56 protein-coding genes and 2 tRNA genes (1 of these 58 only partly in view) are annotated in these 56,955 nt (G+C 61.4%); 44 read left to right on the forward strand and 14 right to left on the reverse strand.

From position 1 onward, the window contains the following. Positions 1-110: 110 nt before the first annotated feature. Positions 111-761, reverse strand: a complete 651-nt coding sequence (locus QZS13_RS02020; RefSeq protein WP_295584898.1) for a gamma-glutamyl-gamma-aminobutyrate hydrolase family protein — start codon at positions 759-761, stop codon at positions 111-113. 338 nt (positions 762-1,099) lie between these two features. On the opposite strand from QZS13_RS02020, the gene QZS13_RS02025 reads away from it, so the two are divergent. After that, a tRNA-Ser gene (locus QZS13_RS02025) sits at positions 1,100-1,191 on the forward strand. Positions 1,192-1,246: 55 nt separating this feature from the next. Here the strand turns inward: QZS13_RS02025 and QZS13_RS02030 are convergent. The 6 genes from QZS13_RS02030 to QZS13_RS02055 form a co-directional block, all read right to left on the reverse strand. Continuing rightward, complete coding sequence (locus QZS13_RS02030) at positions 1,247-1,987, reverse strand: hypothetical protein (protein WP_295584900.1); 741 nt, start codon at positions 1,985-1,987, stop codon at positions 1,247-1,249. 129 nt (positions 1,988-2,116) lie between these two features. Next, positions 2,117-2,410 carry a type II toxin-antitoxin system RelE/ParE family toxin gene (locus tag QZS13_RS02035; RefSeq protein WP_204888010.1) on the reverse strand — a complete coding sequence of 98 codons (294 nt, stop codon included), beginning with the start codon at positions 2,408-2,410 and terminating at the stop codon, positions 2,117-2,119. Between the two features lie 3 nt (positions 2,411-2,413). Then, complete coding sequence (locus QZS13_RS02040; RefSeq protein WP_295584904.1) at positions 2,414-2,779, reverse strand: AbrB/MazE/SpoVT family DNA-binding domain-containing protein; 366 nt, start codon at positions 2,777-2,779, stop codon at positions 2,414-2,416. 157 nt (positions 2,780-2,936) lie between these two features. Beyond that, positions 2,937-3,494: a helix-turn-helix domain-containing protein gene (locus QZS13_RS02045; RefSeq protein ID WP_295584906.1), complete on the reverse strand. Its 558-nt coding sequence runs from the start codon at positions 3,492-3,494 to the stop codon at positions 2,937-2,939. Positions 3,495-3,503: 9 nt separating this feature from the next. After that, a complete protein-coding gene (locus QZS13_RS02050) occupies positions 3,504-4,733 on the reverse strand; it encodes a site-specific integrase (RefSeq protein ID WP_295584908.1) in 1,230 nt (409 codons plus the stop codon). Between the two features lie 78 nt (positions 4,734-4,811). Then, positions 4,812-5,042 (reverse strand): helix-turn-helix domain-containing protein, encoded by a 231-nt coding sequence (locus QZS13_RS02055; protein ID WP_295584910.1) that lies wholly within the window; start codon positions 5,040-5,042, stop codon positions 4,812-4,814. Positions 5,043-5,154: 112 nt separating this feature from the next. Here QZS13_RS02055 and QZS13_RS02060 point away from each other — a divergent pair, with 112 nt between their 5' ends. From QZS13_RS02060 to QZS13_RS02100, 9 genes are all read left to right on the forward strand, one after another. After that, positions 5,155-5,649, forward strand: a complete 495-nt coding sequence (locus QZS13_RS02060) for a sigma factor-like helix-turn-helix DNA-binding protein (protein WP_295584912.1) — start codon at positions 5,155-5,157, stop codon at positions 5,647-5,649. A 99-nt stretch (positions 5,650-5,748) separates the two neighbouring features. Next, positions 5,749-6,444 carry a hypothetical protein gene (locus QZS13_RS02065; RefSeq protein ID WP_295584914.1) on the forward strand — a complete coding sequence of 232 codons (696 nt, stop codon included), beginning with the start codon at positions 5,749-5,751 and terminating at the stop codon, positions 6,442-6,444. Positions 6,445-6,483: 39 nt separating this feature from the next. After that, the gene (locus QZS13_RS02070) at positions 6,484-8,214 is read left to right on the forward strand and encodes a class I SAM-dependent DNA methyltransferase (protein ID WP_295584916.1); all 1,731 of its coding nucleotides are present in this window, start codon (positions 6,484-6,486) and stop codon (positions 8,212-8,214) included. Beyond that, the gene (locus QZS13_RS02075; RefSeq protein ID WP_295584918.1) at positions 8,211-9,488 is read left to right on the forward strand and encodes a restriction endonuclease subunit S; all 1,278 of its coding nucleotides are present in this window, start codon (positions 8,211-8,213) and stop codon (positions 9,486-9,488) included. The genes QZS13_RS02070 and QZS13_RS02075 overlap by 4 nt, the downstream gene beginning before the upstream one ends. A 3-nt stretch (positions 9,489-9,491) precedes the next feature. Next, on the forward strand, positions 9,492-10,256 hold the full coding sequence (locus tag QZS13_RS02080) for a hypothetical protein (RefSeq protein ID WP_295584920.1): 765 nt from the start codon (positions 9,492-9,494) through the stop codon (positions 10,254-10,256). A 28-nt stretch (positions 10,257-10,284) separates the two neighbouring features. Further along, a complete protein-coding gene (locus QZS13_RS02085) occupies positions 10,285-13,290 on the forward strand; it encodes a type I restriction endonuclease subunit R (protein WP_295584922.1) in 3,006 nt (1,001 codons plus the stop codon). A 187-nt stretch (positions 13,291-13,477) separates the two neighbouring features. After that, entirely contained in the window at positions 13,478-14,971 is a 1,494-nt protein-coding gene (locus tag QZS13_RS02090; protein WP_295584924.1) for an RNA-directed DNA polymerase, read from the forward strand. A 20-nt stretch (positions 14,972-14,991) separates the two neighbouring features. Then, positions 14,992-15,597, forward strand: a complete 606-nt coding sequence (locus QZS13_RS02095) for an SLATT domain-containing protein (RefSeq protein ID WP_295584926.1) — start codon at positions 14,992-14,994, stop codon at positions 15,595-15,597. Between the two features lie 292 nt (positions 15,598-15,889). Beyond that, positions 15,890-16,183 (forward strand): DUF6809 family protein, encoded by a 294-nt coding sequence (locus tag QZS13_RS02100; RefSeq protein WP_295584928.1) that lies wholly within the window; start codon positions 15,890-15,892, stop codon positions 16,181-16,183. An 8-nt stretch (positions 16,184-16,191) separates the two neighbouring features. On the opposite strand, the gene QZS13_RS02105 is transcribed toward QZS13_RS02100, so the two are convergent. Both QZS13_RS02105 and mobV read right to left on the reverse strand, forming a co-directional pair. Then, positions 16,192-16,566 carry a hypothetical protein gene (locus tag QZS13_RS02105; protein WP_295584930.1) on the reverse strand — a complete coding sequence of 125 codons (375 nt, stop codon included), beginning with the start codon at positions 16,564-16,566 and terminating at the stop codon, positions 16,192-16,194. Positions 16,567-16,579: 13 nt separating this feature from the next. Beyond that, positions 16,580-17,557, reverse strand: coding sequence for a MobV family relaxase (gene mobV, locus QZS13_RS02110; protein WP_295584932.1), 978 nt, complete (start codon positions 17,555-17,557; stop codon positions 16,580-16,582). Positions 17,558-18,239: 682 nt separating this feature from the next. On the opposite strand from mobV, the gene QZS13_RS02115 reads away from it, so the two are divergent. Next, positions 18,240-18,341, forward strand: a tRNA-Ser gene (locus tag QZS13_RS02115). A gap of 45 nt (positions 18,342-18,386) precedes the next feature. Here QZS13_RS02115 and QZS13_RS02120 read toward each other — a convergent pair. Continuing rightward, the gene (locus tag QZS13_RS02120) at positions 18,387-18,890 is read right to left on the reverse strand and encodes an HD domain-containing protein (protein ID WP_295584934.1); all 504 of its coding nucleotides are present in this window, start codon (positions 18,888-18,890) and stop codon (positions 18,387-18,389) included. 299 nt (positions 18,891-19,189) lie between these two features. Between QZS13_RS02120 and QZS13_RS02125 the strand changes: the two genes are divergently transcribed. Further along, positions 19,190-19,378, forward strand: a complete 189-nt coding sequence (locus QZS13_RS02125) for a hypothetical protein (RefSeq protein ID WP_295584936.1) — start codon at positions 19,190-19,192, stop codon at positions 19,376-19,378. A gap of 39 nt (positions 19,379-19,417) precedes the next feature. Here the strand turns inward: QZS13_RS02125 and QZS13_RS02130 are convergent, their stop codons facing one another. Beyond that, entirely contained in the window at positions 19,418-20,239 is an 822-nt protein-coding gene (locus QZS13_RS02130) for a DUF6017 domain-containing protein (protein ID WP_295584939.1), read from the reverse strand. A gap of 174 nt (positions 20,240-20,413) precedes the next feature. Between QZS13_RS02130 and QZS13_RS02135 the strand changes: the two genes are divergently transcribed. The 10 genes from QZS13_RS02135 to QZS13_RS02180 all read left to right on the forward strand — a co-directional run bounded on the left by QZS13_RS02135 (position 20,414) and on the right by QZS13_RS02180 (position 32,342). Beyond that, a complete protein-coding gene (locus QZS13_RS02135; RefSeq protein ID WP_295584941.1) occupies positions 20,414-21,268 on the forward strand; it encodes an EamA family transporter in 855 nt (284 codons plus the stop codon). A 141-nt stretch (positions 21,269-21,409) separates the two neighbouring features. Further along, entirely contained in the window at positions 21,410-22,240 is an 831-nt protein-coding gene (locus tag QZS13_RS02140; protein WP_295584943.1) for a glycosyltransferase family 8 protein, read from the forward strand. Further along, complete coding sequence (locus tag QZS13_RS02145) at positions 22,237-23,757, forward strand: phospholipase D-like domain-containing protein (protein WP_295584945.1); 1,521 nt, start codon at positions 22,237-22,239, stop codon at positions 23,755-23,757. The genes QZS13_RS02140 and QZS13_RS02145 overlap by 4 nt, the downstream gene beginning before the upstream one ends. A gap of 18 nt (positions 23,758-23,775) precedes the next feature. Beyond that, positions 23,776-24,237, forward strand: coding sequence for a low molecular weight protein-tyrosine-phosphatase (locus QZS13_RS02150; RefSeq protein ID WP_295584947.1), 462 nt, complete (start codon positions 23,776-23,778; stop codon positions 24,235-24,237). A gap of 248 nt (positions 24,238-24,485) precedes the next feature. Further along, the gene (locus QZS13_RS02155) at positions 24,486-25,478 is read left to right on the forward strand and encodes a site-specific integrase (protein ID WP_295584949.1); all 993 of its coding nucleotides are present in this window, start codon (positions 24,486-24,488) and stop codon (positions 25,476-25,478) included. 90 nt (positions 25,479-25,568) lie between these two features. Next, on the forward strand, positions 25,569-26,399 hold the full coding sequence (locus tag QZS13_RS02160; protein ID WP_295584952.1) for an AP2 domain-containing protein: 831 nt from the start codon (positions 25,569-25,571) through the stop codon (positions 26,397-26,399). Between the two features lie 61 nt (positions 26,400-26,460). Next, the gene (locus QZS13_RS02165) at positions 26,461-29,988 is read left to right on the forward strand and encodes a VWA domain-containing protein (protein ID WP_295584954.1); all 3,528 of its coding nucleotides are present in this window, start codon (positions 26,461-26,463) and stop codon (positions 29,986-29,988) included. Between the two features lie 6 nt (positions 29,989-29,994). Continuing rightward, positions 29,995-30,261: a hypothetical protein gene (locus tag QZS13_RS02170; protein ID WP_295584956.1), complete on the forward strand. Its 267-nt coding sequence runs from the start codon at positions 29,995-29,997 to the stop codon at positions 30,259-30,261. Between the two features lie 81 nt (positions 30,262-30,342). Continuing rightward, the gene (locus QZS13_RS02175; RefSeq protein ID WP_295584958.1) at positions 30,343-31,221 is read left to right on the forward strand and encodes a hypothetical protein; all 879 of its coding nucleotides are present in this window, start codon (positions 30,343-30,345) and stop codon (positions 31,219-31,221) included. After that, positions 31,215-32,342, forward strand: a complete 1,128-nt coding sequence (locus QZS13_RS02180) for a radical SAM protein (protein ID WP_295584960.1) — start codon at positions 31,215-31,217, stop codon at positions 32,340-32,342. The genes QZS13_RS02175 and QZS13_RS02180 overlap by 7 nt, the downstream gene beginning before the upstream one ends. Positions 32,343-32,376: 34 nt before the next feature. Here the strand turns inward: QZS13_RS02180 and QZS13_RS02185 are convergent, their stop codons facing one another. After that, a complete protein-coding gene (locus QZS13_RS02185; protein WP_295584963.1) occupies positions 32,377-33,231 on the reverse strand; it encodes an AraC family transcriptional regulator in 855 nt (284 codons plus the stop codon). A 123-nt stretch (positions 33,232-33,354) separates the two neighbouring features. Here QZS13_RS02185 and QZS13_RS02190 point away from each other — a divergent pair, with 123 nt between their 5' ends. The 5 genes from QZS13_RS02190 (at position 33,355) to QZS13_RS02210 (ending at position 36,306) form a co-directional block, all read left to right on the forward strand. Next, positions 33,355-34,722 (forward strand): MATE family efflux transporter, encoded by a 1,368-nt coding sequence (locus QZS13_RS02190; RefSeq protein ID WP_295584965.1) that lies wholly within the window; start codon positions 33,355-33,357, stop codon positions 34,720-34,722. A 148-nt stretch (positions 34,723-34,870) separates the two neighbouring features. Next, positions 34,871-35,092 (forward strand): hypothetical protein, encoded by a 222-nt coding sequence (locus tag QZS13_RS02195; RefSeq protein WP_295584967.1) that lies wholly within the window; start codon positions 34,871-34,873, stop codon positions 35,090-35,092. Positions 35,093-35,128: 36 nt separating this feature from the next. Continuing rightward, positions 35,129-35,344: a hypothetical protein gene (locus QZS13_RS02200; protein WP_295584970.1), complete on the forward strand. Its 216-nt coding sequence runs from the start codon at positions 35,129-35,131 to the stop codon at positions 35,342-35,344. Between the two features lies 1 nt (position 35,345). Then, positions 35,346-35,543 (forward strand): hypothetical protein, encoded by a 198-nt coding sequence (locus tag QZS13_RS02205; RefSeq protein WP_295584972.1) that lies wholly within the window; start codon positions 35,346-35,348, stop codon positions 35,541-35,543. 25 nt (positions 35,544-35,568) lie between these two features. After that, a complete protein-coding gene (locus QZS13_RS02210) occupies positions 35,569-36,306 on the forward strand; it encodes an N-acetylmuramoyl-L-alanine amidase (RefSeq protein ID WP_295584974.1) in 738 nt (245 codons plus the stop codon). Between the two features lie 69 nt (positions 36,307-36,375). On the opposite strand, the gene QZS13_RS02215 is transcribed toward QZS13_RS02210, so the two are convergent. After that, on the reverse strand, positions 36,376-36,828 hold the full coding sequence (locus QZS13_RS02215) for a helix-turn-helix domain-containing protein (RefSeq protein WP_295584976.1): 453 nt from the start codon (positions 36,826-36,828) through the stop codon (positions 36,376-36,378). Between the two features lie 142 nt (positions 36,829-36,970). On the opposite strand from QZS13_RS02215, the gene QZS13_RS02220 reads away from it, so the two are divergent. The 3 genes from QZS13_RS02220 to galE are packed head-to-tail and all read left to right on the forward strand — an operon-like array spanning position 36,971 to position 40,107. Next, the gene (locus QZS13_RS02220; protein ID WP_295584978.1) at positions 36,971-37,855 is read left to right on the forward strand and encodes a metallophosphoesterase; all 885 of its coding nucleotides are present in this window, start codon (positions 36,971-36,973) and stop codon (positions 37,853-37,855) included. 23 nt (positions 37,856-37,878) lie between these two features. Beyond that, positions 37,879-39,078: a nucleotidyltransferase family protein gene (locus QZS13_RS02225; RefSeq protein WP_295584980.1), complete on the forward strand. Its 1,200-nt coding sequence runs from the start codon at positions 37,879-37,881 to the stop codon at positions 39,076-39,078. Positions 39,079-39,090: 12 nt separating this feature from the next. After that, entirely contained in the window at positions 39,091-40,107 is a 1,017-nt protein-coding gene (gene galE, locus QZS13_RS02230; protein ID WP_295584982.1) for a UDP-glucose 4-epimerase GalE, read from the forward strand. Between the two features lie 42 nt (positions 40,108-40,149). Here the strand turns inward: galE and QZS13_RS02235 are convergent, their stop codons facing one another. Beyond that, positions 40,150-41,079, reverse strand: coding sequence for an AEC family transporter (locus QZS13_RS02235; protein WP_295584985.1), 930 nt, complete (start codon positions 41,077-41,079; stop codon positions 40,150-40,152). Positions 41,080-41,363: 284 nt separating this feature from the next. Here QZS13_RS02235 and QZS13_RS02240 point away from each other — a divergent pair, with 284 nt between their 5' ends. The 14 genes from QZS13_RS02240 to QZS13_RS02305 all read left to right on the forward strand — a co-directional run. After that, entirely contained in the window at positions 41,364-43,268 is a 1,905-nt protein-coding gene (locus QZS13_RS02240) for a nucleoside-diphosphate sugar epimerase/dehydratase (RefSeq protein ID WP_295584988.1), read from the forward strand. Positions 43,269-43,286: 18 nt separating this feature from the next. After that, positions 43,287-43,964: a hypothetical protein gene (locus QZS13_RS02245; protein WP_295584991.1), complete on the forward strand. Its 678-nt coding sequence runs from the start codon at positions 43,287-43,289 to the stop codon at positions 43,962-43,964. A gap of 1 nt (position 43,965) precedes the next feature. Then, complete coding sequence (locus tag QZS13_RS02250) at positions 43,966-44,712, forward strand: tyrosine-protein phosphatase (protein WP_295584993.1); 747 nt, start codon at positions 43,966-43,968, stop codon at positions 44,710-44,712. Between the two features lie 9 nt (positions 44,713-44,721). After that, positions 44,722-45,519, forward strand: coding sequence for a hypothetical protein (locus tag QZS13_RS02255; protein WP_295584995.1), 798 nt, complete (start codon positions 44,722-44,724; stop codon positions 45,517-45,519). 8 nt (positions 45,520-45,527) lie between these two features. Then, positions 45,528-46,988, forward strand: a complete 1,461-nt coding sequence (locus tag QZS13_RS02260) for a polysaccharide biosynthesis tyrosine autokinase (protein WP_295584997.1) — start codon at positions 45,528-45,530, stop codon at positions 46,986-46,988. Beyond that, positions 46,975-48,438, forward strand: a complete 1,464-nt coding sequence (locus QZS13_RS02265) for a polysaccharide biosynthesis tyrosine autokinase (protein WP_295584999.1) — start codon at positions 46,975-46,977, stop codon at positions 48,436-48,438. The genes QZS13_RS02260 and QZS13_RS02265 overlap by 14 nt, the downstream gene beginning before the upstream one ends. Before the next feature lie 64 nt (positions 48,439-48,502). Further along, complete coding sequence (locus QZS13_RS02270; RefSeq protein ID WP_295585001.1) at positions 48,503-48,982, forward strand: S24/S26 family peptidase; 480 nt, start codon at positions 48,503-48,505, stop codon at positions 48,980-48,982. After that, positions 48,972-50,744 (forward strand): ABC transporter ATP-binding protein, encoded by a 1,773-nt coding sequence (locus QZS13_RS02275; protein WP_295585003.1) that lies wholly within the window; start codon positions 48,972-48,974, stop codon positions 50,742-50,744. The genes QZS13_RS02270 and QZS13_RS02275 overlap by 11 nt, the downstream gene beginning before the upstream one ends. 210 nt (positions 50,745-50,954) lie before the next feature. Beyond that, the gene (locus QZS13_RS02280) at positions 50,955-53,213 is read left to right on the forward strand and encodes an S-layer homology domain-containing protein (protein ID WP_295585005.1); all 2,259 of its coding nucleotides are present in this window, start codon (positions 50,955-50,957) and stop codon (positions 53,211-53,213) included. A gap of 228 nt (positions 53,214-53,441) precedes the next feature. After that, positions 53,442-53,705 carry a PqqD family protein gene (locus QZS13_RS02285; protein WP_295585007.1) on the forward strand — a complete coding sequence of 88 codons (264 nt, stop codon included), beginning with the start codon at positions 53,442-53,444 and terminating at the stop codon, positions 53,703-53,705. A 126-nt stretch (positions 53,706-53,831) separates the two neighbouring features. Then, entirely contained in the window at positions 53,832-54,080 is a 249-nt protein-coding gene (locus QZS13_RS02290; protein WP_295585010.1) for a hypothetical protein, read from the forward strand. Between the two features lies 1 nt (position 54,081). Further along, a complete protein-coding gene (locus QZS13_RS02295) occupies positions 54,082-54,954 on the forward strand; it encodes a hypothetical protein (protein WP_295585012.1) in 873 nt (290 codons plus the stop codon). Continuing rightward, positions 54,929-56,068: a radical SAM protein gene (locus tag QZS13_RS02300; protein WP_295585014.1), complete on the forward strand. Its 1,140-nt coding sequence runs from the start codon at positions 54,929-54,931 to the stop codon at positions 56,066-56,068. Before QZS13_RS02295 ends, QZS13_RS02300 begins: the two co-directional genes overlap by 26 nt. Before the next feature lie 67 nt (positions 56,069-56,135). Then, positions 56,136-56,955, forward strand: the 5' portion of a protein-coding gene (locus tag QZS13_RS02305; protein WP_295585016.1) for a hypothetical protein. It continues 3,311 nt past the right edge of the window; only the first 820 of its 4,131 coding nucleotides appear in the window; its start codon is at positions 56,136-56,138; its stop codon lies beyond the right edge, outside the window.

A 56,955-nucleotide genomic window follows, 5' to 3' on the forward strand; every position in this document is an offset into this window, starting at 1 on the left:
ACTCGCATCCCCAGCTTGGAAGGCTGGTGCCCTGACCATTGTGCTACACCTGCGTAAGCCCTCCGTGGAAATTGTCAGCTTGGATATACTAACACACCTGTTTTGAAATGTCAACCCGTTTCACCAATTTTTTCTCCGCATTTTTTCACAAACGCCCGGAGGAGAGCCCCGCCGTCCACGGCGCCCGCCGCCCGCAGCCGCTCCGGGTGCCACTGGACGCCCCACACGGCCCCGTCTCGGTGGGCCAGGGCCTCCACGGTGCCGTCCGGCGCCCACTGTACCGCCTGCAGCCCGTCTCCCAGTGCGTCCACCGCCTGGTGGTGGGCGCTGTTGACCACCGCCTCCGGGCCGCAGAGCGCCGAGAGGAACGAGGGGGCGGTGCGCACCCGGTGGAGCCGGTCCACTCCGTCGATCGTGCGCCGGTGGCCGGGCAGGTCCTGGCGCAGGGTGCCGCCGAAGAACACGTTGACAAGCTGCATGCCCCGGCAGATGCCCAGCACCGGGCAGCCCCGGCGCACCGCCAGGGCCAGCACTTCCAGCTCCTCCGCGTCCCGGTTCGGGTCCACGTCCGTGCAGGCGATGTCCGTCTGGCCGTAGCGCCAGGGGGCCAGGTCCCCGCCGCCGGGCAGCAGCAGCCCGTCGAACTCCGGCAGGGGGGCGCCGGAGTTCCGGGACAGGACCGCGCCTCCGGCCCGCTCCACGGCGCGGACGTAGTTTGCAAACCGGGCGGGCTCCCCGGGAATGAAAATCCGGACCTCCATACGGTGCCTCCTCCAAACGATTTTGCCCCTATTTTATGACGGTTCGGCGAATTTGGCAACCCGGTCTTGCATCCGGCGGGGAAATGTGGCATAATACCAGTGCGGCGCGGCCCTCCAGCCCGCCGCGGATACACGCAGCGGTATCGAAGTGGTCATAACGGGGCTGACTCGAAATCGTCACTCATGAAGGCACGGTAAAAAGCCGCTAATCCTTGTGCCGCAAGGGATTACTGGATTTAGGAAAAACGCAAAAAACGCAAAATGCTAACAGAATGCTAACAGTTTTCCCGAAAAGTGAATAAGCAGGTTGTAAATCGGACGACCGATTTTCAATACATGGAGGTGTACCCAAGTGGTTGAAGGGTCCGGATTCGAAATCCGGTAGGTCGGCTTTGCCGGCGCAAGAGTTCGAATCTCTTCACCTCCGCCAAAAAGGGCCATTGCAAAATCGTAGCATTTTGCAATGGCCCTTTATATTTGCCAATTTACTTCACGCGAATGCCATTCAAAGAAATACCTTCTAACGAAAAACTGCCATTTTCTGCAACAAACCAAACAGAAAAAGGAATTTCTTCTTCTACTCCAAGACCATTTTGAGCAGTTACACTTCCAACGATTTGATAATGATCATCGCTTCTACCTATGCCCCAATCGAGCGAACTGAAGTCAGCAGTATTCGGATAATTGAGGCAATTTTTCACTTCTTCTGTGGCCAGGGAACGCAATTCTTCATAAATTTCGAGATTTACTTCTTTTTCAGGTACATGCACATCACCATAGTCTTTTAGATATCCGCCTTTTTCGCTATCATAAAGATCCTCATCCCCAAATCCTGCGTAAAACAGGACCCCATCTTCGGTGGTAAAGTAAAATCTTCTATCACGATCTGTATAATCATTTGGATAGCAAACTACGGAATTGAGACCGTTCTCTGCTTCTCCTGTCATATTTTCAATCTCAATGCTTTCTATTCCTACTGTGTTTAATATCTCTTGAATCATACTTGCATGCTCAATGGAATATCCACTTTCAAGCAACACATCAGTAATTTCAGTATCTATTTCCCCTAATTCCTCGAGTTGATCCTGTGGCTGTATATATGCACTCTCTTGTGAGGAAGACTCATCTTGGCTACTAAGATCCTCTTCACCAGCATTGCCTGCACATCCTGTCAAGAATAGGCATGCTATCAATCCGACAATACTGAGTTTCATGGTTTTACACATATTTGCTTCCCCCTTTAAGGATAATTTTACCACTCTACTATGCACTCCACAAGGAATATTTCGTATTGGTAGCAGTTAGCAGACAGACAGCGGCATGGGTATTCCATGCCGCTGTCTGTCTGACGTCTTTTAAGACTTGATGTAACGCTTCAACTGCTGGTAAAAGTTCTCCCGGGTACCGGCCAGGATGACCACCACCAACTTGCCATCTTCCTCATAGATGCGATAGGCAATCTCGTAATTGGTCTTGTTGTAGTAGACATCGTAGCCGTAAATTCCAGATAGATCTCCGGTCTTGCTTTCGCCGGTGTAGGGATCTTGGGCGATGGCTTCCAAGGCCTTGCGAAAGGCGTCCTTCAATCCTTTCTCCTTCAGCTTCTTGAAAAATCGCTCCGCGCCGGGCAGGTACCGCAGCTCATACATAGCTCAGTCCTCCCCGAACAGTTCATCCAGGGACGGGCCGCTCTGACCAGAGGCCGCCAGGGAATCCGCTTCCTCGATCATGCGCTCCACAGCGGGGCGCACTTTTTTCTGCTCTGCCTTAAACCGTTCCAGCAGCTGCTCTCCGCTGTACCCCTGGGCAATGAGATCAGCCAGAATCTGCTCGGAAAACTCCCCACCACTCTGGGCCTTGACAGGACGGATCACCAACTCATCCCCCCGGAGAATGCACTCTGCCTCCTCACCAAAGCCCAGCCGCTCAAAATACCGCTGGGGAATGGTGACCTGCCGTTTGGATGAAATACGAATGGTCTTGCGCTCCATACGCCGCTCCTTTGCTGCCGTTGCCATTTGGTTCTCCCTCCCATTCTATGTTGATTTTATAAATTATATACTAATTTCTTTGATTCTTGGTTTCTTTGATTTTAGTATAACACAGAGGAGTGGAATGTCAAGTTGCACACTATCATAGCACCAGCGGCATGGAATGAAACTCCATGCCGCTGGTTTATTTTTCTGATCGAAAACCTTTCATCCATTCTCTGTGCTGTAGAGAAGGTACGGCGATGCTCTGCCCCTTGACGGAAGCCAGCCAGCAGGCCAGGGATTCCTTGAAGTACCGCAGCGTATTCCGGTACTTCACCCCCTGGATCTGTCCCAGGTTCCGCCAGCGGTTGAGGGCATTCACACTGTACCCACACAGCTCTGACGCTTGCCGAGTGGTCAGCATGTCGGGCCAGTTTTCCCAGCATTTCATCAGGTAGGCGCAAAGCCTGTTCTCATCCAGCACAGGGCTGGTCGAACGGACCGGATGTGGACTGCTGCTGGAGAAGATCCCCTGTGGAATGACATCATCCAGTAGCCCCGCATCCCGCTGTTTCAGAAAGCAAATCACATCATCCAGGCGGATAGAAAAACGCCGGGTCTGCTTGCCGGAATCCTGACAAGGGATTACTCCATGTTCCAGCAACCAGCGGGCTTTCCGTTTGCTGATGTGGCAGATCCGATAGAGCTGCTCCATGGAGATTGTTTCAGGGTATTCTCTCCGAAGATAGCGATAGTCCATCTCATCACCTCACATGGATAGCCTCATGCCGAAGCCATCCTCTTTCTGCTCCTCTGCCGGTTTCTCTTCCGCGAAGGCCGCAGTGATGGCGTCGGCCGATTCCAACTTGGAGTTGAAGTCCAAATGGGAGTAGATGTCGGCGGTGGTGGCAAAGGTGGAGTGCCCCAGCCACTCCTGAATCTGTTTCATGGGGATGCCCTGACTGAGCAGCAGGCTGGCACAGCTGTGGCGCAGGTCATGGAACCGGATGTGCCGCAGGCCGTGCTGTTTCAGCAGGAGTTTGAAGTGGTCGGTGATGTAGTTGGGCCGGAACAGCTTGCCCATCTCGTCAGTGCACACATAGTCCAGGTAGTCGGTGCAGTAGGACTTCTTGAACAGTTTCCGGTACCTCTGCTGGCGGGCACGCTGTTCTTCCAGCAAGCCCCGCACCGGCGGGATCAGAGGCAGGGTGCGGAAACTGGACTTGGTTTTCAGCTTGTCCTCGGTGTAGAGCCGGACCTTACCGTCCACGATGCCCTCGGTGACCTTGTGGTTGATGGATAGGGTGCCCTTCTCAAAGTCGATGGCACTCCAGCGGATGCCCAGCACCTCGCTGCGGCGCAGGCCATAGTAGGCGGCCAGCTGAATCACCACTGAGATGGAATCATCCTTGGTTGCCTCAAACAGGGTGGCCAGTTCCTCCTTGGAGTAGAACGCCGCCAGGTATTTTCCCTTCTTGGGCCGGTCCACCCGGTCGGCCACATTTTCGTTCACCAGCCCGTTCCTCACAGCGTACTGCAGCGCCTTGCGCACCACGGCGTGGTAATGGATGACGGTATTGGCGTTGCAGCCGTCCTTGAAGATAGACTGGTGCAGCTCCCGGATGTGCTTGGGCTCCAGCTCTTCCAGGCGCAGTCCGCGCTCCCGGAAGAATGTATCCAGCCGGGCGTCGATGAGGCCCTTGTAGCTTTGGTATGTAGTACGCTCGATGGTGGGAGCTGTGACTTTCAGCCACTCCCGCAGGAAGTCCGCAAACAGCGGGGACTCCTCCTGTGGAACTTCCGGTTCCGTGATCCCGGAACTGTACTCCTTCTTCAATTCCTCCAGTCGGGCCTGGGCCTTGCGCTTGTTGCCTTTCACCGGAATGCCCAGGGCAACGGATTTCTGCCTGCGCTTTCCGTTTTTGTCATACAGGTTCAAAACAGCGGTGTAACGGCCGTTTCGTTCAAAGAGGCTTCCGGTAACTTCTCGATTGCTCATAGGAACCATCCATTCCTCCTCTCAAATCAACAGCGTCCACTCAAGGTCTTGTGATGTTACCTTGCATGGACGCTGTTTTCAAGTCTTTTCTTTCTGATCTGCCGCACAGAGGTAATCAATGACCGCGATCTTGGGTACACGGTACAGCCGCCCCATGCGGACACTCTGAATCTCTCCTCTGCGCAGCAGCCCATAGGTCATCCGTCTGCCGATTCCCAGCATCTCCTGCACCTGTGCCGGGGTCAGGGCATCCGGATAGTGCCGAAACATAGCCCGGTAGCGGGTTGCTCCTTTTTCCTCTCTGGTCATATTCACACCTCCTTGACTTTTATATGTAATAGATTATAATAATTACATAAATTACACCGCCTATTATATAGACGATGAGACGGCCAAAAACGGAACCGGGGAGGTGAGTACCTTGAAGAAGACCATGTGGGACCTGAAAGAAGAGCGGTTGGAGCAGCAATTGCAGGAGCTGGCCCGGCAGGGAGACTGGGACGGTGTGGTGGAGACGCTGGATGACTACGACAGAAACAATGACCGAAGACACGGGGATCACAGGGACGATTTTGATTTTTCCTGTTTGAATGGTGGAGCCAGCGCAGATGGACACTACCAGATTCCCAATAAATTGAAACTGTATAAGGAGGATGACTGGCTGGATATCATTTTTTCACAGAACGCGTCGGAGATGCCCAATCTGGTAACGGAGTACCCCGTCAGCGCGGCTATGCGGGAGCTGACGCCCCAGCAGCAGGAGATTTTAAGGCTGAATATCGTCTTTGGCATCCCGACCAGGGACATCGCAAAACAGATGGGGTGTACCACCCGGAACATTACCAAGCAGCGGCAGAAAGCGCTGGAGAAGATCTGCTTCCTGGTCACCGGCCAGTGGAAACCGGAGGACCTCTGATTGTACATACGCCCTAATAAAAGGAAAGCGGGGTGCTTTCTTGCACCCCAAAACGAAAGATGATATATTGATTACAAGTATTACAACGGAGGAAGTACTATGGACTTCAAACCAGTGTTTCCCAATCTGAATGTCCTCTGGACGCGGTGGTCGGCTTATCAGATCAAGCCACACAAATGGGGCGGAGAATATTTGGTCCCTGCGGAGGGAGCCACAGACCTCACGTATAACTGTGCAGAGCAGTCTGGTCCTCTGGTGGCGGATGCTCTGGAACTGGGACGTCAGCTGCGCATGGGAACACCGGACAAAAACCGCCTGTGTGCCGCTTTTGCGGCCCGCTACGGGCTCCTGGGACTCAACGCCGAGAAGGGGGAGGAAGCCACGGAAGACCCCAATGTGCCCCCGTGTTATCGCCCGTTGAACAGCCGGGAATATGGTGAAGATATATTGATCTTTCAGCGTAGCTTTATGATGCTGTATCAGCACTTCCTGACCGTGCAGGGGGAGCTGGTGCCTACCCCCAATCCAAGAGTTATGGATCTCTCTGGTTTTCTGAATTATCGGCTGACAAGCGGCCCCAATCCTCAGCTGGTGTGGGAGGTCCGCAGTTTGGAATCCGTGGTTCGATTTGCCTATGCTTCCATGATCTCGGCGGAATCGGTGCCTTTGAAGGTTTGCAAAAACTGCGGAAAGGTGTACTACAATACCCACGCTAAGAGCGAATTCTGCGGGACCAAGTGCCGGAATTATTACAATGTGAAGGTATTTCGGGAACGGGAAAAGGAGCACAATTAAATACAAGATCCAATTACAATAGAAAGAAGGGCATTGCCGATGAGCCTGAGTGCCAATGTAAGTGAAAAAGCCGCCCTGATCTGGGCGATTGCAGATAAATTGACCGGCGTGTACAAGCCCCATGAATACGGCGAGGTAATCCTCCCCCTCACAGTGATCCGCCGCTTTGACTGTATTCTGACTGATACCAAGGATGCAGTGCTGGAGAAGTTCGAGACCGTGAAGAATCTTCCCATGCGGGATGTGCTGCTGCGCAAAGCCTCCGGCAAGCCATTTTATAACACAAGCAAATTCACCTTCGAACGGCTGCTGGACGATCCAGACAACATCGAATCCAACTTCCGGGACTACCTGAATGGCTTCTCGGAGAACGTCCAGGACATTCTGGAAAACTTCAAGTTTGACGGTCAGATCACCACGATGGCCAACAAGGGTATCCTCTACATCGTCATCAAGGAGTTCACCACACCCAAGGCCAACCTGCACCCGGATGTAATCTCCAATCTGGAGATGGGCTACATCTTTGAGGAAATTATCCGCCGGTTCTCCGAATCTCACAACGAGGACGCCGGGCAGCACTACACCCCCAGAGAAGTGATCCAGCTGATGGTCAATATCCTGTTCTACGATGACAACGACATTTTGTCCGGCAACAATGTGGTCAAGACCATCTATGACCCGGCCTGCGGCACCGGCGGTATGCTGTCGGTAGCGGAAGAGTACCTGCACAAGCTGAACGCCTCCACCGAGCTGATGGCTTTTGGCCAGGAGCTGAACGACCAGACCTTTGCTATCTGCAAGGCGGATATGCTCATCAAGGGCAATAACGCCGACTTCATCAAGGACGGCAACACCCTGTCCGACGACCAGTTCGAGGGCCAGACTTTTGACTATGTGCTGTCCAATCCGCCCTTCGGCCGGGAGTGGAAGAACGAAAAAGCGGCGGTGGAGGCCGAGGCCAAGCGGGGCTTTGCCGGACGGTTCGGCCCCGGGCTGCCTGCGGCCAGCGACGGACAGATGCTGTTCCTGCTCACCGCTATTTCCAAAATGAAGGAGCCCAAGGATGGCGGCAGTCGCATTGCCATCATCCACAACGGTTCGCCCCTCTTTACCGGCGACGCCGGCAGCGGCCCCTCCGAGATTCGCAGGTACATTCTGGAGCATGACCTGCTGGAGGCCATCATCGCCCTGCCCAACGATATTTTCTACAACACCGGCATTGCCACCTATATCTGGGTGCTGTCCAACAAGAAGGCCGGGACCCGCCGGGAGGGCAAGGTGCAGCTCATCAACGCCAACGGCCTGTATGAGAAGCGCCGCAAGGCTTTGGGCAACAAGCGCAACGACATCCCGGAGAGCGCCATTCAGGAGATCACCCGCCTGTACGGCGACTTCGTGGAGAGCGAGATCAGCAAGATTTTTGACACCACCGACTTTGGATATACCAAGATCACGGTGGAGCGACCACTGAAGGACGAAAACGGCCAGCCGGTGCTCAAGAAAGGTAAGCCCCAGCCGGATACCGCCCTGCGGGACACGGAGAATGTGCCGTTGAAAGAGGATATTCAGACCTACTTTGAGCGGGAAGTGCTGCCCTTTGCGCCGGACGCCTGGATCGACGAAAAGAAGTCCAAGGTGGGCTATGAGATCCCCTTCACCCGGTATTTTTACAAGTATGAAGCCCCCAAGCCCTCGGCGGAGATCATGCAGGAGATCCTGGCCATTGAAGCGGAGCTGGACGGCGCTCTGGCGGAGGTGTTTGGCAAATGAGGGAGATGAAGGACAGCGGAATTGAGTGGATTGGGGCGATTCCGGAAGGCTGGAAAGTTTCGAGAATAAAGCAGTTGTTTTCAGAAGTAAATGAGCGATGCGAAAACGGTGAAAATTACACTCTACTTTCTGTATCTGAATATTATGGAGTTGCTCCCAAAAGTGAAAGAATAAGCGACGATGATATGCTAACTCATGCAGAAACCCTTGACGGATATAAAATCTGTAAAGAAAATGATTTGGTAATGAACATTATGTTGGCGTGGAAAAGGGCTTTGGGCGTGAGCGAATATACCGGCATTGTTAGCCCGGCTTATTGCATCTATCAGGGAAAGCAAAATATGTGTACTAAATATTTTCATTACCTGTTTCGCACAGATATGTATGCAAATCTTTTCAAACAATATTCAACTGGCATTATTGATTCTCGATTAAGATTGTATCCCGACAAATTTTTAGCTCTTAAGTGTCAAGTACCACCCATAGATACGCAGTGCCGCATTGCCGACTACCTCGACCGCAAGTGTAGCCAGATTGACACCATTATTGCCCGGCAGCAGGAAGTAATCGAGAAGCTGAAAACCTATAAGCTGTCTGTTATCACCGAAGCCGTCACAAAAGGTCTGAACCCCAATGTGCCCATGAAGGATAGCGGGGTTGAGTGGATTGGGGAAATACCGGAGCATTGGACGATGCTGAAACTGAAGTATGCTTCCTCTATTTTGCGAGGAAAATTTAATCATCGTCCAAGAAATGATCCGGCATATTATGATGGAAACCATCCATTTGTACAAACCGGTGATGTTGCTCGGGCAAATAAATACATCAAAAATTATAGTCAAACGCTGAATGAAAAAGGATATGCTGTAAGCAAGGAGTTTCCTGCAAACAGTATCTGCATGACCATAGCAGCAAATGTAGGTGATGTAGCAATTTTGACATTTGATGCTTGTTTCCCTGATAGCGTTGTTGGATTTGTGCCGTCTGACAATATTGCATGGAACTATTTATATTATGTGTTGACAGCAATGAAAAAGCAGTTTGTTAGGAACGCAATCATAAGTACCCAACTTAACCTGAACATTGAAATTATTAAAGAAGAGTTTATTCCAGTAGCTCCACTTCATATTCAGGAACAAATAAGCAGATTTCTAGACGATAAATGTTTTGCAATTGACCGAACAATCTCTGCGAAACAATGTGTTATAGATAAACTAACAGACTACAAAAAATCGCTCATTTATGAGGTCGTCACCGGAAAGAAAGAGGTGTAAGTGATGCCAGAGGATAGTATCAACCTTGTACCCTCATTTGGAAAAACTTTATATAACTCTGTTTCTGATGCAGTACTTGATACCGCTGACTATAGTTTTGATCAGCTTGCAGAGAAACTATTGACAGGAGATTTAGAGGAATTTATCCCTGTAATTCAAGAGCTACCCATTATAAAATACTTTATTTGTGCTGGAAAAATTGTTAATTCGGTCAGAGATCGTCTATTTCTCAAAAAAACGCTTAAATTTTTTGCTGCATTACATAATGGAGAAGTTGACAGCCATGAGATAGAGCGTAGACGACAAGCACTTTCAAGTGGAGAACAGTGGGTCATTGATGAACTCGAAATTTTAATTTCCACTCTAGAACAGATAAATAGAGTTCAAAAGGCACAGATTATTGCAGAAATTTACAGGACCTATCTCAACGGAGAGATTGACAGAAAAACATTTGATGATTTTTGTAGCATTACAGAAAAACTGTTTTTAGGTGATATTATTCAAATTCGAGCTGATTATGAAGAAGATGAATTTGAAGCTAATGCAAAAGCGGCACTTGCACATGGAGAAATCTCGGGATGTGTAATTACGCATACAAGATATACAGAGCTAACAGGACGATTGTTGGCGTTAGGCCTAATGCGGATTTCTGCAAAAGTGGGAAAGAATTTAAAAGTTGATTCTGATATTTTAGAATATACAATTTCTAATAAGGGAAAAAAATATGCTCAAATTCTAAAAGGAATTGATTTTCTGGGTATAAAATAATCAATGATCTCAATAAAGAGGTGTAACTGTGCCTGATTTTGACATAAAAGAAAAACGCTTTGAGCAGGATATTGAGGAATACCTTTTGACCCACGGTGGATATCAGAAGGGCAACCCCTCCGCTTTCAACCGAGAAAAGGCGCTGGACACCGGCACGCTTCTCTCCTTCATCCGCACTAGCCAGCCTAAGCAGTGGGAGCGGTTTGAGAAGATTTACGGTGCTGACAGTGAGCGGCAGCTCATTGACCGTTTTTGCCGGGAAGTGAAGCTGGTGGGCCTTTTAAAAGTACTGCGCCAGGGCTTTACCGACCGGGGTATCAAGTTTCGGGCTGTGTTCTGGAAGCCGGAGACCTCCATCAACGAGACCAGCCAGGCCCAGTACGCCGCCAATATCCTCCACTGCACACGGCAGCTCCACTACTCCCTGAGCAACGAAAACAGCATTGATATTGTCCTATTCCTCAACGGCATTCCGGTGGTGTCCATGGAGCTGAAATGCCAGTTCACCGGCCAGGACACCACCAACGCCATCCAGCAGTACAAGTTCGACCGGGCGGGGAAGGACGCTATCTTTGAGTTCAAAAACCGTGTGCTGGTCCACTTCGCTGTGGACCTGACCAATGTGTACATGACCACCCGGCTGGAGGGGGAGAAAACCTATTTCCTGCCCTTTAACCAAGGCAGCAACGGGGCGGGAAATGTGGGCGGAAAGGGCAACCCCATTAACCCGGATGGCTACGACACCGCCTACCTGTGGGAGAATGTGCTGTGCAAGGACCGCCTGCTGGAGATCTTACATAAATACCTCCACTTGCAGCAGGAGAAGGACGAAAAGACCGGCGAGGTGAAGTCCGAGCGGATGATCTTCCCCCGGTATCACCAGCTGGATGTGGTGACCAAGCTACTGGCCGATGTAAAGGCCAATGGCTCCGGCAAGAACTATCTCATTCAGCACAGCGCCGGTTCCGGCAAGTCCAACTCTATCGCTTGGCTGGCCCACCGGCTCACCGGCCTGCACGATGACCACGACGAGAAGATCTTCCAGTCTGTCATCATCGTTACCGACCGCCGGGTGCTGGATAGTCAGCTGCAAAATACCGTCTATCAGTTCGACCATGTGGCGGGCGTGGTGCAGAAGATCGACAAGAACGCTCAGCAGCTCCGGGAAGCCATTGAGTCCGGGACGGGCATTATCATTACCACCCTCCAGAAGTTCCCGGTTATTTATAAAGAAGTGCGCACCGGCAATAAGCGGTTTGCGGTCATTGTGGACGAGGCGCACTCCTCCCAGACCGGCGACGCTGCCCGCAAGCTGAAACGGGCGCTGGCCGATACTGAGAAGATTCTGGAGGAGTATGCCGAAGAGGAGTACGAGGAAGAAGCCAAGCGCAAGGATGATGAGGACAAGCTGCTGGATGAACTGGCTGCTCAGGGTGTTCATGAAAACCTGTCCTTCTTCGCTTTTACGGCTACCCCCAAGGATAAAACGCTGCAGATGTTCGGTCAGCGGGATGAGAATGGCAAATATCATCCCTTCCATGTGTATTCCATGCGGCAGGCCATCGAGGAAGGCTTTATTCTGGATGTGCTGCAAAACTACATGACCTATAACATGTACTACAAGATTGCCAAGGCCATCCCCGACGACCCGGAACTGGACACCGCTGCCGGTGTTCGTGCTATTCGCCAGTTTGAGACGCTACACCCCCACAACATCTCTCAGAAAACGGCTATCATGCTGGAGCAGTTCCGCAATGTGACCCGACACAAGATTGGTGGCAAGGCCAAAGCCATGATTGTAACGCCCTCCCGGCTCCATGCGGTGCGCTACCTGCTGGAGTTCAAGCGGCAGATCCAGGAGAAAGGCTACACCGACCTGGATGTGCTGGTAGCCTTCTCCGGCGAGGTGGAGGACAACGGGGAGACCTACACCGAGGAGAAGCTGAACAAAACAAAATCCGGCGAGGCCATCAAAGAGAAGGCCCTGCCGGAAGCGTTCCATACAGACGAATATGGGATGTTGATCGTGGCGGAAAAGTATCAGACCGGCTTTGATGAGCCGCTGCTGCACACCATGTTTGTGGATAAGAAGCTGTCCGGCGTGAAGACCGTCCAGACCCTTTCCCGGCTGAACCGCACCATGCGGGGCAAAAAGGATACTTTTGTCCTGGACTTCGTGAATTCTGCTGAGGACATTCGCAAAGCCTTTGAGCCGTACTACGAGGAGACGGTTCTGGAGGAGGAGACCGACCCCAATGTGGTGTACGATCTGAAGAACACCCTGGACGAATACCGGGTGTATCAGCAGATAGAGATTGACCGGTTTGCGGAGATTTTCTATTCCTCCAAGGAGCAGTCTAGCGGCGATTTGGGCAAGCTTCAGGGCACCATACGCCCGGCGCTGGATCGGTTTGAAGCGTTGGAGGAAGAGAAGCAGGATATGTTCAAGTCTACCTTGGCACGCTTCAACCGGATCTATGCCTTCATCACACAGGTCTGCCGCCTGTTTGATAAGGAGATCCACAAGTTCAGCGTGTACGCCAAGTTCCTCTATACCATGCTGCCCAAGGGCGGGCGAGATAAGGTCTATGTGGACGACAAGGTGCTGTTGGAGTATTACCGTCTGGAAAAGGACTTCGAGGGCGGAATCCAGCTGGAAAGCACTCCTGAGGGCTTCCGACCCATCACCGGCGAGGCTGGCCGCAGGGAAAAGAAGCGTGATCCGCTGACGGTCATCATTGAGAAAATCAACGAGAAGTACGGCACCAACTTTACCGAGATGGATAAGGTCCTGCTTCAGATGGAGAACGACTATGCCGCTCAGGACAAGTGGCACAGCTACGCCCAGAATAACGACCGTAAGACCTTCATGCTGCTGTTTGAGAAGGACTTCCCCAACATGGCCGCCGCCCGCTATGAGCAGAATGAGGACTTCTTTGTGAAGATGTTCTCTGATCCTGATATGATGCGGCAGGTTATGGAAACGGTGGGCACGGTGCTGTATGAGCGATTGAGGAGTACCCAGTTAAGCTGATGTTTTGTAGATTTACGCGGAAAAATGTGGTAATATAGCACATGGGGATAGAAGGAACTATCCAGTTGGAATGACCAATTGAGTTATGGCAGTTATTTTACATTTAAACTGGTGTGAAACCGGTGTTATCGATCAAGAAGCCTTCTATCCCCTAAAAATTTAATTATTTTCCGTAGTGAGGTGTGCTATGGATACTATGGGGACGTTAGATCTAAAGAGATTCACAGATATTTTTGATACCGAAATACCTTACCAGGTCCTAAATGACTACTGCAATCGAGCAAAGCCTGGTAAAGATAAGATGAATTATAAAAAATTCAAGCAAGATTTTAAAGAGATAGTTCCTGTTGTAAAAGAACAGATAGAAGTGCAGAAATTTAAATTTACTAGATTTGAACTCGCTTTGAAACTAAAAAAACACTATAAACTTCCGCGTCTTATATTTCAATCTTCTATTCGAGATCGATTTATAGCGAAACTGATGTGTATTTATCTTCAGGATCACTATTCCAAATTTCATAATGGGGATTGTTCACTTATTAAAACTAGAAATAAAGTCCTTGATGATATTAGTAAAGCACTCAATGAAAAAACAGAGAATGGGCAAAATAAATATAATTTCTTTTTAAGACTTGATATCAGCAATTTTTTTGATTCAATAAATCGGAGTTATCTATTAGCGTTACTTGAAGCAGAGCAGTTCGATCAAAATTTTATATATCTAGTAAAAAAACTATTTACAACCATGGATTTGTCTATGGATGTACCGAGTGGGTTTGGTGTGCCACAAGGAATTTCTGTCTCTTCTCTTCTCGCAGAGCTATACCTACAAAGATTTGAAGAGAAATTCAGCACTTTTCCATATAATCGGAATATCCTTTGTTTTCGATATGTTGATGACATTTTCGTCCTATCAACAGATGATGAATCACTTAATGTTGCTAAACGAAACATTCTATTTGAACTAACATCTGTTTACGGGCTTAATATTAACGATGAGAAAATCATTGAAGGCGAGTTGTCAAAAAAATCAGTTGATTTTTTAGGTATAACAGTTTCTGATAGAAAAATTAGTATATCATCTGCACAGGTTGTGAGAGTTGAACGTCAACTAAATGAACTTTTTTTGTGGTATAGACGGGTTTCAAAAAGTAAAGATAAGAGGCATCCGTTATATCAGCAGCAGGATAGGATAATCAGTTCTTTGCTAATTAGACTTAATTTGCTTATTACTGGATACATATATACAAAAAAAGGTTCTACGCAAATAGGGCGATATGGTTGGATACAAACATCGTTGCCACATCAAATAGAAAATATAGATGCTCTAAAAAAACTAGATCGTCATGTTGGAGCGCTGATTGAACATTATATTCCTGATCGATCAAAAGGTCATGTTTCTCAATCAAAGAAATCATTTTACCATGCATATTGTAGTAGCAAATATAAAAACAATGCTGATGGATACATTTTAGATAGGGATAGAATAGCTAAAGACGAAGACAAAATGTATCGTATCGTATGCGATTTGAGTTTTGTTGATATAAAGAGAAATTTGAAATATGATCATTATGAATGTGATTGTTTTGAAGAAAATGTTGGAGAACCACTAAGGTCTTACTTTGAAAAATCTCTTTATATTGCTAATCGAGATTTAACGGCAGATATTCTTTATTGGTAGTTTATTAAAGAGGATAAATTATGGACCAACAAGAGTTAAAAAAATCTATAAAACGAGATATTGAATTTACGTCCGGAAACTATGCTCAAATGTATAAAAGATTGAAGTCAAACGATATGGCATCAAGATTTTTTTTGGTTTATTACAGCACAGTTTCAATTATATTTGGGCTTTTCCCGATGTTTTTTGAGGACAAGATTATATTTCCTTCCATATTAAACTTTCTTATGATAAGCCTTTCTATCATTGTACTGATTGCATCGTTGCTGATTTCATTTGCACAATACGGTGATCGAAGTAAGAAAGTTATGTACGGGCTGGATCAACTCAAACGATTAAAAAAGCTTTTGCAATATGAAGATTGCGCTCCTGAAAACGACAAATGCCCAAACTATCGGGATGTTATTAAAAATTATCACAAAATTGTTGATAATATTGAACTCAGATCAGATCTCGACTATTTCCGTGCATGTAAAGAATTAAATTCTAGAGGAAAATATACAGAAAGTTGGCGACAAATATCATGCTTAAATAAATTTATTATGTATACAGCGTCTATACTTAAATCTTTTTTCTTTTTGGTGTTATTTCTTTTCCCTATCATGGTACTATTCATAGTTTTTTAATGAAAATATTGCATGACTCTTTGATAAAGGCCATAATGCTCCCAAGTTACTCAATCGTCCATCTCAAGACGGCTTGGGTAGATTTTTAATAGCAAAAGGCCAAATATACCTAAAAATTATCTGCCTCAAATAAGACCACGTCGAATCAAATCTTTTATACAAAAAAGGTTAGAAATTAATTAAACTTAACAAGGAAAAATAATTCTTTCACGAATCCCTAGTTTTGGGTGAGTAAATGTGGCTATTTCCCCTAATCTGTGCTATTGTGTCTTGCTACAAGGAGGCGAGGCACATGAACGAAACGCTGAAATTGCTGTATGACAGATTCTACACCCCTCTGCCCATGGCAGAGGCCAACCAGGAAGTGGAAACCTGTCACCGGCAGCTCATTGAACGGCTGGACAAGCCAGAACGGAAGTTGGTGCTACGGATCATCGATGCCCAGAACCTGATGATCGAGGAACGCTCTGTGGATAGCTTCATCTGCGGCTTCCGTCTGGCGTTGGAAATGGCAAACGAACTGAATCACTACATGGAAGAGCGCCCGGAGCCGGAGGATCATCCCGGCCCGGACGCTCTTCCTTAATCATCCGGTCAATCCAGCTGCTCTGCCTGCTCCCAGCGGATATAACCGTTGGACTTCTTCCGGTAGATGCAGTGCCAACGGGAACCGTCAAATACCTCATCGGCAAAGTTAATGAGGGTTTTGGATGGGGAGTAGTTCACACCCCAGCTTTGCCACCAGACGGACAGCTTGATTTTGCGGCCGTCATCCGCATCAAAAAAGCACAGGAGCATGGGCTTGCTCCTGTGCCAGCAGCGGAAGGTCAGTGTTCCGGTAAAGGAACCACTTTCCTCCGGATAGTGGTAGTCCTTTATCGGGGCTGCGTCCCTGTCCGCTTTGCAGCGGATGATCTGTGCCCGACAGGGATGGTCCTGTTCAAATGTGGATGTGTACTGATTGCGCATGTTGATTACCTCCTCAATGTCCGAATTGCTGCTCCTGCTTTTGCTTTAGCTGCGCTTCATAGTGTTCCTTCAGTTGCTCCCGCAGATCCTGGGGAATGGAGTCAATGAAATCCCGACACTCCTGCAGCTCATAGATGAGAGACATTTTCTCCAGGTGCTCCTGATGCTGTTCCCACTGGGCTCGCTCTGCATCCCTTCTTTCGATCAAGGCGTTCTGTCTCAAAATCTGGATCTGCTCATCGTAAGGCTTCAGTTTTGCTTCGAAGGCGTTGACCTGGGGATACCACTGCTCCAGCAGCTTCAGAATTTTTTCCCTCTGCCGTTTGGCATTCAGTGTCCCGATCTGCTCCAGCTCGGTGCGGATCTGTTTCATTTCGTCGGTGAGTCGGTGGGACTGCTTGTAAAGCCACGTGGGAATGTGCTTCCGTCTGGTGACGGCGGCAGACTGCCCTCGTTCCAGCTCCGGGAACTCTGAGGCCATGTGGTCGTGGAATTTGTCTTGCCACTCCACCAGCTTGTCCCGCCCTCCAATCACCTCCTTGGCGGACAGCCGGTTGTCTTTTGTCAGCGGAACAAAGCACAGGTGCATGTGCGGATTGCGCTCATCCATGTGGACCACGGCGGAGAAGATGTTGGATTCGCCAACTTCTTTCTTAAAAAAGTCCAGCGCCCGCTCAAAGTAGCGGCGCACCTGCTCTGGCAAAAGACGGGCCAGATACTCCGGTGTGGCGGTGACAATGGTGTCGATGAACTTCACGCTGTCCTTGCGCACTTTGCATTTGGGATTCTCCCGCTGGGCACGCTCAATACGGGACTGGATCTCTGCGTAGTACTTGTGCCGTGGTTGAATGAGATGATAGTTGAGATGGGAACGTTGCGTGTCCACATCCGGATTGCTGGTGTACTGTTCCTTTTTTCGTTCGTGGTGTTTTTCGATGGCGGAGGCCGGTCCGCCTTTTCGTTTCTCGAAGCGCATAATGGCGTAAGGCATCACACAAAACTCCTTTCGTTGAACTGGTGGGCGTGCAGTGGACGAGGGCTTTTTCACATACCGCCCTGCCAATGTGGAACCCGCCGCAGGGAGACTGATGCTGCACCCGGCAAGACTGGTACGGCGGCGGTTTCCCCGCCCGCGAGAAATGCCCGGCCCCTACAAGGCGGGCCGGGCATTTTCGCGTGCGGTTGTCAGGGCGGTATAACGCACTATACCTTGCCGCCCCGTAGGGGCAGCAAGGCGTGCGCCCGGGGACACCCCGGGACCCCGTTTTGCGGCTTCGGCTGCGCAGGCAACGGGCCTTGATTGGCCCGCAGCCTGCGCCCCTTTGCCGCCGTTTTTGCCGCCTTTCACTGGGGGCAGGGGTGTACCCCTCCTGGGCGGCAAAAACGCGCCTGCGGGCGGACGGGGGACGAAGGACGGGGGGTATTGCAAAGATGAAGACAGCGCCTGCGATTTCTCGCAGACGCTGTCATACACGGGTGAAAGGTCGAGATCACACCATACCTTCCACGCTTTCATACAGAGTCAACTCGGTTTGCGCTCACAAAACGCTAACAGAATGCTCACACTTTTCCGGAAAATCTGCTTTGGTGGGAAAAAATCCCAAAGTCTTGCACCGACAAGGAAAACGCCGGAAACCCCAGTAAAATCAAGGGCTTCCGGCGTTTTAAGGAGCGCAGAGGAGCACACAAAATGCTCCAAAAGGCACCCGCTTCCAACGACTCGAAATCAGTTTGCGGGCAACCGCACGAGGGTTCGAATCCCTCCCGCTGCGCCAAATGCCGGAGCAGGGCGTTCCCTGCTCCGGCGTCTTTTTTTGCCCTCACTCCATCCCGTAGGAGATCCGGCACAATTCCTTTCCCGCCCGGGTGCGGAAGACGGTCTCCAGGGCCGCGCGCACCGCCGCGGCGTCCAGCCCGTCCTCGTAGAAATTCACCAGGAAGTCCGCCTCCACCAGGATCTGGTAGTCCGGGCCGTCGATATTCGTATAGGTGTGGTGGTGGCCCACCAGGTAGCAGATCCGCTCCGTGTCGGCTGCGTCCAGGCCCAGCTCCTCCAGCATCCGCCGGGCATAGGACGGCCCCTCCTGCTCCTGGAGCTTTCCCGTGCACCGGCCGTACTTTTCCTCCGCCGGCCGGATGCCGATGTCGTGGACCAGGGCCGCGCACTCGGTGAGAAACTGGGTGTGGGGGTCCAGGTGCTCCATGCGCCCGATCAGCTGGGCGAACCGGTGTACTTTCATCAAATGCTGGATGCGCTTGGGGTCGCCCTGGTTGAAGCGCATCATCTTCTCCGTGAGAAGATCCACCATCTCCGTATTGTTCATAGAAACCTCCGCTGTGCTGTGTTTTTCGCGGCGCCTGCCCGGAAACGCCCGGGACGGCCCGCGCCTGAGATGATGATACAACGTTCCCCGCCCCGGCGCAAGGCCGCGGGGCGCCCCCGGCACCGGAAGGAGAGGACAGGCGCGGGAGTATGGTGAAAACACACAAAAAATAAGAATAATTTTTCGGATTTTATTGCGCTTTCCCAACAAATTCCTTATAATGATCGTACAATACGGTGCAGCGGCTCCATCTCCGTCTGGACCGATGGGGACTATGCGCTTGGAGGAGGTGCGGACCAATGAATTACCTGGTTTTGGCATATATCGCTTTATTCGGCGTTCTGCTTTGCCCGGCGGTGCTGTATTTCTTCATAAAGAAAATCGTGCATGAGCAGGTTCCCGTGCTGGAGGGCATCTATCTTTCGGCCCTGGGGGTCGTCCTGATCCTCTGGATCGTAGCCGCGTTTTCCGGTGTTGCTCCCGCATAGCGTCCTTGCGGCCGCTTCGGCGGCCGCTTTTTTGCGCCCTCACGGCTCCGGCGGCCCCAGGTCCCGGGCCACCCGGACGGCGTAGGCGTTGGCCATGGTGGCCGGGGCGTTGAACAGGGCCGAGAGCAGGTACTGCTTGGCGTTGCGCACCGGGACGGTGCACCGGGCCAGGCTGTCCAGCACGTAGACCATGTGCTCCCGGCCCAGCTTCAAAAACCGCTCCCGCACCGCCTGCCGGGGCAGGTCGCACCCGGCGATGCGGGCGGTGGGCCGCCGGTCGCACACCGCCTCCGCCGCCAGCTCCACCAGCTCGTCCAGCTCCTCCGCCCGGGTGGGATCGTCCGCCAGGAGCTGGTCGTACTCGATGTTCTCCAGAATCTGTGCCCGGACCGTCTCCCAGTCGGGTTCTTGGTCGGCGTCTCCCTCCGCCGCCCCGTCCGCCTCCGGTCCGGATGGGATGGGATGGGTCCTTGCTTGCTCTTTTCTTGCTTGTTTTGTTCTTTGTTTTTCTTTTCTTGATTGGGGGGACTTTGCCGCCTCCGGCTTTCCCGCACCCGGCGCCGCCGCCTCCGGCTTCTCCCATATGAGATATTCCGTGTCCCGGATGCGGCCGTCCGGCCCCCGCACCTGCCTCCGGCGGACGTACCCGGCCCGCTCCAGCTCCCCCAGGGCCCGGGACACCGCCTCCACCCCCTCCCGGCAGACGGCGGCCAGGCCCCGGACGGAGTAGTCCCACCCCGCCGGCAGGGACACCAGCAGCCATAAAAGCCCCTTGGCCTTCAGGGAAAGCGCCGGGTCCCGCAGGGGGCCGTTGTCCAGAATGGTGAAATCTCCCGTGTGCTGTGCGCGAATGACGGCCATAGGCGCCCTCCTTTCCTCTGCCCGTCCCGCCCGGGCGCGGCGGGCGTGCACGCCGCCGTGCAACGGCGGCGGAACTTTTTCCCCCCGGCCCGTATTCCCACCGCGCCCCGGCGGTGGTATAATGGCCCCAGTAAGCCCGGAGAACGGACGGATGAAAACGGGAGATGGAGCGGTATGTGGATCCTCTTTGCCTGCGGGTCGGCGTTTTTTGCCGGGGTGACGGCCATTCTGGCCAAGTGCGGCATCCGGCGCACCGATTCCACGGTGGCCACCGCCATCCGCACCGTGGTGGTGCTGATCTTCGCGTGGGTCATGGTGTTCGTGGCCGGCTCCCAGGACCAGCTTGGCTCCATCGGCGGCAAGACCCTGGCCTTTCTGGTGCTCTCGGGCCTGGCCACCGGCGCGTCCTGGCTTTGCTACTTCCGGGCCCTCCAGACCGGCGACGTGAACAAGGTGGTGCCCATCGACAAGTCCAGCACCGTGCTGACCATCCTGCTGGCCTTCTTGCTGCTGGGGGAGCCCATCGGCCTCGCCCAGGGCATCGGCGTGGCGGCCATCGCAGCGGGCACGTTCCTCATGATCGAGCGCAAGGAGGGGGCGGGAGGCGGCAGCGGCCACTGGATGGCCTTCGCCTTCGGCTCGGCGGTTTTCGCCAGCCTCACCGCCATTTTGGGCAAGGTGGGCATCCAGGACGTGGAGTCCAACCTGGGCACCGCCATCCGCACCGGCGTGGTGCTGGTGATGGCCTGGGCCATGGTGGCGGTGACGGGCAAAGGAGGGGAGGTCAAAAAGGTGCCCCGGGGGGAGCTGGCCTTCATCTGCCTCTCCGGCATCGCCACCGGCGCCTCCTGGCTTTGCTACTACCGCGCCCTCCAGACCGGCCCGGCCAGCGCGGTGGTGCCCATCGACAAGCTGAGCATCCTGGTGACGGCGGCCTTTTCCCGGCTGGTGCTGGGGGAGCACCTCACCGCCCGCTCCGGCTGTGGATTGGCCCTGCTGACCGCCGGGACGCTGGCCATGCTGGTCTGAGACTGACAAAACGGCGCCTTTGTCCATACAGCCGGGCCCATGTGGCAGTGGTGCGGCGGGGCAAAGGGGGGTACAATAGAGAGGACGCGGCACGCCCGCGAATATATCCGGCCGCCGCCCGGCGCCCAGGAAGGAGCCTACATGGACACCATATCCCTGCTGACCACCCTGGATGAACGGTACCTGCCCCAGCTGCAGGTGCTGCTGACATCCCTGCACGTCAACAACCCCGGCGAGCGCTTCGCCCTCCACCTGCTCCACAGCGGCATCCCCCGCGATGCCCTGGCGGGCACGGCCCGCCGGTGCGGGGCCTGGGGCTGGGACTTTTTCCCCGCGGAGGTGGACGGCGCCCTTTTTGCCGGCGCGCCGGTGAGCCGCCAGTACCCCCGGGAGATGTACTACCGGCTGCTGGCCCCCCGGCTGCTGCCCGGGGTGGACCGCATCCTCTACCTGGACCCGGACATTCTGGTCATCAACCCCATCCGCCCCCTGTGGGAACAGGACCTGGCGGGCAAGCTGTTCGCCGCCGCCGCCCACACCGGCAAGACGGAGCTTGCCAGCAGCGTCAACCAGCTGCGGCTGGGCACGGAGGGGGACTACTATAACTCCGGCGTGCTGGTCATGGACCTGGCGGCCGGGCGGCGGGAGATCGAGCCCCGCTTCCTCTTCGACTACGTGGCCCGCCACCGCAAGGAGCTGGTGCTGCCGGACCAGGACGTGCTCAACGCCCTCTTCAGCCGGCGCATCCTGCCCCTGGAGGACGCGCTGTGGAACTACGACGCCCGCAACTACTCCACCTACTTTATGCGCAGCGGCGGCGTCATGGACGTGCGGTGGGTCATGGACCACACGGCGATTTTGCACTTTTGCGGCAAGGAGAAGCCCTGGAAGCCCAAGTACTTCCACCGCTTCGGCATTTTGTATCAGCACTACGCCCGGCTTGCCCGGCGGGAGGAGGAGAGTTGGCAGTGAAAAACCGGTACCGGCGCATCATCGGCAGCCGCCTGGTGGTCACGGCCCTGGCCGCGGCGGTCCAGGCGGCGTGGCTGTGGGGCCTTTTGGAGCTGCTGGCCCCCTACGCGCTGCTCATCGACGCGGCGCTGACGGTGCTGGCGGTGGTGTTCGTGCTCTACGTGGCCTCCAAGCGGGATGAGCCCGCCTACAAGATCCTCTGGCTCATTGCCATCTTGTCCCTCCCCCTGTTCGGCACGGTGCTCTATCTGTGCTTCGGGGACAAAAAGACCGGCCGCCCCCTGGCCCGGCGCCTGGAGCGGGCCCGGGACGCCATGGGCCCCCACCCGGTCACGGCGCCCGGGACGGAGGAGGCCCTGCTGGCCGCCTCCCCCCGGATGGCACAGACCTTCCGGTACGCCGCGTACCTGAGCCGCAGCCCCACCTTCCCCAACACGGACGCCCGGTATTACCCCCTGGGCGACGACATGTTCCCGGCCATGCTGGAGGCTCTGGAGGGGGCGGGGAAGTTCATCTATCTGGAGTACTTCATCATCGCCGAGGGGCAGATGTGGGGCCGCATGCTGGAGATCTTGGAGCGCAAGGCGGCCGCCGGGGTGGACGTGCGGGTCATCTACGACGACCTGGGCAGCCTGACCACCCTGCCTCCCGGGTACGGGGACGCCCTGCGGCGCCGGGGCATCCGGTGCGTGGACTTCAACCCCATGCGGCTGGTGCTCTCCGGCACCCTCAACAACCGGGACCACCGGAAGATCCTGGTGGTGGACGGCACCGTGGCCTTCAGCGGCGGCGTGAACCTGGCGGACGAGTACATCAACGCCTACGAAAAGTACGGCCACTGGAAGGACGGGGGCTTCCGGGTGGAGGGAGCGGCGGCGTGGGGTTATACCCACATGTTTGCCGAGTTCTGGAACGCCTTCTCCCCGGAGAAGATCACCCTGCCCCTGTGCCCCGCCCCGGCGGCGCCCGCCGACGGCTTCATCCACCCCTACTGCGACATGCCCACCAACCACGACGCCGTCAGCAACCACCTCTACATGGAGCTTTTGGACCAGGCCGCGGAGTACGCCTGGTTCTTCACCCCCTACCTGATGCTGGGGGACACCCTGCTGGACACCTTCGTCCGGGCGGCCCGGCGGGGGGTGGACGTGCGGATCTACGTGCCCGGCGTCCCGGACAAGCCCTTCATCTACCGGATCACCCGGAGCTTTTACCGGCCGCTGCTGCGGGCGGGGGTGCGGATCTTCACCTACACCCCCGGCTTCCTCCACGCCAAGGCCTGCCTCGTGGACGGCCAGGCGGGCATGCTGGGCACGGTGAACCTGGACTACCGGAGCCTGTTTCTCCACTTCGAGTGCAACGCCCTTTTCTACCGGGCGTCGCTGCTCCAAGACCTGCGGCGGGACTTTGAGGCCACCGAGGCCAAGTGCCGGGAGGTGACGGAGGCCGACTGCGGCCGCGGTCTCGGCAGCCGCCTGGCCGACTGCCTGCTGCGGATCATCGCCCCCCTTTGCTGAGGGGAGAGGGAGGAGACTATGACGAGAATTTTGTTTGTGTGCCTGGGCAACATCTGCCGCAGCCCCATGGCCGAGTATATCCTGCGGGAGCTGGTGCGGCAGGCGGGGACGGAGGCGTCGTTTGTCATCGACTCCGCCGCCACCAGCGACGAGGAGACCGGCAACCCGGTCTACCCGCCGGCCCGGCGCAAGCTGACGGAGCACGGCGTCCCCTGCGGCGGCCACACCGCCCGGCAGCTGCGCCGGGAGGACTACGGCCGCTACGACCTGCTCATCGGCATGGACGAGGCCAATCTCCGGGCCATGCGCCGGATCTGCGGCGGCGACCCGGCGGGGAAGATCCGGCTGCTCATGGACTACACCCGCCGGCCCGGCCAGGTGGCCGACCCCTGGTTCAGCGGGGACTTCGAGGCGGCCTACCGGGACATCCGGGCCGGCTGCGAGGGCCTTTTGACGGCTTTGGGGGAACAGAAGGCATAATTTCATAAGAAAAAAACCGGGTCACGCTGCCAGACAGCTGCGTGACCCGGTTTTTTTTTCGCCGTTCGGGGCAAAGTTCCGAAAGTAATCCACTTTCGGAACCGCAAGAGCATAGAGCACCCCCAAGTTATTTTTCATTATAGTCAAACTGGAAAGTGTTGTCAATCCACAGCGCGTGAAAAAAACACGCCGGGCCCCGCACTTGTTTACTGCGAAGCCCCGGCGGATCAAAGAAAGGATGATTCCACATGAACAGATTCTTTCCATCGGCGGCCGTGCCCCTGAGTCAGGGACGGCAGAAGGGCGCGGTCACGTTTGCGCAGACCGCCGAACGGTGGCTCCTGGACAAAAAGTCCGCGGTGAAGCCCTCTACTTACGCGGTTTACGGCGGCATCCTGGAAAACCACCTGCTGCCGCCGCTGGGAGCTCTGGACATCTCCGGCGCAGGTGCCTGGGATCTGCAGCGCCTGCTCTCGGACATGCTGTTGGCCGGGCGCCGTGACGGCACCGGCGGCTTGTCCCCCAAGACGGTGGCGGACATCCGGGCGGTGCTGTGCCTGGTGCTCCGGTACGCCCAGGACCGGGGGCTGTGCGCCCCAACCGCCCGGGCGCCGCTGCCGGTGAACCCCGTCCAGCGCACCCAGGTGCTCACCCGGGCGGAACAGCGGCTTTTGGAGCAGTGCCTGCTGGAAAAGGCCGAGCCCTTCCGCACCGGCGTGTTGCTGGCGCTGTACTCCGGCGTGCGGATCGGGGAGCTGTGCGCCCTGCAGTGGAAGGACTTCTCCTTTGCCGACGGCACCGTGCGGGTGGAAAAGACGCTGCTGCGGGTGCGGGACTCCCGCCCGGAGGCGCCGGGGCGAACCCGGGTTGTGCTCCAGCGGCCCAAGACCCCCAGCTCCGAGCGGACCATTCCTCTGCCCCGCCAGATCCTGGGCCGCTGCGCCCAGGTGTGCCGCCGGCCGGAGGATTTCGTCCTCACCGGCAGCGGACGGTACATGGAGCCCCGGGCGTGCCTGAAGCGGTACAAGCGCCTTCTGGTCCAGGCTCAGGTGGCCGACCACACGTTCCACGCCCTGCGCCACACCTTCGCCACCCGCTGCGTGGAAAGCGGCTTCGACACCAAGTCCCTCAGTGAGATCATGGGCCACGCCAGCGTCCGCATCACCATGCAGCGGTACGTGCACCCCTCCATGGAGATGAAGCGCCGCCAGATGGAGCGGCTGACACTGCTGGAGGGCTGAGTCCCGTTCCGAAAGTGGATTACTTTCGGAACTTTGCCACCTCCTTGCAGGCGTCCGCCGGAGCGGACAGGCCGGAAGGTGAGGCGCGGCATGAAAAACGATTTGCGGGGTCAGCGGTTCGGCCATCTGACGGCCCTGGAGCCCACTGCCCGGCGCAGCCGGGGGTGCGTGGTCTGGCGCTGCCGGTGCGACTGCGGCGCAGAGGTGGAGGTGGACAGCCGCCGCCTCAAGCCCGGGGCCCAGCTCAGCTGCGGCTGTGCCGCCCCGGTTCCCGGGGACCTGACCGGCCGTCGGTTCGGCCGCCTGACGGTCCTGAACAAGACCGGGCAGCGGGCGGCCAACCGCTCCGTGATCTGGCACTGCAAATGCGACTGCGGCGCGGAGGTGGACGTCCCCCGGGACAAGCTGCTCTCCGGCCAGAAGACCAGCTGCGGCTGCGGCAGGACCCCGCCCCGGAAGGACTGGGTGGGCCGCCGGTTCGGCAGTCTCACCGTCACGGCCTACGCCGGGAAGGAGGCGGGCAGCCACCTGTGGCGCTGCAAATGCGACTGCGGCGCGGAGGTGACCGTCCGGCAGTCCAATCTGCAAAGCGGCCAGACCACCAGCTGCGGCTGTGCCCGGTCCCGGCGCCGGGGCCTCCACTTTGTGGACGGCACGCTGCTGGAGCGGCTGCGGCCCGGCCCGCTGTCCCGGGCCAACACCAGCGGCTACCGGGGCGTGTACTTCAGCCGGGCCAAGGGCCGGTGGACGGCCCAGATCATGCTCCGGGGCAGGGACTACTACCTGGGCAGCTACGCCACGGCGGTGGAGGCGGCCCGGGCCCGGGCGGACGGCGAGGCGCTGTTCCGGGCGGTGCTGGAGCAATATGAATATGACGCCGCCGCACCGCCGGACGAGGCGGGACGGCGGCAGGACGGATAAAAAAGACGGGCGGCGCCGGGGCTCCGGCGGCCGCAGACATCAAAGCAGGGAGGAAACACATATGGTACATGCAAGGAAAACAGCAAGAAAAGCCGCGGCGGCGCTGCTTTCTCTGGTGCTGGTGCTGTCGCTGCTTCCGGCGACGGCCCTGGCCGCCGGGGGAGACGAGGACGGCCTGGTCCTGGACAAGACTGCCGAGCTCCAGCCAGACGGCACCTACACGCTGACGCTGGAGGCCTACGCCACCGGCAAGGTCACCAACGTGACAAAGCAGGTGCCCACGGACGTGGTGCTGGTGCTGGACGTGTCCGGCTCCATGGATGAGGCAGTGGATATCCGCGAGGAAACAGGGTACTTTGAGGTATCCCCCGGAACGTACGGTGAGATCTACAATGATAGTGATCAGTATTACGTGAAAGATGAAACCAGCGTGATGCGCGAGGTCATCGTCTACCGGCAGTGGATTTTTGACTGGTTCGATTCGTACTATGTCTATACTCTGAGATACCGGGACGATGATTATAATCTGCATACCATCGGCCAGGAGAGCCAGGAGGCAGGCGCGTCCCTGCCGGAGGATGTGCAGTTCTACAAGGCAACCTATAAGACGTCGCGCATTGACAAGATCGATGCGCTGAAGGCGTCGGCCAAGGCATTTGTGGATGCTACCGTTTTGAAAAACAGCCAGATTGATGATCCGGCGGATCGCCACAAGATTGCCATCGTGAAGTTCGCCAGTGACGAGAATGAGAAAACTGGAAACGATTACATGGCAAGCGGTTACAACTATACCCAGATCGTACAGGATCTGACTACTGTAAGCGCGGACAATGCTCAGAGCATGAAGGATGAAATCGATTTGTTCCGGGCCAGCGGCGCTACCTCTGCGGACCGTGCCATGAACCGGGCCAAGGCGGCGCTGGGGTACGATGCGTCAACTGGGTCGGTTCTGAATGACGGCCGCAACAAGGTGGTGGTGTTCTTCACCGACGGTGAGCCGACGCATAGCTCTAATTATGATGGAGATGTTGCCCATAGTGCGGTGAATGGTGCTAGGGACTTGAAGGCTGCCGGAGTCACCATCTATACCATTGGCCTCTTCGACGGGGCAGATGAAGAAGATACGGGCGGTCTTCTCCAAGATCATACCAATCAATTTTTAAATGCTGTGTCCAGCAACTACCCGGATGCGACGTGCCAGGATTTTTTGGGCATCCATAACATCACTTTGAACTCCGGAGATAACCGGGGTTATTACAAGGCAGCCAAGGACGGCAGCGATCTGGCCAGCATCTTCGAGGAGATCTCCGAGAGCGTGGGTACCACCGGCGTGGAACTGACGGCAGAGGCTGAGCTGAAGGACATCATCAACAGCGACAAGTTTACTCTGCCGGAGGGTTATTCCAAGGATGACGTCACGGTGAAGACCGCCAAGTATACCGGAACGGCAAACAACGAGCGGCAGTGGGCAGTGCCTGAGGCGTTTGCCGGCAATGTGACTGTCAGCGACGGCACCGTCTCTGTCTCCGGCTTCTCCTACGAGGATAACTACGTGGTGGACGTGGGCGGCACGCACCAGGGCGAGAAGCTGATCGTCACCATCCCCGGCGTGGAGGCCAAGCCGGCTGCGGTCACCGGCATGAAGGTCTACACCAACGCCGCCGCTTCCGGTGTGTATGACGGGGAGACGCCGGTGGGACAATTCCCCCGCCCTGCGGTGACCATTTCCCAGAAGAGCTACGCCCTGGACTACGCTGCCCCCGTGACGGTGGACTCCGGGGATTGGGGCTTTGACCAGATCCTCCATGTGGCCACGGACATGAGCGCCATTACGGCCGGTGCGGATGGCAAGCCGGCCTACACGACTTCACTCAATGGTGATCTGCACTACGGCTCCGTGAACGTAACCGAGGGCGGCGACAGAGTCACCTACACGCCCACTGCCGACACCTGGGACGGCGTGGACTCCATCTATGTGTTCGGCAAGGACAAGGACGATCCCGACGACTACAAGTGGCTGCGGGTGAACTTCGTCCCCGCCAACAACGTCTATTACGAGAATAACTTCGAAAGCTACACTACGTCCCAGGCTCCCGGCGGCGGCCCCTACGGCTACGATCAGAGCTATGCCGGCTATACCGGGGACAGCGGCAACCCGGCGCAGAAACTGATCCCGGGCAATGAGGTGGAGTTCACCTTCACCGGCACCGGCGTGGATGTGTACACCCGCACCACCAGTAGGACCGGCACTGTGTACGCCGCACTGGAAAAGAACGGAACGACCATCAAGCGGGTGATCGTGGATAACCTGGCGGTCTCCGACAACTACTACCAGATCCCCTCCGTGACCTTCACCGGCCTGACCTACGGTACCTATACCGTCACCCTCAAGGCCACCGCTGCCGTGGGCGACCGCACGGAGTATTACTTCGACGGCTACCGGGTCTACCAGCCCGCGGATGAGGATGACAACATCGTGGCGGAGATCTACGGCGCCGACAGTGAGCTGAACTCCCAGTTCATCTCCGTGCGGAATATCCTGCTCAACAACGACCAGGCGCTGGATATGACCAGCACGTTCGGCGACCAGGGAGAATCCGCCGTGTTCATCGATCAGATGCCGGACGGCAGCAATGAAACTACCGAAATCGAGTCCTACGAGGACTACGGCCCCAAGAACGAGGTCTACCTGGCCAAAGGTCAGTTCGTGGTCATCGACGTCAGTAAGTACGCCGACTACGGAAAAGACGACATCCATTTCTACCTGGGACTGAAGTCGCCCACCGGCAAGGCTACCACCGTGACCGTGTACGGAACGGGCGATAGCGGAGCCATGGTGGGCGCCAACGGCACCATTGCCCATACCTCCGATATGTACTATGAGGTGACGCCTGCCGACGGCAAGATCACCGTGACCAACACCGGTAATGCGATCCTCTCCATCACCAAGCTGCGGGTGGCGTTCAGCGCAGATTCTCCCTACTACAACGAGGGCGAGGGGTACAAACCCATGCTCTTTGCAATGAACATGCGGGATGTGGTGGACTTCCTGTCCTATCTGGAGGAATATGTGGAGGTCACCGAGACCATCGTGCCCGTCCAGGACGGCAACGTGGTGGAGCTGGAGCCTGTGACGCCCGAGGAGCCTGTGATTCCCGAGGAGCCTGTGGAGCAGCCTGAGGTTCCCGAACAGCCTGCGGAGCCTGTGGATCCCGGCTTCACCGTGGATCCTGAGCAGCAGCCCACGGAGCAGCCCGAGCAGCAGCCCGGCGAGACCCAGGAGCCCACGGAACAGCCCGAGGAGCAGCCCGGCGAGACCCAGGAGCCCGAGGAACAGCCCGAGCAGCAGCCCGGCGAGACCCAGGAGCCCACCGAGCAGCCCGAGCAGCAGCCCGGCGAGACCGAGCAGCAGCCCGAGACCGGCGTGGTAGCCACCAAGCCCGGCAACGTGGTGGAGCTTCCGCCCCAGACCGTGGAGGAAGCGCCCGAGCAGGAGAGTGAGCAGACCCCGGCCCAGCCCCAGAAGACCTACGGCGAGATCTGGGCCGAGCAGAAAAAGCAGATGGAACTGCAGGAAAAGGAGGGGTGAGCGCGTATGAAAGCCAAATATGTCAAACCGGATCTGTTGGTGGAGTCCTTCACCCTGATGCAGAACATCGCCAATACCTGCGCAGGCGCTGCCGGCAGCACCCTGGGACATCCCACGTTTGGGGATGGGGACAACTGCGGCTGGAGCCTGGGCGGTGCGGCCATACTGTGGGTGAATGCCGGAGCCTGCGATGACCTGGTTGACCCGAATACCGAGGTCAACGGCATCTGCTACAACAATCCCAATGGCGGACTGAGCATCTTCGGATCCTGACAACCAAAAACCTGCCGCCTGTGCGGCAGCCGGAACGGGCAGCCGTGGCGACATGGCTGCCCGTTTCATGCAAGGAGGACTATGCGTTATTGGATGACCCTGGCGGGCAGGACCGCCCTGGTGGAGACCTTCGCGCCCCTGCGGCCCACGGCGGAGTCGGTTCCCTTCCTGCGCCTTCTGCCGGAGGGGGAGGCCCCGGCGGCGGACCTGACGGTGCGCCTGCGGCCGGTACGGACGCTGGAACCCCTGCCCCCCGGCGGGCACTGGGAGGCGGATCAATACTTTCTCTCCGGTCCGGCGGGCATGCGCATCTACACCTGCGCCCTGCGGGGCCGTCCGCCCTACGCGGTGACCGAGTGGCACCGGGGGGAGCGGACGGTGGAGTGCCGGTGCCTGGAGGACCGGGCGGGGGAGTACGGCTTCATGCGCAGCGTGTGGACCCTGACCGGCGTGGAGACGCTGCTGCTCACCGGCGGGGGACTGCTGCTCCACGCGGCCCTGATCCGCACGGCGGCGGGGGCCGTGGCCTTCACCGCCCCGCCGGGGACGGGCAAGTCCACCCAGGCAGAGCTGTGGCGCCGCCACCGGGGGGCGGACATTCTCAACGGGGACCGGGCGGGGCTGATGCCCCGGGAGGACAGCTGGGCGGCCTGGGGACTGCCCTGCGCCGGCAGCAGCGGCATCTACCGCAACGAGGGGGCGCCCCTGGCCGCCGTGGCGGTGGTGCGCCGCTCGCCGGACAACCGGGTGACCCCCCTGGGCCCGGCCCGGGCCTTCGCCGCGCTGCTGCCGGAGATCTGCGTCCACCGCTGGGACCGGGACTTTACGGAGGAGGCGGTCACGGCCCTGGAGGCCCTGGTGACCCGGGTGCCCGTGTACACGCTGGAATGCCGGCCCGACCGGGGCGCCGTGGAGGCGCTGGCGGCGGCGCTGGAGAAAGGGAGGAAGCAACCATGGTAAAACGACTGCCGGCGGAGGGACCCCTGACGGAGTACCTCCACCGCAAGGCCGCCCGGCTGGGCGTGCCCATCTCCGGCACCTTCGAGCTCACGCCGGTGTGCAACCTGCACTGCCGGATGTGCTACGTGCGGATGACCAAGGCCCAGCAGGAGGCGGTCCGCCCCCTGCGGACGGCGGAGGAGTGGCTGGAGCTGGGCCGGCAGGCCCGGGACGCGGGGCTATTGTACCTGCTGCTCACCGGCGGCGAGCCCTTCTCCCGGCCGGACTTCCGCCGCATCCTGGCGGGACTCCACGCCATGGGGCTGCTGATTTCCATCAACTCCAACGGCACCCTCATCGACGAGGAGACGGTGGCATGGCTGAAGGAGACGCCGCCGGTGCGGGTGAATCTGACCCTCTACGGCGCCTCCAACGAGACGTACGGCCGCCTGTGCGGCGACACCGCCGGCTTCGACCGGGCGGTACGGGCGGTGCATCTGCTGCGGCAGGCGGACATCCCCGTCAAGCTCAACTGCTCCGTGACTCCCCACAACAGCGGCGATCTGGAGGCCGTGTTTGACTTTGCCCGGCGGGAGGGGCTGGTGGTCCAGGCCAGCAGCTACATGTTCCCGCCGGTGCGCCGGGACCCCAGTCAGGTGGGCCGCAACGACCGCTTTGACCCCGAGGAGGCGGCCTACCAGGCCGCCCGCATCGAGGCTTTTGGGGACCGGGAGGGCTTCTTGCGGCGGACGGAGTCCGCCCCGACCCTGCCGCCCATGGACGCATGCCCCGTGCCGGACGGGCCCGGGGAGGGCATCCGGTGCCGGGCGGGCAAGTGCAGCTTCTGGGTCACCTGGGAGGGCCGGATGCTCCCCTGCGGCATGCTCCCCGGCGGGACGGACGTGTTTGCAAGCGGCTTTGGCTCCGCCTGGGAGGAGGTGCGGCGCTCCGCCGCCGCCATCCGCCTGAGCGCCGCCTGCGGCGCCTGTGCCCTGCGGGACCAGTGCCGGGCCTGCGCGGCCATGGCCCTGACGGAGACCGGCGCCTACGATCGGGTGCCGGAGTACCGCTGCCGCATGACCAGGGCGTACCCCGATGCCGCCCGGCGGCTGTGCCGGGAGCTGAGAGAAGAACAGGAATAACCGGGAAAGCGGCCGCTTATGCGGCCGCTTTTTTTCAGCTTCCCCGGCGGAAGGCGGTGGGGCTCAGGCCCGTCTTTTCCGTAAAGGAGACGATGAAGTTCACCTCGCTATGGTAGCCGGTGCGGGCGGCGATGTCCCGCAGGGGCAATTCGGTGGACAAGAGCAGCTGCTTGGCCGCGTCGATGCGCCGCAGCACCAGGTACTCGTGGGGGCTCAGACCCGTGGCCGCCCGGAAGCGCCGGGAGAAGTGGGAGGCGCTCAGCCCCACCGCTGCGGCCAGCTCCGGTACCGACACCGGCTGGGCCAGGTGGGCCTGCACGTAGGCCATGGCGGCGGTTACCGGGTCGTCCCGGCAGGCGGGGGACGGGAACAGCAGGGCGCACAAGATCCGGTAGAGCCGCTCCGAGCGGTCCGCTTCGGACCCGTTCCCGGCGGCCACGGAGTCCACCACCGCCTCCAGCTCCCGCACCACCGGGCTCTGGGGCGGCAGGTCCAGGGCCTGGCGGCCGTCCCGGAGGGAGAGAATCTCCTGGTAGAAGGGCCGGGCCAGGGGGCCGTCGAAGTGGAGCCACACGGAGGCGGCGCTCCCCTCGGCGTCGAAGGCGTGGGGGGCCCGGCAGTCCACCAGGGCCAGCTGCCCGGCCCGGAGGGTGAAGGGGCCGCCGGGCACGGAAAAGCGCATGCGGCCCTGGGTCAGATAGAGCATAAAGAAGTTCCGGTGGCTCTCCAGCCGGGCCACGGAGCAGTCGTCCCGGAAGGAAAAGCGGCCGTCGTATTGGTACCGGCCGCATCGGGTCACGTAGAAGAACAGCCGCCGGGCCAGGGCGGAGGGGGTGGCGAAGTAGCGCTGGGACCCGGGCAGCACCCCGGGCTCGTGGTGTACGTCCATAAAAAACGCCTCCTTTGCCTCCATGATAGCACAAAATATAAACGGTGTGCACGGTTTTTGTATTGCCCCGCCGCCGGAGGGGGTCTATCATGGAGGAAGCAAACAAAAATCGGAGGAATCTTCATGATCCGGGACAAACACTTTTACCGCGTCTTCTTCGCCCTGACGCTGTCCCTGGCGCTGCAGAACCTGCTGACCTTCGGCGTCAATTTGCTGGACACGGTCATGCTGGGGCGGTACAGCCAGGCGGCCATGGGCGGCGTGAGCCTTTGCAACCAGTTCCAGTACCTTTTGCAGATGCTGGTCTCCGGCGCCGGGGAGGGGGCCGTGGTGCTGGGGGCCCAGTACTGGGGCCGGGGGGACCTGAGACCCATCCCCCACATCATCGGCGCGGCGCTGCGGTTCGGCGGGGCCATGGCGGCGGTGCTGTTCGTGCTGGCGCTGGCCATGCCCCGCACGCTGCTGGGGCTTCTCTCCACCGACGAGGCGGTGGTGGACCAGGGGGTGGCGTACATGCAGATCATCTGCTTTACCTACCTGATCTTCACCCTGACCAACATCCTGGTGGCGTCGTTGCGGTCCGTGGGCATCGTGAAGATCGGCTATGTGATCTCCGCCTCCACATTGTGCATCAACTTCGTGCTCAACTACTGCCTCATCTACGGCCGCTTCGGCTTTCCGGAGCTGGGGGTGCGGGGGGCGGCCATCGCCACGCTGGTGTCCCGGTGCGTGGAGCTTTTGATCGTGGCGCTGTATCTGCGCTTCGGGGAGCGGCGGCTGCACCTGCGCCTGGGGCAGCTCCTCCACATGGACAAGAGCTACCTGCGTGACTATGGCCGCGTGTCGCTGCCGGTGCTGGTGAACCAGGCCCTCTGGGGCGTTGCCCAGATGGTGCAGACGGGCATCCTGGGCCACCTGGGCGGCGACGTCACCGCCGCCAACGCCATCGCCGTGCAGGTCTACCAGGTGCTCTCCGTGGTGTGCTACGGCGCCGCCTCCGCCTCTGCCATATTGGTGGGCAAGACCATCGGCGGCGGGGACCGGGGGCGCCTTAAAAGCCTGGTGACCACCCTGGAGCGGGTGTTCGTGGGCCTGGGAATCCTGGCCGGGGCGGCCATCTGGGCGGCGCGGGGGCCGGTGCTGGCCCTGTTCGGCACGTCGCTGACCCCGGCGGCGCGGTCCCTGGCCCGGTCTTTTATGGCGGTGCTGGCCGTGACCACCGTGGGCACCGCCTACCAGATGGCCTGCGACAACGGCATCATCCGGGGCGGCGGCGACACCACCTTCAGCGCCAGGATGAACCTGGTGAGCATGTGGCTCATTCTGGTGCCCCTGGCCGCCGCGGCCGCCTTCTGGTGGGGGGCGCCGCCCACGGCGGTGTTCTTCCTGCTCAAGTGGGACCAGCTCTACAAGATCGTTCCCGTCTCCCTCCGGCTCCACAGCTGGAAGTGGGTGCGCACTGTCACCCGCCCCGCCGGGAAACCCTCGTAACCGCGCCAGAAGCGCCGGCCATTGGCCGGCGCTTTTTTTTGCCCCGGCGTGCACGGTCCCATGCACGTTGGCCCCGCCGGGGCGCGGGGGACGGAGGCGCCGGCGGCTTCCGCCACGTCCTGCACGCCGGAGAGGGGAGGCGCATAGTATGACGGAGAGCATCCTGGTGGCGCTGGTCTCCGGCGGACTGACGCTGCTGGGGGTGATCGTCTCCAACAACCGCCGCCAGGCGGTGTCGGACGCCAAGCTGACGGAGCTGACCCGGGAGGTCCGGGAGCACAACCACTTTGCCCGGCGGGTGCCCGTGGTGGAAGAGCAGATCAAGGTCATCAACCACCGCCTGGCAGACCTGGAGGAGTACCACAAATGAGGATTCGGGCCCCGGGCCCGGAGAAAGGAGCATGGCATGGAAGAGAAGAAAAAGGAAGGACGTACCGGCTGGACCGAGGCGGAGATGGCGGAGGGGTTCATCGAGCAGCCCCAGCCCGCAGCGGGCCGCAGCGTGCCCGACCTGAGCCACCGGGAGGACCTGGCGGGCAGGACCGTCCGCCGCTGCGGCTACGACTTCACCTACGACGCTTTGGGCTACTGCGTCAGCGCCGTGAAGGTGCAGGTGGGCTGAGATGGAGCTGGTACAGCGGCGGCTTGCCAATCTGCTGGCGGTCAAGTCCATTGTGACGGTGATTTTGACGGCGGTGTTCGCGGCGCTGTCCTGGGCGGGCCGCATCAGCGCCGAGCAGTTCATGACGGTGTTCACCGTGGTGGTGGCCTTCTACTTCGGCACCCAGGCGGAAAAGCGGCAGGCCGCCGCCGATATCTGAGCACGTCCATGAAGGAGGGAGATCTGTGAGCGAAACGAAAACCGTGGTGCTGGACGCGGGCCACGACGCGGGGAACCTTGCCAACCGCAGCCCCGACGGCACCTACTATGAACACGAGTTCTGCCTGGACATGGCAAAGCGCATGGCCGTCCACCTGCGCCGGTGCGGCGCTGCGGTGACCGAGACCCGGCCCGACGGCGGGGCCGTGTCCCTGGCGGCACGGTGCGCCGCGGCCAACGCCATCGCGGGCCTCGATTTGTTCGTGTCCCTCCACTCCAACGCGGCGGGGTCGGCAGGCTGGTCCGACGCCCGGGGGTGGAGCGCCTACCTCTACGGCGAGGGCGGCGCGCGGGAGCAGGCGGCAAAGGCCATCCTGACCCGGGTGCGGGAGACGGGGACGGCGGTGCGCTCGAGCCCCATCGTCTACGACCCGGCGCTGTACGTCTTGAAGCACACGGCGGCCCCGGCGGTGCTCATCGAGCACGCCTTCCACACCAACCGCAATGATGTGGAAAACCTCAAGTCCCAGGACTGGCGGGCCGCCCTGGCCCGGGCCCAGGCCAGGGGCATCGCGGAGTTCCTGGGCCTTGCCTGGGTGGACGAAGCTGCCCCGGCGCCCCCGGAGGACCGGGAGCTGACGGCGGCGGTGGACGCCCTGGCCGCCGCCGGGGTCATCGACAGCCCCGACCGCTGGAAGGCGTTGGAGTACACGGACAAAAGCGTCCGGGCGCTGCTCATCAAAATGGCGGCGAAGCTGGGATAAAAAAAGAAGCGGACACCGTTTGGTGTCCGCTTTTTTGCGATGGTTTTCCACAGTCTCCTGTGGAAAATCTCACCGGCCCCGGGCGGCCTTGGCCAGCAGGGCCCGGCCCTCGTCGGAGCGTAGGTAGTCCGCCACGGCATCCCGCACCAGGGCCTGGAAGGACTCGCTCTTTAAGAGGGCGCTGAACATGGCCCCCTCGGCCTTGCCGCCGGAGGACTGGACCACCGCCGGGCCCTTGGGGGCGGCGGGACGGGGCGCGGGGACGGGCTCTTCCTCGGCGTAGGCCCGCTCCAGCCAGGTGCCCGCGCCCTCGGCCCGCTCGTCGGTCTCGCCCCGCAGGTAGCCGGTAGTCACGCCGAAGTAGGCGGCCAGCTGGATCTGCTGGGACTGGGTGGGCGTCTGGCGGCCCGTCTCAAACTTTTCCACCGCGGTCCGGGGAAAGCCCAGGGCGGCGGACAGGGCGGGGCGGGAGAGGCCCCGCTCCGTGCGAAGGGATTCGATGCGTTGTGCCATGGTGACCATATGGGATTGCCTCCTGTTGATGCAGATGCATGATGGTTCCAGTATACCGCCATCGGCCCCGCCGCGCAAGAGGCGGAGGGGATGGACTTTGGCGGCGGGCCGTGGTACAATGGACCGGAAAAAACAGGAAGCGGGGGAAGCCATGAGGGGACGGAGGAGACGGTGGACACTGCCGGTACTGGCGGCGCTGGCCCTGGCCCTGGCGGGCTGGACGGCGTGGGGATTGTGGCGCTCGGCCCATGACCCGGTGGCGCGGACGTGGCAGATCGCGCTCCCGGGGCTGACGGAGCCGGTGCGGGCGGCGGTGCTCTCCGACCTCCACGAGAGCCTGTCGGCATCGGACCGCCGGGCCCTGGCGGAGCTGACGGCCCGGGCGGACCCGGACGTCATCTTGCTGGCGGGGGACATGCTCAACGCCGACAGCCCCGACGCCTCCGGCGCCGTGTCCGCGGTGGCGTCCCTGAGGCCCATCGCCCCGGTGTACTACGCCCCCGGCAACCAGGAGCTGGACTACGCGGCGGCGGGCACCTCGCCCCTCTGGGACGAGCTGACGGCGGCGGGGGCCGTGGTGCTGGAGCAAAGCTATGTGGACCTGGACCTGGGGGGCGGGCTCCGGCTGGGCGGGCTCTATGACTACGCCTTCGCCTCCGACGATTTCAACACCTGCGACCCCGACCATATGGACCCGGCGGTCTATGGCTTTCTGGAGGACTTTCAGGCAACGGAGCGGTGCAAGGTGCTCCTCTGCCACCGGCCGGACAGCTTCGTCTTCGGCGATGCCGCCGACACCTGGGACGTGGATCTGGTGGTCAGCGGCCACCTCCACGGGGGCCAGGTGGTGCTGCCGGTGCTGGGCGGGGTCTACGGCGGGGACCAGGGGTGGTTCCCCGCCTACGTCCACGGGGTGTACGAAAAGGGGAAGATCCATCTGGCGATCACGGCGGGCCTGGGGACCCAGGGCGGCCGGGTGCCCCGGTTCCGGAATCCCCCGGAGCTGATGGTGCTGGACCTGGTGCCCGAAACCTAACGAGCAGGAGAGGAGGGAACGGCGTGGAGCGATACGAACAGCAGCTGCTGGAGGGCCTGGGGGCCTTCTTGCGCCGGGAGCCGGCCCGGCCGCTCCTGAAGGACACGGCGGACTGGGAGAAGCTGTGGCGTCTTGCGGACCAGCAGAAGGTGCTGGCCATGGCGGCGGACGCCCTGGTGCCGGTGCTTGGCCGGGGAGACATGGCGTCGGCGGTGCTGCGCCGGGCGGCGGAGGACATGGCCGGTCAGATCCGCCGGGACGGGGCCTTTGCCGCCGCCTGGAAGACCCTGGAGGGGGCCGGGTGCCGTCCTCTGGTGGTCAAGGGGGCCGTGTGCCGGGAACTGTACCCCAAGCCGGATTTGCGTATCTCCGCCGACGAGGACCTGCTGCTGCCTCCGCCGGAGCTGCCCGCCGCGGCGGATGCCCTGGCCCGGGCGGGCTGGGCCGTCTCCGGCGGCGGGCAGGTGACCTCCTGCCGGGACGGGCGCACGGGGGCGTATCTGGAGCTCCACAGCGCCCTCTTTCCCCCTGACTCGGAGGCCTACGGGTGGATGAACGGCCTTTTCGACGGGGCCTTTGACCGGGCGGTGGAGACAATGGCGGCGGGGGTGGAGTGCCGGACGCTGTGCCCGGCGGACCACCTGCGCTATCTCATCCTCCACGCCTGCAAGCACTTCCTCCACTCCGGCGTGGGCATCCGCCAGGCCTGCGACGTGTCCCTTGCGGCCCGGGCCTGGGGCGGCGGTCTGGACTGGGGGGCGCTGACGGCGTCTTTGGCGGCGGCCCGGGCGGAGCGGTTCGCCGCGGGACTGATGGAAGTGGGGCGGCGGCACCTGGGGGTGGACTACCCGGCCCCGGTGACGGCGTGGCTGGAGGAGCTGAGGGTGGACTGCGGACCGCTGCTGGAGGACCTGCTGGCGGCGGGGATCTACGGCAGCAGCTCCGCCCAGCGGCTCCACAGCAGCCGCATCACCCTTGCCGCCGTCTCCGACGGCAGCGGCGCCCACACCGCCCGGCAGGTGCTGCGGACGGTGTTCCCGCCGCCCGATGCCCTGGCGGGGCGCTACCCCTACCTTGCCCGGCGGCCCTGGCTGGTGCCGGTGGCCTGGGCCCAGCGTCTTGCGTCCTACCGGGATCGCAGCGGCCCCGCCGACGCCCGGGAGAGCCTGGCCATCGGCCGGGAGCGGGTGGGGCTTTTGCGCCGGTACGGCATCATTGACTAGGAGGGAAGAACCATGCGGATTTTGGTATGCGGCGGCGCGGGCTACATCGGCAGCCACACCTGCGTGACGCTGTTGGAGCAGGGCTACGACATCGCCGTGGTGGACGACCTGTCCAACTCCAGCGCCGAGGCGCTGGTGCGGGTGGCGCGCCTGACGGGGCGGGAGGTGCCCTTTCTCCGGGCGGACCTTTGCCAAAGGGAGACGGCGGAGGAGGCCTTCCGCCGCTGGCCGGACATCGGCGCGGTCATCCACTTCGCCGGGTTCAAGGCGGTGGGGGAGAGCGTGCAAAAGCCCCTGAAGTACTATGAGAACAACCTGGTGAGCACGCTGAACCTGCTGGACGCCATGGCGGCGGCGGGGGTAAGGAACCTGGTGTTCTCCTCGTCGGCCACCGTGTACGGCGCCCCGGCCACGGTGCCCGTGGCGGAGGAGGCGCCGCTCTCTGCCACCAACCCCTACGGGGCCACCAAGCTCATGATCGAGCGGATCTTGACGGACCTTTGCCGGGCGGAGCCGGAGTGGAACGTGGCGCTTTTACGGTACTTCAACCCCATCGGCGCCCACCCCTCGGGCCTTCTGGGGGAGGACCCCCGGGGGATTCCCAATAACCTCGTGCCCTACATCGCCAAGGTGGCCCTGGGGGAGCTGCCGGTGCTCCACGTGTTCGGCGGGGACTATCCCACCCCCGACGGCACCGGCGTGCGGGACTACATCCACGTCATGGACCTGGCGGAGGGCCACGCGGCGGCGCTCAGGCGGCTGGAGAACGGCTGCGGGCTGCTGGTGTGCAACCTGGGCACCGGCCGGGGCTACAGCGTGCTGGAGGTAGTCCGGGCCTACGAGAAGGCCAGCGGCCGCCCCATCCCCTACGTGGTGGAGGACCGCCGCCCCGGGGACGCGGCCGCCTGCTGGGCAGACCCCACCCGGGCCCGGCAGGAGCTGGGCTGGAGCGCCCGCCGGGGCCTGGACGAGATGTGCGCATCCTCGTGGAACTGGCAGCGGAAAAACCCCGACGGCTACCGGACATAAAAAAGCGGAGCGGAAATTTTCCGCTCCGCTTTTTTTGCTGTTTCAAAGGGGCAGCGCCGTCACCGCCAGGGTGATGAAGAGGGGAATGGTCACGATCATGAGCACCATGCCCTGGACCACCGCCCGGGAGGCGAAGGCCGGGGCGCAGTCGTACTGCTGGGCGAACACCACGCTTAAAGACGCGCTGGGCAGGCAGCACATGACGGCGCACACCAGGGCCACCAGATGGGGCACGCCGGGGATCAGGCACAAAATGCCCAGCACCGCCAGGGGAAAGACCGCCAGCCGCAGCACGTTGACGGCGTAGGACCAGGGGTCCTTCAAAATCTCCACCGGCCGGATGGGCACCAGGGAGCAGCCGATGAGCAGCATGGAGATGGGCACCACCATGGACCCCAGGGTGGAGAGGGTGTCCTGGATAAAGACCGGGAAGCGGAAGGGGGACACGTAGAGCACCACCGCCGCCAATGAGGCGATGGTCACCGGCATGGACAAAATGGACTTGATGCGGATCTGGCGCTGCATGGACACCATGGAGATGCCGATGGTGAAGAAGAACACCAGCCAGACCATGTTGAACACCACCGCGTACAAAAGCCCCTCCTGGCCCAGCAGCTCCGAGATGAGGGGGAAGCCCAAAAAGGCGGTGTTGGCGAAGACGGCCATGAGGGTGAACATGGCCCGCTCCCTGCGCTCCAGGGGCAGCGCCCGCCCCACGAGGGCCGTCAGCGCCAGGGCGGCAATGTAGTACACCAGCGCCACGGCCACGGTGATGAGAAGATTTTTGGACAGGGCGGCGGAAAAGGGGTTGGAGGCGGTGGTCAGCACGTTGGCCGGCAGGGCCACCTGCATCATGAAGGCGGTCAGATCCTTCTGGAACCGTTCCGTCAGAAGGCCCCGGCGGGTGAGCACGTATCCCAGCGCCACCAGCAGCGCCACTTTTCCCATGAGGTTGAGCAAGATTTCCAGCATAGACAAAACTCCCGCGTTTGATTTCCGCCCCACAGAGGCGGCTTTTTTCCAGTTTAACGGGTTTGACCGGCGCCGTCAACGGCTGCGGGGCAACAAAGGCAAAATTTGCCGCAGACGTGGGACAATTGTCCGCCCGGGCCGCATTTTGCCGGAAAGAGCCCGTGAAAAATCCGGGAAAAGGAAGAAATGCGCCGGGCATATTTGACTTTCCATTTGCTGGGGGATATAATAATTCCAACCATGCGTTTTTTGGTGTTATCTGGAAGGAGAGAGGGGGGCTTGCCGTGGCAAAATTCCGGGGTCAGATCGTGCTGGCCGTCGACGTGTGCATCATCTTCGCCTGCAACTTCGCCCTCTTTTTCCCGGCGCTTTTGCGGCAGGACATCCGACTTTTGAACCTGGTGGGCCACATCGGCCTTCTGACGGTGTGCGTGCTGGTGTTCCAGCTGCTGCTCAAGACCTACAACAGCCTCTGGCGCTACGCCGAGAGCCGGGAGTACTTCGTGCTGCTGGCGGGCATGAGCCTGGGCTTCATCCTCTACGCGGTGCTCAACCTGACGCTGGAGACCAGCCGCATCTGGATCACCCGGGCCCTGACGGGCACCGCCCTGGCCCTTTTGTGCATGCTGGCGGTGCGCTTCCTCTACCGGATCTACCGGCTCAAAGTAGCCGGCCGGGGGGCCGAGGGCCGCAGCTACGCGGCGATCCTGGGCGCCGGGAACCTGGGCGTGAGCCTGCTGGGGGAGCTGGTGAGCAATCCCCGGGGCCGCTACATCCCCTACTGCCTGGTGGACGACGCCCCGGACAAGATCGGCAAGCGCATCCACGGCGTGCCCGTCCGGGGGCCCATCGACCGCCTGGGGGAGCTTTTGCAGGACACCCCCGTCACGGAGCTGATCCTGGCCATCCCCAATCTGGACGCCGCCCGCCAGACGGAGATCCTGCGCCGGTGCGCCGAGACCAACTGCCGCCTCCACATCCTGGAGGACCCGGTGACCCAGCTGGGCCGGGAGGGCGCGTCGCTGACGGCCAGCATGCGGGAGGTGCAGATCGAGGACCTGCTGGGCCGCAAGCCTGTCCAGCTGGACAACGACCGCATCCGCAGCTTCCTTGCCGGCAAGACCGTGCTGGTCACCGGCGGCGGCGGGTCCATCGGCTCGGAGCTGTGCCGGCAGATCGCAGGCTACGGCCCCAGGCGCCTTGTGATCGTGGACATTGCGGAAAACACCACCTACGGCCTGCAAAACGACCTCCTCCACCTCTACGGCAAGAGCCTTCCGCTGTCGGTGGAGATCGCCTCCGTCCGGGACCGGAAGAAGATGGACCAGCTCTTTGACCGCTACCGGCCCCAGGTGGTGTTCCACGCGGCGGCCCACAAGCACGTGCCCCTCATGGAAAACTGCCCGGAGGAGGCGGTGAAGAACAACGTCTTCGGCACGTACAACACCGCCTTTGCCGCCCGGAAGTACGGGGCGGAGAAATTCGTCCTCATCTCCACGGACAAGGCGGTCAACCCCACCAACATCATGGGGGCCACCAAGTACCTGTGCGAGCAGGTGATCCAGGGCCTGCGGGGCGGGCGGACGGCCTTTGCCGCCGTGCGCTTCGGCAACGTGCTGGGGTCCGACGGGTCCGTGATCCCCCTCTTTAAAAAGCAGATCGCCTACGGCGGCCCCGTCACCATTACGGACAAGCGCATCATCCGCTACTTCATGACCATCCCCGAGGCGGTGCAGCTGGTGCTGGAGGCGGGCTCCTTCGCCCGCAGCGGCGAGGTGTACGTGCTGGATATGGGCGAGCCGGTCCACATTCTGGACCTGGCGGAAAAGCTCATCCGCCTCTCCGGCTTCACCCCCTACGTGGACATCGACATCCAGGAGGTGGGACTGCGGCCCGGGGAGAAGCTCTACGAGGAGCTGCTCACCGCCTCGGCGGGACTGCGCCGGACGGAGAACGAGAAGATCTTCGTGGAGGAAAAGCCCGACGTGGACGAGGGCGAGATGAAAAACTGGCTGGAGGAGCTGGCGGCCGCGGCGGAGCGGGGCGGACGGGAGGAGATCTTCCGGGTGCTGCGCACGCTGGTGCCCACGTTCCGCAGCCCCGAGGAAGTGAACCGGGAGGCCATCCGCGCCGTGCGGGAGGGCCAGGCCAACCAGCTGGAGGACCTGGCCGCCGTGGCCCGGGTGTGAACGAATAAGGAGAAGAGCATGAAAAAAGGCGGAAAGATCGCGCTGGGCGCCGTGGCGGTGTTGGCGGTGGCCGGCGTGGCCGTGGCGGCCTGGCAGTGGAACAACCTCAATGCCCTGCGCTACGGGCTGACCCTCTCCCAGGCGGACATCGATGAGAAGCTGGCGGAAAACGAGCAGACCCTCACCGGCGCCATGGAGGAATACCATGTGCGCAGCTACGAGTTTTCCGAGGAGGAGCTGCGCCAGTTGGACGAGGGGACCCTCTCCGTGGCGGACGCGGCCAAAAAGCTCATTGACGGCGACGTGCCCGCCGCCGAAGCCCCGGACGTGCAGACCGGCGCCCAGGCCCAGAGCGACCTGGACGCCCAGATCCAGGAGCAGATCGCCCAGATGTACGTGCTGCGCAGCACGTACATCGCCAAGCTGGAGTCCATCGCCCAGGCGGCCATCGACGAGTACACCCAGGGCGAGCACACCGACGAGAACAAGGCCGACGTGGTCTACAAGCGGGTGGAGGAGCTGACGGACCTGGAGGCGGACTGCGACGCCCAGGTGGCGGATGTGGTGGCCCGGCTGCGGGAGCTTTTGCAGCAGGCGGGCCGGGACGACTCCCTGGCCCGGCAGGTGGAGAAGACCTACCAGGAGGAAAAGAGCCTGAAGAAGGCCGCCTACCTGGAGCAGTTCCGCAACGGCTGAGATGACGGACCTGCACTGTCACATCCTCCCCGGTGTGGACGACGGCGCCGCCGGGATGGACGAGAGCCTGGCCATGGCGGCCCTGGCCCGGGAGAGCGGGGTGGAGGCCATGGCGGTGACCCCCCACTGCAACGTGCCGGGGGCCTATGAAAACTATGCCGGACCGGAGCTTTCCGAGCATCTGGAGGCTCTGCGCGCCGCCGTGGGAGCGGACGGTCCGGCGCTGTATGCGGGCATGGAGGTGTTCGCCACCGCCGACGTGCCCGACCTGCTGGACCGTGGGCGGCTGCTGACCTTGGGCGGCAGCCGCTATCTTTTGGTGGAATTCGCCTTTGACGAGTCCCCCGCCTTCGCCGAGGACATCCTCTCGGCCATCGCCGCCCGGGGCACGGTGCCGGTGGTGGCCCACCCGGAGCGCTACGACTTCATCCAGGGGGCGGAGGAGCGGCTGCTGGACTGGGCCGGCCGGGGCTGGGTGCTCCAGATCAACAAGGGCAGCCTTGCGGGCCGGTTCGGCCGCCGGGCCCGGCACACGGCCCGCTGGTGCCTGGACCGGGGGTGCGTCCACCTGATGGCCTCCGACGCCCACAGCCCCTACCGCCGCACCCCCCGTCTGGACGAGGCCTGGGAGCTGACCGCGGCGGCGGTGGGGCCGGACATCGCGGATTTTCTGCTGGAGGAGAACCCCCGGCGCATTCTGGCAGACCGGCCCGTGCGGCCGGTGCTGGAGGAATTTGAACGAGCTTGAGGAGCGACTATGAGACGACTGCGTATCATCACCCTGGTGTGTTTTGTGCTCTCGGCACTGCTGCTGGGGGCGTCCACGGCCTACCGGGCCTATACCGCCGACGAAACCATCCCCGTCATCGACTGCCCGGATACGCCCCTGGTGCTGTCCGTGGCGGACAGCGGCACCGACGCCCTGGTGCGGGACGTGACCGCCCGGGACGAAAAGGACGGCGACCTGACGGACTCTCTTCTGGTGGAGGGCATCGCCCGGGACGAGAGCGGGCAGCTCATCGTCACCTACGTGGTGGCCGACAGCGACCGCCACGTGGTCTCCCGGACCCGGCCCCTGGTGTACACAGACTATACGCCCCCCCGGTTTTCCCTGACGCAGGAGCTGCGCTACTCCATGGGCGCCAGCGTGCGCATCAAGGACCGCATGAGCGCCTGGGACGTGATCGACGGGGATTTGTCCGACCGGATCAAGGTCAACTCCAATGACCTCTCCCCCTACTACGAGGGCACCTACCCGGTGACCTTCGAGGTGACCAACAGCCTGGGCGATACCGCCAGCGTGACGCTGGACGTGGTCATCCGCAACTACGCCGCCGGGGAGCCCCGGATCACATTGACGAAGTACCTGGTCTACCGGACGGCGGATGAGCCCTTCGACCCCATGGCCTATGTCTCGGAGGTCAGCGGCGGCGGGGCCGTGTCGGCCCACCTGCCGGAGGGCGGCCTCCGGAAGGGGGTCAGCCGGGTGACCTACACCGCCGCCGGCACCGGCGGCGCCGTGGGTACCGCCACACTGTATGTCATCACGGAGTGAGGTGCGCAATGGAAGAACAAGAGATGTTTCACTGGGCGGAGCTCAACCCCGTGTGCCTGCTGCGGCGGCTGGGGCGGGACGTGCTGATGATCGCGGCGGCGGGGCTCATCGCCGTCATGCTGACCATGACGGCCATCCAGAGCCTGTACCGGCCGGAGTACACCGCCAGCGCCACCCTGGCCGTCAGCGTCAAAAGCGGCGGCTATTCGTCGGTGCTGTCCAACCTGACCCTCTCGTCGGAGATCGCCGACACGTTTACGGAGCTTTTTGAGAGCAACATGTTCAGCGGCATCGCCGCCAGCCAGCTGGGCCGGTCCTCCCTGCCCGGGGAGCTGACGGCCTCCGTGCTGCCGGAGACGAACCTGCTGGTGCTGACGGTGACGGCGGACGCCCCGGAGGACGCCTTCCGGACCCTGGAGCTGCTGCTGGACAACTACGACGCCGTGTCGGAGTACGTATTTCAAAACGTGATCCTCAAGGTGCTGGACAGCCCCTCCGTGCCCACGGCGCCGTCCAACCCGGTGAACCGGGGGCTGCTGCTGCGGCGGGCGTTTTTGATCGGCGCCGGGGCCATGGCGGCGGCGGTGCTGGCCATCGCCGTGCTCTCGGACACGGTGCAGACCTCCCAGGGCCTGCGGCGCAAGCTGGACGTGAAGCTCTTTGCCACCATCCACCACGAGGTGAAAAACAAGACCCTGCGCACCAAGCTGAAAAAGGCCAACCAGGGACTGCTCATCACCATGCCCGTGGCCAGCTTCTGCTTTACGGAGGAGGTCTACAAGCTTGCCTCCAAGGTGGACTTTGCCGCCCGGCACGGGGAGCGGAAGGTGATTTTGGTCACCAGCGTGGCGGAAAACGAGGGCAAGTCCACGGTGGCGGCCAACCTGGCCCTGGCGCTGACCCAGGGGGGACGGAAGGTGCTGCTCATGGACGCGGACCTGCACAAGGCCGCCCAGTACAAGCTCTTCCACTCCAAGCCCGCCGCGGAGCTGGCGGACATGCTCCAGGGGGAGGCGGCCTGCGCCCCGGAGTATCTGGAGCGGGAGCACCTCTACACCCTCTTTTCCACCCGCAGCAGCGACGCGGCGGCGGAGCTGATCGCCTCGCCGGCCATGGGGGAGCTTTTGGAGCGGGCCCGGCGGGAGATGGACTACATCGTCATCGACTCGCCGCCCATGGCCCTTTTCTCCGACGTGGAGGCCCTGGCGGACCAGGCGGACCTTTCGCTGCTGGTGGTGCGCCAGGACGTGTCCCCGGCCCGGCGGATCAACGACACGGTGGACCTTTTGAGCCAGTGCCGGGCAGAGCTTTTGGGGTGCGTGTTCAACGACGTGCGGGGCATGCCGTTTTCCACGGACCACTACGGCTACGGCTACGGGTACGGCTATGGGTACGGCGGCTACGGATACGGCAGCAAACACCGCGGCAAGGGCGCGGAGACGGCGGGAGGCAGCGATGGACGAGCATAAGCACAATACGGAGCCGGAGAAGATCGACATTTTCCGGCTGCTTCAGGAGTTCGGCCGGGCCATGGGGAAGCTGTGGTGGCTGCCGGCGGTGCTGGCGGTGGTGTGCGCCGCGGGCCTGGGATTGCGGGCCTGGCGCAGCTACACCCCCCTGTACGCCTCGGAGGTGACGTTCACCATCCAGATGGACAGCACCTCCCTCACCGACATCGGCGGCACCACCAGCTACTACGACAAGGCCACGGCGGAGCAGCTGACCAAGACCTTCCCCTACCTCATCCAGTCGGAGCTCATGCAGACCAAGCTCCGCCAGGCCATGGGGGTGGACTATCTCAACGGCAGCATCTCCGCCCAGACGGTGGACAACACCAACCTCTTTTCCCTGCGGGTCACCAGCCCGGACCCCCAGGACGCCTACGATATTTTGATGGCGGTCACCCAGGTTTACCCCCAGGTGGCCGACTACGTGATCGGCAACACGGTGATGAACCTTTTGACGCAGCCGGAGGTGGCCCAGGCCCCCTATAACGCCTTCCGCCCGGTGCGGACGGTGTGCAAGGGCGCGGCGGCGGGCTGCGTGCTGGGCCTCGGGATCGTGCTGCTCTACGCGCTGACCCGCCGGAGCATCCGGGACCCGGAGGACATCCGGCGGCGGCTGAACCTCAAGTGCCTTGCCACGCTGCCCAAGGTCACGTTCAAGCGCCGGGGCAAGGCCATCGACCAGCGGATCTCCATCCGCAACGGCCGGGTGAGCTCGGCGTTCCAGGAGAGCGTGCGCAGCATGCGGATGAAATTCCTGCGCCAGGCGGAAAAGGAGGGCGCCCGGGTGATTCTGGTCACCAGCACCCTCCCCGGGGAGGGAAAGACCACCGTGGCGGTGAACCTGGCCCTGACATTGAGCCAGAGCGGCGCAAAGGTGATATTGGCGGACATGGACCTGCGCAAGCCGTCGGTGAAGGCGGCGCTGGGGGTGGAGACGGCCTCCCGGGGCGTGTGGGAGGTGCTCTCCGAGGGCACGCCGGCGCTCCAGGCCCTGACGGCGGTGGAGGGCACCACGCTGCGTCTGCTGGCGGGGGACCGCCCCGCCCAGGACGCCCGGCAGTTCCTCACCTCCCGCCGTCTGGGGACGGTGGTGGACCAGCTGCGTCGGGAGGCGGACTACGTGATTCTGGACACGCCCCCCAGCGGCCTTCTGGCCGACAGCGCGGGGCTTACCCGGCTGGCGGACGGCACGCTGTACGTGCTGCGGGCGGGGGCGGTGGAGGTGTCCCACATTGTGGACAGCCTCCAGTTCCTCTCGGAGACGGGCACGCCCATCTTAGGGTGCGTCCTCAACGGCGTCCAGACCGGACAGGGGGGCTACGGCTACGGCTATGGCTACGGCTACGGCGGCTACCACGCCTACGGCTACGGCAAATACGCCCGCCGCAAGACCCGGCCGGAGGAGGAGTGAACCCAAAAGCCGCCCGCGCACCGGGCGGCTTTTTTTCTAAAACCCCGTGAGAGGAGGGAGCGCCGTGGAGCAGCGGCCCCGGCAGGTGGACGCCCGGACGTACCTGCCCGTATTGATGGAGCTTTTGGACCAGGGCCGTCAGGTGACGCTGACGGTCACCGGCGGCAGCATGACCCCGTTTCTCGTCCACGGCCGGGACGCCATCTGCTTTTCCCGGCCCCAGGGCCCCCTGCGCCGGGGGGACATGGCCTTTTTCCGCCGGGCGGACGGGTCGTACATCATGCACCGGATCTGCCGCGTCACGGCGGCGGGGTACTTCCTGGTGGGAGACGGCCAGCAGGCGGTGGAGGGCCCGGTGGCGCCGGAGCGGGTGTTCGCCGTGGTGACGAAGGTCCGCCGCCGGGGACGCTGGATCGGCCCGGAGGACTTCTGGTGGCGGTTTTTCGCCGGACCCTGGCTGTGGCTGCGGCCGGTGCGGCCGGCGCTGCGCCGGGGATGGAGCCTGGTGCGCCGGGTGAGAGGAGGGGAGCGCCGTGGATCGTAAAGTGCAGGAGCCCACGCTGCTGGGGTCCCGGGCCCTGGGGGCCCTGGCGCGCCGGTGGCGGGAGGGCACATTGGGAGAGCTGGCGGAGGACTGGCGGTGGATCTTCACCTTCACCCGCCGCTACCGCTGGGCCGTGGTGTGCTACGTGGTCATGGGCGTGGCGGGCTCGTCGCTGAGCATCGTCTCCGCCCTGGCGGGCAAGTACGCCATCGACGTGATCACCGGCTACCAGTTCTCCCGGCTGGGGACCCTGGCGGCGGTGATGGTGGGCTCGGCCCTGGCCAGCATCCTGCTGCGCAGCGTCATCTCCCGGGTGTCCGCCCGCATCAGCCTCTTTGTCAGCTGCGACATCCAGGCCAGCGTCTTCGACGCGGTGCTGGGGGCGGACTGGCTGTCCCTGAACGATTATACCAGCGGCGAGCTGGCCAGCCGGTTTTCCGCGGACGTGAACACCGTGGCCTCCAACGCCATCGGGTGGCTTCCGAACCTGGTCATCGGCGCCTACACCTTTGCCGCCACCTTTGCCGTCATCTTCCACTACGACCGCGTCATGGCCCTGCTGGCCCTGGCCAGCGCCCCGTTTTTGCTGCTCAGCTCCCGGCGCCTGATGGGCCGCATGCGCAGCTGCAACCAGCGCATGAAGGAGACGGGCAGCGCCCTGATGAGCTACGAGGTGGAGACTTTTTCCAATCTGGACACGGTCAAGAGCTTCGGCCTGGCGGACGCGTGCGGCCGCCGGCTGCGGGAAAAGCAGTCGGACTACCGCGCCGCCGGACTGGACTACAACCGCTTTTCCGTCCGCACGGAGGCGGCGCTGTCCCTGTTGGGCACGGCGGTGCAGATGGCGGGCTTTTGCTACTGCCTGTATCTTCTCTGGTCGGGCCGCATCGTCTACGGCACCATGACCCTCTTTTTGTCCCAGAGCGCCCGGCTCTCCACCACGTTCCGCTCCCTGGTGGGGGTGGTGCCCGCCTTTTTGACCTCCGCCGTCTCCGCCCGGCGCATCCGGGAGCTGACGGAGCTGGAGCGGGAGCCCCCCGCCTCCGGCGCCGCCCCCGGCCGTCCGGGCTTTACCGTGGCCATGGAGGGCGTCACGTTTTCCTACGGCGGGGCGGCGGTGATGACCGGGTCGGACTTCATCGCCCGGCCCGGGGAGATCGTGGGGCTGGTGGGGCCCTCCGGGGAGGGCAAGACCACGCTGCTGCGGCTCATCCTGGGCCTGGTGCGGCCGTCGGCGGGACGGGTGTACCTGCGCTCTGCCGACGGGGTGGAGACGGCGGCGGGGGCCGACACCCGGCCCCTGATCGCCTACGTGCCCCAGGGCAACACGGTGCTCTCTGGCACCGTGGCGGACAATCTGCGCCTGGTGCGGCCCGACGCCACGGAGGCGGACATGGAGCGGGCGCTGCGCCTTGCCTGCGCCTGGGACTTCGTCTCCCGGATGCCCGGCGGGCTCCACGCCTCCGTGGGGGAGCGGGGCCGGGGCCTCTCCGAGGGGCAGGCCCAGCGGCTGGCCATCGCCCGGGCCATATTGAAGGACGCCCCGGTGCTGCTGCTGGACGAGGCCACCTCCGCCCTGGACGTGGCCACGGAGCGGCAGGTGCTGCGGGCCATCGCGGCGGGCTGTCCGGACAAGACGCTCATCCTCACCACCCACCGGCCCAGCGCCCTGGGCCTTTGCCGCCGGGCCTACCGGGTGGTGGACGGCCGCGTCCGGGTCCTGACGCCGGAGGAATCCGCCGCCATGGCCGGGGATTTCTGATCCGGCGGCGCCGCCGGGGGATGGAAGGAAAAACCCAAAAATGAAAAAATTATCCAATTTCCACCGGTTTTGCAGTTGCCCCGCCGGAAAGTGTATGTTATAATAAATTCCAGTTTATGTGGCTGTGTTCCAACCAGCACGCGGCCCTGTTCCGCCCTGTCGGAGGCGGTGCGTCCGGGGCTGCAAAATGTGTAAATGGAGGTATCGGACATGCGAAAACACAGAGTTTTTGCGGGAATCCTGGCTGCCGTCATGCTCCTTTGCATGGCGCCGTCCGCGCTGGCCGCCGATGCGGCGCAGTACAACGGGCCGACTCCCGGACAGAAAAACCATAACGGCATCCTGCTGGACAAGACCGCAGAGAGCCTCAACGGCAACATGGAGACCACCATGACGCTGACCATCTCCGCCCCCTCGGACCAGAACCCGGTGGCGGTGGAGTTCGTGCTCGACGGCACCAGCAGCCTCTACAGCGCGGGGGATCTGACCCTGGTCAAGACCCTGGCCGAGCAGCTGCGCTCCACCTTCGTGAAAAACGAGAACGTCTACGTGGGCGTCACCGTCTTCGGCAACAAGGCCAAGACCGTCCTGCCCATGACCACCGTGCCGGAGGCCATCGATGAGGATCTGGCCGACAGCGTGGCCGATCTGCTCCAGACCACGGACAGCCTGCGGGGCTCCAACGTCCAGTCCGGCATCCGGGCCGGCCTTGCGGACCTGGAGGGTGCGGCGCTGCCTGCGGACACCGAGAAGTACATGGTGCTGGTCACCGACGGCGGCAGCTACTCCTGGCTGAACGGCACCGAGTCCGTCCGCAACACCTACACCGCCGACGGCCAGACCCACGACCTGATGAACTCCGACGCAGCCGACGGCGGCTACGACGCCTTCCCCTCCCTCAACGCCCTGCTGGGTGAGAACATCCCCAGCGCGCCCCAGAACGTGACCGTCTCCGGCAGCGAGCCTCTGGCGGAGGCCGTGCAGGCCGTCAAGGACGACGAGAACCGGTACACCAACTTCGAAACCGGCGTGTACTGGGCCGCCAAGGAGCTGGAGACCATTCCCGACGACGTGAACCTGTTCACCGTGGGCCGGGACTACTACGCCGATGACGAAGACCTCTCCGCCCTGACGGAGCTGGCCGGCGAGTTTGTGGACATGGCCGTGGCCATGGACAGCACCGGCATCTCCGCCGGACTGAGCGCCGACAACCTCTCCGATGCCTTTGCCAAGATCGCCGGTGAGATGAACGTGGCCGTGTCCGCCGGCAGCACCGTGGTGGACTACATGGGCAAGACCCAGACTGACCGGGGCGAGACCGAGATCTACGACTTCGACCTGGAGAAGGATGCGACCATCACGCTGCGGGTGGGCAGCCAGACCTACACGGGTACCCTGGGCACCGGCAATACCATCACCTTTGCCGACGGCTCCCGCCTGGTGTACACCGACGGCGCCGACGAGCACTTCACCTTGACCCTGGGCACCGACATGGTCCGGGGCGGCAAGGTGAGCATCACCTACGTCCAGCAGCTGGTCAGATACGACGGCACCACCGGCCACCACGACGTGCTGACCAACGTGCAGGCCTACCTGCAGCCCGCCGGCTCCGGCGAGGGATTGCTGTTCCCCGAGCCCAGCCTGAGCTACCGCAGAAGCAGCGGCGGCGGTGGCGGCGGCGACGGCGGTGAGACCATCATCCCCGATGACGATGTGCCTCTGGCCGACCTGAACGACACCGACCACTACGCCTACATCATCGGCCGCAAGGACGGCCTGGTGCACCCCGAGGCCCAGATCACCCGCGGTGAGGTGGCCACCATCTTCTTCCGCATGCTCACTGACGAGTCCCGCAACGAGCTGTGGAGCCAGAGCAACCCCTACACCGACGTCCAGCCGGACACCTGGTGCAACGCGGCCGTGTCCACCATGACCCGGGCCGGCGTCATCGAGGGCTTCTCCGACGGCACGTTCCGTCCCTCCGCCCCCATCACCCGCGCCCAGTTCGCCACCATCGCGGTGCGCTTCTTCGACGTGACCTACTCCGGTGACGACAAGTTCTCCGACATTGCCGACCACTGGGCCAGGGACTACATCAACAAGGCCGCCGAGGCCGCCCTCATCAACGGCTTCTCCGACGGTACGTTCCGTCCCAACCAGAACATCACCCGCGCCCAGGCCATGGCCATCTTCAACCGGGTGCTGGGCCGTGCCCCCGACGCCGACCACATGCTCCCCGGCATGATTACCTGGCCGGACAACATGAACAAGAGCGCCTGGTACTATGCCGACATGCAGGAGGCCACCAACTCCCACGAGTATGAGGTGATGACCGCCGCCGACGGCAGCACCTACGAGGTCTGGACGAAGATCCTGCCCGTGCGTGACTGGGCCGCCTTCGAAAACGAGTGGGCCACGGTCAACTCCGCTTCCAACCCCGGCGAAGTGATTTCCGTTCCCGTGATCTGAGACGGATCGCATCCACGCAGTTCCGACGGGCCGCCGCACGAGAGTGCGGCGGCCCGCCTTGCGTTCCGGGGGAAAAGCGCCCGGGAGATTTGGGAAATTTTGCTGTTTTCCCCGGCGGAAGTTCTTGAATTTTCCAGTCCGCTGTGCTATCATATACACGATTATAAGCAAACGGCAGAGACTGCATGGCGGCTGCGGCCCCATGTGTCCGGAAGGGATGGAAAACGCGTGCGCGCAACGAGCGAAATGGTTCTGCGGGAGATCGCGGGGGAGTACCTGCTGATCCCCACCGGGGAGACCGCCCTGAAGATCCACGGGATGGTCACCCTCAGCGAAAGCGGGCTGCTGCTTTGGAAGAAGCTCCAGTCCGAGTGTACGGAGGATTCCCTGGTGGAGGCGCTCCTGGCGGAATATGAGGTGGACCCGGCCACGGCCCGGGCGGACGTGTGTGCCTTCCTCGAAAAGATGGACGAGGCGGGGCTCCTGGTCTGAGACGGCGGGACGGCCGTCCCGGCAGCGGGCGTAAGGATCGTAAAGCGGCAGCCGTCCGGCGGGACGGCTGAGCGGAATATGGCGCCGGGCGGCTGCGGGCCCGGGCGGAAACGAGAGGAGAAAACTATGAAGACGTATGTGAAGCCGGAGCTCTTTTTCGAGAGCTTTGAATTAGCACAGCATATTGCGGGGTGCTCGCTGACAATGAATGGTGATTTCGCGACTCCGGAAAACTGCTCTGCCAGCGGCACCATCTACGGCGTCACCCTGCCGGAAGGCGAGAGCTGGTTCCTCAATAACGGCGTGTGCACCGCCGAGGTGGAGGCCTACTGCTACACCAACGGCACCATGAGCGTGGCCACCATCAACTCGTAAGGTGCATACCCTGTCGTTCACGCTGGCGGACGTGACGGTGACGCTGGAGACACCGCTGCCGGTCGTCTGTACGGACAACTTCCGTCCCTTTCTGGGCAGAGGGGGGAGCCGGACGGTCCGGGCGGTGTTCCGGGAGGTGCCGGTCCTGCCGGAGGCGGCCGGGCGGACGGAGTACGAGACGGTGACCTTTTCCGTCCTGCGGACGGCGGAGGGCTTCCTCCGGCGCTACCGGGACCAGGACGGGCGGGTCTACGCGGTGGGCCGCACCACGCCGGAGGGCGCGGAGGTGGCCTATCTGCCCTGGAGCCGGCTCTACTTCTCCGAGACCCACAACTGCGTCTCCCACATTGCCCTGGAAGAGCAGCTCCTCCTGCGGGGGCGGCTGATCCTCCACGCGGCCTTCGTGGAGGCGGGGGAGACGGGCCTTTTGTTCTCCGGTCCCTCGGGGGTGGGCAAGTCCACCCAGGCGTCCCTCTGGGAGCGCCGGGGCGCCCGGATTCTCAACGGGGACCGGACGGTGGTGAGCCCGGACGGGGCCGACTGGACGGCCTGGGGCTCTCCCTACGCGGGCTCGTCCCGGTGCTTTTGCAATGAACGGCGGCGCTTGGGGGCCATCGCGGTGCTGTCCCAGGCGCCGGTGTGTTCGGTTCGGAGACTGACGGCGGCCCAGGCGTTCCGCCGTCTCTACCCCCATCTGACGGTCAACAGCTGGAGCGGCGGGTGCGTGGAGCAGGCCAGCGGCCTCTTGGCGGCCCTGGCGGCCCGGGTGCCGGTGTATCACCTGGCGTGCACGCCGGACGAGCAGGCGGTGGAGACCCTGGCAAAGGTCCTGAAGGAGGACAATGTGTGTGGATTTGAAGGAAGTTCGCTATGAGGCGCCGCTGACGCAGTACCTCTTCCATAAGGCAAGCCAAAGCCGGATTCCCCTCAGCGGGACGTTCGAGCTCTCGCCGGTGTGCAACCTTGCCTGCCGCATGTGCTACGTGCGGATGACGCCGCAGCAGGTGGCGGCCCACGGCCGTCCGGCCCTGCCGCTGGCGCGGTGGCTGGAGCTGGCGGAGCAGGCCCGCTCGGCGGGACTTTTATATTTGCTGCTCACCGGCGGGGAGCCGTTTTTGTGGCCGGACTTCTGGCCGCTCTACGAGCGATTGACGGCCATGGGCTTCGTGCTCACCGTCAACACCAACGGCACCCTCATCGACGAGGCGGCCATTGCCCGGCTGCGGGCGCGGCCCCCCACGCGGCTGAACATCACCCTCTACGGCGCCTCCAATGAGACCTACCGGTCCCTGTGCCGGGCGGACGGCATGTTCACCCGGGTAGACCGGGCCATCCGCGGCCTGCGGGAGGCGGGGGTGCTGGTCAAGCTCAACTGCTCCCTGACACCCCACAACGCCGGGGATCTGGAGGCTATGATCCGCTACGCCCGGGAGCGGTCGCTGATTCTGGAAGTCAATACCTATATGTTTCCCCCCATGCGGCGGGACCCCGGCCAGGTGGGCCGCAACGACCGGTTCACGCCGGAGGAGGCGGCCCGGCGGCACATGGAGCGCTACCGCCTGCAATACGGGGAGGAGACGTATGTACAATATCTGCAAAACGTGCTGCGGGGCATCGCGGACCCGCCGGGTCTGGACGAATCCTGTGTGGACCCGGTGGACGGCCGCATCCGCTGCCGGGCGGGCAAGGCGGCCTTCTGGGTCACCTGGGACGGCTGGCTCACTCCCTGCGGCATGATGACGGAGCCCCGGGTGGATCTGGCGGACGGGTCCTTTGACCAGGCCTGGCAGACCCTGACGGAGCGGAGTGCCCAGCTGCGGCTGTCGGGAGTGTGCGGCCAGTGTCCGGACCGGGACCTGTGCCACTCCTGCGCGGCCATGGCCCAGGCGGAGACGGGCAGTCCCGGGGGCATCCCCCGGTACCTTTGCCGCATGGTGGAGGCCATGAAGACCCTGGCCCGGCAGGAGCTGGACCGGCGGGGCCCGTAAAATCCCGTACTCTGCAAATCGGAGATTTGCGTTGAGATAGATGAAAAAACCGAGGAGGTTGAGAAATATGGTGAAAAGACACGGACTGAAAAAGGGACTGTCCCTGGTGCTGGTCCTCTGCCTGATCCTGAGCCTCATGCCCACCGTGGCCCTGGCCCAGGAGCCGACGGCCGTGACGGGCACAGAGGCCGCCGTGGGCGTGACCGGCACCGAGGGCACCGAGACTACCACGCCCGGCGGCGGTGAGACGGGTACCGAGACTACCACGCCGAGTACCGAAAACGGTGCCGGGACCACCACGCCCGCCGCCGGCGAGGCAGGTACCGGGACCACTACGCCCGGCGGCAGCGAGACGGGCACAGAGACCACCACGCCCGGCGCTGAAGATGAGACGGAAAAGGATGATCCTCTGGATGATTTCCTGGATGACGTCCTCAAACCCCTGCCCGGCGATACCGGTGACACCACCGGCCAGACCGGCAGCGGTGACACCGCCGGCCAGACCGGCAGCGGCGACACCAACACCAACCCCGACGGCAGCGAAGGTCAGACCCCCAACATCCCCACCGTGGATGTGAACGGGCCCAAGCCGGAGGCGCCCGAGGGCGTAGTGAAGCCCGACACGACGGTGCCCCAGGACCCGGCCACTGCGCCGTCCGATCCGCTGCCTGAGCTTCCTCCCACGGACAGCCAGCCTGCGGACGGCCAGCCTGCGGACGGCCAGCCTGCGGACGGCCAGCCTGCGGAGGTTCCCGAAGTGCAGGAGGAGGCTACGGTCACCGCAGAGGTGACTACGGAGGCAGACGAGTCGGTCACCATTGCCGTGACGGGCCCGGGCCTGACCGGCCTTACGGTGGAGGCGGTGCCCTCTGTCACCACACTGCCCG

The sequence above is a fragment of the uncultured Oscillibacter sp. genome, assembly GCF_900546705.1.
GTDB lineage: Bacteria > Bacillota > Clostridia > Oscillospirales > Oscillospiraceae > Oscillibacter.

Excerpts from the sequence above, each read along its gene's own strand:
- QZS13_RS02055 (WP_295584910.1), bottom strand. The coding sequence starts at position 5,042 with ATGACCAGAGAGGAAAAAGGAGCAACCCGCTACCGGGCTATGTTTCGG.
- QZS13_RS02135 (WP_295584941.1), top strand. The coding sequence starts at position 20,414 with ATGTGGATCCTCTTTGCCTGCGGGTCGGCGTTTTTTGCCGGGGTGACG.
- QZS13_RS02070 (WP_295584916.1), top strand. The coding sequence starts at position 6,484 with ATGAGCCTGAGTGCCAATGTAAGTGAAAAAGCCGCCCTGATCTGGGCG.
- QZS13_RS02160 (WP_295584952.1), top strand. The coding sequence starts at position 25,569 with ATGAAAAACGATTTGCGGGGTCAGCGGTTCGGCCATCTGACGGCCCTG.
- QZS13_RS02250 (WP_295584993.1), top strand. The coding sequence starts at position 43,966 with ATGACGGACCTGCACTGTCACATCCTCCCCGGTGTGGACGACGGCGCC.
- QZS13_RS02280 (WP_295585005.1), top strand. The coding sequence starts at position 50,955 with ATGCGAAAACACAGAGTTTTTGCGGGAATCCTGGCTGCCGTCATGCTC.
- QZS13_RS02120 (WP_295584934.1), bottom strand. The coding sequence starts at position 18,890 with ATGAACAATACGGAGATGGTGGATCTTCTCACGGAGAAGATGATGCGC.
- QZS13_RS02100 (WP_295584928.1), top strand. The coding sequence starts at position 15,890 with ATGAACGAAACGCTGAAATTGCTGTATGACAGATTCTACACCCCTCTG.
- QZS13_RS02220 (WP_295584978.1), top strand. The coding sequence starts at position 36,971 with ATGAGGGGACGGAGGAGACGGTGGACACTGCCGGTACTGGCGGCGCTG.
- QZS13_RS02155 (WP_295584949.1), top strand. The coding sequence starts at position 24,486 with ATGAACAGATTCTTTCCATCGGCGGCCGTGCCCCTGAGTCAGGGACGG.
- QZS13_RS02075 (WP_295584918.1), top strand. The coding sequence starts at position 8,211 with ATGAGGGAGATGAAGGACAGCGGAATTGAGTGGATTGGGGCGATTCCG.
- QZS13_RS02150 (WP_295584947.1), top strand. The coding sequence starts at position 23,776 with ATGACGAGAATTTTGTTTGTGTGCCTGGGCAACATCTGCCGCAGCCCC.
- QZS13_RS02140 (WP_295584943.1), top strand. The coding sequence starts at position 21,410 with ATGGACACCATATCCCTGCTGACCACCCTGGATGAACGGTACCTGCCC.
- QZS13_RS02265 (WP_295584999.1), top strand. The coding sequence starts at position 46,975 with ATGGACGAGCATAAGCACAATACGGAGCCGGAGAAGATCGACATTTTC.
- QZS13_RS02255 (WP_295584995.1), top strand. The coding sequence starts at position 44,722 with ATGAGACGACTGCGTATCATCACCCTGGTGTGTTTTGTGCTCTCGGCA.
- QZS13_RS02170 (WP_295584956.1), top strand. The coding sequence starts at position 29,995 with ATGAAAGCCAAATATGTCAAACCGGATCTGTTGGTGGAGTCCTTCACC.
- QZS13_RS02035 (WP_204888010.1), bottom strand. The coding sequence starts at position 2,410 with ATGTATGAGCTGCGGTACCTGCCCGGCGCGGAGCGATTTTTCAAGAAG.
- QZS13_RS02205 (WP_295584972.1), top strand. The coding sequence starts at position 35,346 with ATGGAGCTGGTACAGCGGCGGCTTGCCAATCTGCTGGCGGTCAAGTCC.
- QZS13_RS02180 (WP_295584960.1), top strand. The coding sequence starts at position 31,215 with ATGGTAAAACGACTGCCGGCGGAGGGACCCCTGACGGAGTACCTCCAC.
- QZS13_RS02090 (WP_295584924.1), top strand. The coding sequence starts at position 13,478 with ATGGATACTATGGGGACGTTAGATCTAAAGAGATTCACAGATATTTTT.
- QZS13_RS02235 (WP_295584985.1), bottom strand. The coding sequence starts at position 41,079 with ATGCTGGAAATCTTGCTCAACCTCATGGGAAAAGTGGCGCTGCTGGTG.
- QZS13_RS02125 (WP_295584936.1), top strand. The coding sequence starts at position 19,190 with ATGAATTACCTGGTTTTGGCATATATCGCTTTATTCGGCGTTCTGCTT.
- galE (WP_295584982.1), top strand. The coding sequence starts at position 39,091 with ATGCGGATTTTGGTATGCGGCGGCGCGGGCTACATCGGCAGCCACACC.
- mobV (WP_295584932.1), bottom strand. The coding sequence starts at position 17,557 with ATGCCTTACGCCATTATGCGCTTCGAGAAACGAAAAGGCGGACCGGCC.
- QZS13_RS02095 (WP_295584926.1), top strand. The coding sequence starts at position 14,992 with ATGGACCAACAAGAGTTAAAAAAATCTATAAAACGAGATATTGAATTT.
- QZS13_RS02245 (WP_295584991.1), top strand. The coding sequence starts at position 43,287 with ATGAAAAAAGGCGGAAAGATCGCGCTGGGCGCCGTGGCGGTGTTGGCG.
- QZS13_RS02215 (WP_295584976.1), bottom strand. The coding sequence starts at position 36,828 with ATGGTCACCATGGCACAACGCATCGAATCCCTTCGCACGGAGCGGGGC.
- QZS13_RS02185 (WP_295584963.1), bottom strand. The coding sequence starts at position 33,231 with ATGGACGTACACCACGAGCCCGGGGTGCTGCCCGGGTCCCAGCGCTAC.
- QZS13_RS02190 (WP_295584965.1), top strand. The coding sequence starts at position 33,355 with ATGATCCGGGACAAACACTTTTACCGCGTCTTCTTCGCCCTGACGCTG.
- QZS13_RS02165 (WP_295584954.1), top strand. The coding sequence starts at position 26,461 with ATGGTACATGCAAGGAAAACAGCAAGAAAAGCCGCGGCGGCGCTGCTT.
- QZS13_RS02050 (WP_295584908.1), bottom strand. The coding sequence starts at position 4,733 with ATGAGCAATCGAGAAGTTACCGGAAGCCTCTTTGAACGAAACGGCCGT.
- QZS13_RS02080 (WP_295584920.1), top strand. The coding sequence starts at position 9,492 with ATGCCAGAGGATAGTATCAACCTTGTACCCTCATTTGGAAAAACTTTA.
- QZS13_RS02020 (WP_295584898.1), bottom strand. The coding sequence starts at position 761 with ATGGAGGTCCGGATTTTCATTCCCGGGGAGCCCGCCCGGTTTGCAAAC.
- QZS13_RS02130 (WP_295584939.1), bottom strand. The coding sequence starts at position 20,239 with ATGGCCGTCATTCGCGCACAGCACACGGGAGATTTCACCATTCTGGAC.
- QZS13_RS02040 (WP_295584904.1), bottom strand. The coding sequence starts at position 2,779 with ATGGCAACGGCAGCAAAGGAGCGGCGTATGGAGCGCAAGACCATTCGT.
- QZS13_RS02175 (WP_295584958.1), top strand. The coding sequence starts at position 30,343 with ATGCGTTATTGGATGACCCTGGCGGGCAGGACCGCCCTGGTGGAGACC.
- QZS13_RS02065 (WP_295584914.1), top strand. The coding sequence starts at position 5,749 with ATGGACTTCAAACCAGTGTTTCCCAATCTGAATGTCCTCTGGACGCGG.
- QZS13_RS02200 (WP_295584970.1), top strand. The coding sequence starts at position 35,129 with ATGGAAGAGAAGAAAAAGGAAGGACGTACCGGCTGGACCGAGGCGGAG.
- QZS13_RS02030 (WP_295584900.1), bottom strand. The coding sequence starts at position 1,987 with ATGTGTAAAACCATGAAACTCAGTATTGTCGGATTGATAGCATGCCTA.
- QZS13_RS02195 (WP_295584967.1), top strand. The coding sequence starts at position 34,871 with ATGACGGAGAGCATCCTGGTGGCGCTGGTCTCCGGCGGACTGACGCTG.
- QZS13_RS02045 (WP_295584906.1), bottom strand. The coding sequence starts at position 3,494 with ATGGACTATCGCTATCTTCGGAGAGAATACCCTGAAACAATCTCCATG.
- QZS13_RS02290 (WP_295585010.1), top strand. The coding sequence starts at position 53,832 with ATGAAGACGTATGTGAAGCCGGAGCTCTTTTTCGAGAGCTTTGAATTA.
- QZS13_RS02260 (WP_295584997.1), top strand. The coding sequence starts at position 45,528 with ATGGAAGAACAAGAGATGTTTCACTGGGCGGAGCTCAACCCCGTGTGC.
- QZS13_RS02105 (WP_295584930.1), bottom strand. The coding sequence starts at position 16,566 with ATGCGCAATCAGTACACATCCACATTTGAACAGGACCATCCCTGTCGG.